Source organism: Heliomarina sp., assembly GCF_052826185.1.
Genome location: NZ_JBRBUI010000055.1, coordinates 115,343 through 171,787 on the forward strand (window position 1 = coordinate 115,343; position 56,445 = coordinate 171,787).

At 60.1% G+C, this 56,445-nt stretch carries 55 protein-coding genes and 1 riboswitch (2 of these 56 only partly in view); of the genes, 32 read left to right on the plus strand and 23 right to left on the minus strand.

The genetic code is table 11. From position 1 onward, the window contains the following. The 3 genes in view from ACU0FH_RS23430 to ACU0FH_RS23440 are tightly spaced (at most 52 nt apart) and all read right to left on the minus strand, a layout consistent with a single transcriptional unit that may run on beyond the window. Positions 1 to 229, minus strand: the start of a protein-coding gene (locus tag ACU0FH_RS23430) for a homocysteine S-methyltransferase family protein (RefSeq protein WP_446197109.1). 728 nt of this gene lie to the left of the window's left edge; 229 of the gene's 957 nt are visible here — the first part of the coding sequence; the start codon lies at positions 227 to 229; its stop codon lies off the left edge, out of view. 10 nt (positions 230 to 239) lie between these two features. Next, entirely contained in the window at positions 240 to 425 is a 186-nt protein-coding gene (locus tag ACU0FH_RS23435; protein ID WP_446197110.1) for a hypothetical protein, read from the minus strand. A 52-nt stretch (positions 426 to 477) separates the two neighbouring features. Then, positions 478 to 663 (minus strand): hypothetical protein, encoded by a 186-nt coding sequence (locus ACU0FH_RS23440; RefSeq protein ID WP_446197111.1) that lies wholly within the window; start codon positions 661 to 663, stop codon positions 478 to 480. Between the two features lie 215 nt (positions 664 to 878). On the opposite strand from ACU0FH_RS23440, the gene ACU0FH_RS23445 reads away from it, so the two are divergent. From ACU0FH_RS23445 to ACU0FH_RS23475, 7 genes are all read left to right on the plus strand, one after another. Then, the gene (locus ACU0FH_RS23445; RefSeq protein ID WP_446197112.1) at positions 879 to 1,517 is read left to right on the plus strand and encodes a TetR/AcrR family transcriptional regulator; all 639 of its coding nucleotides are present in this window, start codon (positions 879 to 881) and stop codon (positions 1,515 to 1,517) included. Between the two features lie 232 nt (positions 1,518 to 1,749). Next, a complete protein-coding gene (locus tag ACU0FH_RS23450; RefSeq protein WP_446197113.1) occupies positions 1,750 to 2,187 on the plus strand; it encodes a carboxymuconolactone decarboxylase family protein in 438 nt (145 codons plus the stop codon). 497 nt (positions 2,188 to 2,684) lie between these two features. Continuing rightward, positions 2,685 to 2,972, plus strand: coding sequence for a hypothetical protein (locus tag ACU0FH_RS23455; RefSeq protein ID WP_446197114.1), 288 nt, complete (start codon positions 2,685 to 2,687; stop codon positions 2,970 to 2,972). A gap of 364 nt (positions 2,973 to 3,336) precedes the next feature. Then, positions 3,337 to 4,929 (plus strand): ABC transporter substrate-binding protein, encoded by a 1,593-nt coding sequence (locus ACU0FH_RS23460; RefSeq protein WP_446197115.1) that lies wholly within the window; start codon positions 3,337 to 3,339, stop codon positions 4,927 to 4,929. Between the two features lie 70 nt (positions 4,930 to 4,999). Continuing rightward, positions 5,000 to 5,986, plus strand: coding sequence for an ABC transporter permease (locus ACU0FH_RS23465; RefSeq protein ID WP_446197116.1), 987 nt, complete (start codon positions 5,000 to 5,002; stop codon positions 5,984 to 5,986). A gap of 1 nt (position 5,987) precedes the next feature. Next, positions 5,988 to 6,818: an ABC transporter permease gene (locus tag ACU0FH_RS23470; protein ID WP_088634620.1), complete on the plus strand. Its 831-nt coding sequence runs from the start codon at positions 5,988 to 5,990 to the stop codon at positions 6,816 to 6,818. Beyond that, positions 6,815 to 8,443 (plus strand): ABC transporter ATP-binding protein, encoded by a 1,629-nt coding sequence (locus tag ACU0FH_RS23475; protein WP_446197117.1) that lies wholly within the window; start codon positions 6,815 to 6,817, stop codon positions 8,441 to 8,443. The genes ACU0FH_RS23470 and ACU0FH_RS23475 overlap by 4 nt, the downstream gene beginning before the upstream one ends. Positions 8,444 to 8,475: 32 nt before the next feature. Here the strand turns inward: ACU0FH_RS23475 and ACU0FH_RS23480 are convergent, their stop codons facing one another. From ACU0FH_RS23480 to thiM, 4 genes are all read right to left on the minus strand, one after another. Further along, positions 8,476 to 8,715 carry a hypothetical protein gene (locus tag ACU0FH_RS23480; RefSeq protein WP_446197118.1) on the minus strand — a complete coding sequence of 80 codons (240 nt, stop codon included), beginning with the start codon at positions 8,713 to 8,715 and terminating at the stop codon, positions 8,476 to 8,478. 171 nt (positions 8,716 to 8,886) lie between these two features. After that, complete coding sequence (gene thiD / locus ACU0FH_RS23485) at positions 8,887 to 9,693, minus strand: bifunctional hydroxymethylpyrimidine kinase/phosphomethylpyrimidine kinase (RefSeq protein WP_446197119.1); 807 nt, start codon at positions 9,691 to 9,693, stop codon at positions 8,887 to 8,889. Then, positions 9,690 to 10,304, minus strand: coding sequence for a thiamine phosphate synthase (thiE, locus tag ACU0FH_RS23490; protein WP_446197120.1), 615 nt, complete (start codon positions 10,302 to 10,304; stop codon positions 9,690 to 9,692). Before thiE ends, thiD begins: the two co-directional genes overlap by 4 nt. Then, a complete protein-coding gene (gene thiM, locus ACU0FH_RS23495) occupies positions 10,301 to 11,089 on the minus strand; it encodes a hydroxyethylthiazole kinase (RefSeq protein WP_446197121.1) in 789 nt (262 codons plus the stop codon). Before thiM ends, thiE begins: the two co-directional genes overlap by 4 nt. 57 nt (positions 11,090 to 11,146) lie before the next feature. Then, positions 11,147 to 11,241: riboswitch (TPP riboswitch) on the minus strand. A 552-nt stretch (positions 11,242 to 11,793) separates the two neighbouring features. On the opposite strand from thiM, the gene ACU0FH_RS23500 reads away from it, so the two are divergent. Further along, the gene (locus ACU0FH_RS23500) at positions 11,794 to 13,095 is read left to right on the plus strand and encodes a Hint domain-containing protein (protein ID WP_446197122.1); all 1,302 of its coding nucleotides are present in this window, start codon (positions 11,794 to 11,796) and stop codon (positions 13,093 to 13,095) included. Here the strand turns inward: ACU0FH_RS23500 and ACU0FH_RS23505 are convergent. After that, positions 13,092 to 13,703, minus strand: coding sequence for a nucleotidyltransferase family protein (locus ACU0FH_RS23505; protein ID WP_446197123.1), 612 nt, complete (start codon positions 13,701 to 13,703; stop codon positions 13,092 to 13,094). The genes ACU0FH_RS23500 and ACU0FH_RS23505 overlap by 4 nt on opposite strands. A 40-nt stretch (positions 13,704 to 13,743) precedes the next feature. Beyond that, the gene (locus tag ACU0FH_RS23510) at positions 13,744 to 16,161 is read right to left on the minus strand and encodes a GcvT family protein (RefSeq protein WP_446197124.1); all 2,418 of its coding nucleotides are present in this window, start codon (positions 16,159 to 16,161) and stop codon (positions 13,744 to 13,746) included. Between the two features lie 247 nt (positions 16,162 to 16,408). Here ACU0FH_RS23510 and ACU0FH_RS23515 point away from each other — a divergent pair, with 247 nt between their 5' ends. After that, the gene (locus tag ACU0FH_RS23515; RefSeq protein WP_446197276.1) at positions 16,409 to 18,829 is read left to right on the plus strand and encodes a GcvT family protein; all 2,421 of its coding nucleotides are present in this window, start codon (positions 16,409 to 16,411) and stop codon (positions 18,827 to 18,829) included. Between the two features lie 57 nt (positions 18,830 to 18,886). On the opposite strand, the gene ACU0FH_RS23520 is transcribed toward ACU0FH_RS23515, so the two are convergent. From ACU0FH_RS23520 to ACU0FH_RS23535, 4 genes are all read right to left on the minus strand, one after another. Then, a complete protein-coding gene (locus ACU0FH_RS23520; protein WP_446197125.1) occupies positions 18,887 to 20,518 on the minus strand; it encodes an acyl-CoA dehydrogenase family protein in 1,632 nt (543 codons plus the stop codon). A gap of 61 nt (positions 20,519 to 20,579) precedes the next feature. Then, positions 20,580 to 21,887: an HlyC/CorC family transporter gene (locus ACU0FH_RS23525; RefSeq protein ID WP_446197126.1), complete on the minus strand. Its 1,308-nt coding sequence runs from the start codon at positions 21,885 to 21,887 to the stop codon at positions 20,580 to 20,582. 100 nt (positions 21,888 to 21,987) lie between these two features. Beyond that, a complete protein-coding gene (locus ACU0FH_RS23530; RefSeq protein WP_446197127.1) occupies positions 21,988 to 22,938 on the minus strand; it encodes a site-specific tyrosine recombinase XerD in 951 nt (316 codons plus the stop codon). Position 22,939: 1 nt separating this feature from the next. Beyond that, on the minus strand, positions 22,940 to 24,490 hold the full coding sequence (locus tag ACU0FH_RS23535; RefSeq protein WP_446197128.1) for a hypothetical protein: 1,551 nt from the start codon (positions 24,488 to 24,490) through the stop codon (positions 22,940 to 22,942). A 217-nt stretch (positions 24,491 to 24,707) separates the two neighbouring features. Here ACU0FH_RS23535 and ACU0FH_RS23540 point away from each other — a divergent pair, with 217 nt between their 5' ends. Both ACU0FH_RS23540 and aroB read left to right on the plus strand, forming a co-directional pair. After that, positions 24,708 to 25,298 carry a shikimate kinase gene (locus ACU0FH_RS23540; RefSeq protein ID WP_238371451.1) on the plus strand — a complete coding sequence of 197 codons (591 nt, stop codon included), beginning with the start codon at positions 24,708 to 24,710 and terminating at the stop codon, positions 25,296 to 25,298. Beyond that, positions 25,298 to 26,422 (plus strand): 3-dehydroquinate synthase, encoded by a 1,125-nt coding sequence (aroB, locus tag ACU0FH_RS23545; protein WP_446197277.1) that lies wholly within the window; start codon positions 25,298 to 25,300, stop codon positions 26,420 to 26,422. The genes ACU0FH_RS23540 and aroB overlap by 1 nt, the downstream gene beginning before the upstream one ends. Positions 26,423 to 26,461: 39 nt before the next feature. Here the strand turns inward: aroB and ACU0FH_RS23550 are convergent, their stop codons facing one another. Both ACU0FH_RS23550 and ACU0FH_RS23555 read right to left on the minus strand, forming a co-directional pair. Beyond that, positions 26,462 to 26,866: a DoxX family protein gene (locus ACU0FH_RS23550; RefSeq protein WP_446197129.1), complete on the minus strand. Its 405-nt coding sequence runs from the start codon at positions 26,864 to 26,866 to the stop codon at positions 26,462 to 26,464. A 131-nt stretch (positions 26,867 to 26,997) separates the two neighbouring features. Next, positions 26,998 to 27,510, minus strand: a complete 513-nt coding sequence (locus tag ACU0FH_RS23555; RefSeq protein WP_446197130.1) for a single-stranded DNA-binding protein — start codon at positions 27,508 to 27,510, stop codon at positions 26,998 to 27,000. Positions 27,511 to 27,738: 228 nt separating this feature from the next. Between ACU0FH_RS23555 and ACU0FH_RS23560 the strand changes: the two genes are divergently transcribed. Together ACU0FH_RS23560 and ACU0FH_RS23565 are read left to right on the plus strand one after the other, a co-directional pair. Next, a complete protein-coding gene (locus tag ACU0FH_RS23560; RefSeq protein ID WP_238371553.1) occupies positions 27,739 to 28,320 on the plus strand; it encodes a lytic transglycosylase domain-containing protein in 582 nt (193 codons plus the stop codon). 168 nt (positions 28,321 to 28,488) lie between these two features. Further along, positions 28,489 to 29,010 (plus strand): hypothetical protein, encoded by a 522-nt coding sequence (locus tag ACU0FH_RS23565; RefSeq protein ID WP_238371448.1) that lies wholly within the window; start codon positions 28,489 to 28,491, stop codon positions 29,008 to 29,010. A 64-nt stretch (positions 29,011 to 29,074) separates the two neighbouring features. Here ACU0FH_RS23565 and ACU0FH_RS23570 read toward each other — a convergent pair whose 3' ends face one another. The 5 genes from ACU0FH_RS23570 to miaA all read right to left on the minus strand — a co-directional run bounded on the left by ACU0FH_RS23570 (position 29,075) and on the right by miaA (position 35,874). Continuing rightward, on the minus strand, positions 29,075 to 31,159 hold the full coding sequence (locus ACU0FH_RS23570; protein ID WP_446197131.1) for a dipeptide ABC transporter ATP-binding protein: 2,085 nt from the start codon (positions 31,157 to 31,159) through the stop codon (positions 29,075 to 29,077). Between the two features lie 210 nt (positions 31,160 to 31,369). Continuing rightward, positions 31,370 to 32,563, minus strand: coding sequence for an ABC transporter permease (locus tag ACU0FH_RS23575; RefSeq protein ID WP_446197132.1), 1,194 nt, complete (start codon positions 32,561 to 32,563; stop codon positions 31,370 to 31,372). A gap of 16 nt (positions 32,564 to 32,579) precedes the next feature. Beyond that, a complete protein-coding gene (locus tag ACU0FH_RS23580; RefSeq protein ID WP_446197133.1) occupies positions 32,580 to 33,632 on the minus strand; it encodes an ABC transporter permease in 1,053 nt (350 codons plus the stop codon). 467 nt (positions 33,633 to 34,099) lie between these two features. Beyond that, a complete protein-coding gene (locus ACU0FH_RS23585; RefSeq protein ID WP_446197134.1) occupies positions 34,100 to 34,768 on the minus strand; it encodes a helix-turn-helix transcriptional regulator in 669 nt (222 codons plus the stop codon). Positions 34,769 to 34,992: 224 nt separating this feature from the next. Further along, the gene (gene miaA, locus ACU0FH_RS23590) at positions 34,993 to 35,874 is read right to left on the minus strand and encodes a tRNA (adenosine(37)-N6)-dimethylallyltransferase MiaA (RefSeq protein WP_446197135.1); all 882 of its coding nucleotides are present in this window, start codon (positions 35,872 to 35,874) and stop codon (positions 34,993 to 34,995) included. 113 nt (positions 35,875 to 35,987) lie between these two features. On the opposite strand from miaA, the gene pyrH reads away from it, so the two are divergent. From pyrH to lpxB, 13 genes are all read left to right on the plus strand, one after another. Further along, positions 35,988 to 36,734, plus strand: a complete 747-nt coding sequence (gene pyrH / locus ACU0FH_RS23595; protein WP_446197136.1) for a UMP kinase — start codon at positions 35,988 to 35,990, stop codon at positions 36,732 to 36,734. 134 nt (positions 36,735 to 36,868) lie between these two features. Then, a complete protein-coding gene (gene frr / locus ACU0FH_RS23600; protein WP_446197137.1) occupies positions 36,869 to 37,432 on the plus strand; it encodes a ribosome recycling factor in 564 nt (187 codons plus the stop codon). 9 nt (positions 37,433 to 37,441) lie between these two features. Next, positions 37,442 to 38,173: an isoprenyl transferase gene (locus ACU0FH_RS23605; protein WP_238371440.1), complete on the plus strand. Its 732-nt coding sequence runs from the start codon at positions 37,442 to 37,444 to the stop codon at positions 38,171 to 38,173. Beyond that, entirely contained in the window at positions 38,170 to 39,027 is an 858-nt protein-coding gene (locus ACU0FH_RS23610) for a phosphatidate cytidylyltransferase (protein WP_446197138.1), read from the plus strand. Before ACU0FH_RS23605 ends, ACU0FH_RS23610 begins: the two co-directional genes overlap by 4 nt. A 3-nt stretch (positions 39,028 to 39,030) precedes the next feature. After that, positions 39,031 to 40,206 carry a 1-deoxy-D-xylulose-5-phosphate reductoisomerase gene (gene dxr / locus ACU0FH_RS23615; protein ID WP_446197278.1) on the plus strand — a complete coding sequence of 392 codons (1,176 nt, stop codon included), beginning with the start codon at positions 39,031 to 39,033 and terminating at the stop codon, positions 40,204 to 40,206. 5 nt (positions 40,207 to 40,211) lie between these two features. Next, a complete protein-coding gene (gene rseP / locus ACU0FH_RS23620; RefSeq protein ID WP_446197139.1) occupies positions 40,212 to 41,561 on the plus strand; it encodes an RIP metalloprotease RseP in 1,350 nt (449 codons plus the stop codon). A gap of 101 nt (positions 41,562 to 41,662) precedes the next feature. After that, positions 41,663 to 41,788 (plus strand): hypothetical protein, encoded by a 126-nt coding sequence (locus ACU0FH_RS23625; protein ID WP_255406498.1) that lies wholly within the window; start codon positions 41,663 to 41,665, stop codon positions 41,786 to 41,788. Positions 41,789 to 41,929: 141 nt separating this feature from the next. Further along, entirely contained in the window at positions 41,930 to 44,290 is a 2,361-nt protein-coding gene (bamA, locus tag ACU0FH_RS23630; RefSeq protein ID WP_446197140.1) for an outer membrane protein assembly factor BamA, read from the plus strand. A 7-nt stretch (positions 44,291 to 44,297) separates the two neighbouring features. Further along, positions 44,298 to 44,885 carry an OmpH family outer membrane protein gene (locus tag ACU0FH_RS23635; protein ID WP_446197141.1) on the plus strand — a complete coding sequence of 196 codons (588 nt, stop codon included), beginning with the start codon at positions 44,298 to 44,300 and terminating at the stop codon, positions 44,883 to 44,885. Between the two features lie 86 nt (positions 44,886 to 44,971). Further along, entirely contained in the window at positions 44,972 to 45,436 is a 465-nt protein-coding gene (gene fabZ, locus ACU0FH_RS23640) for a 3-hydroxyacyl-ACP dehydratase FabZ (RefSeq protein ID WP_088634586.1), read from the plus strand. 4 nt (positions 45,437 to 45,440) lie between these two features. Then, positions 45,441 to 46,226, plus strand: a complete 786-nt coding sequence (gene lpxA / locus ACU0FH_RS23645) for an acyl-ACP--UDP-N-acetylglucosamine O-acyltransferase (RefSeq protein WP_446197142.1) — start codon at positions 45,441 to 45,443, stop codon at positions 46,224 to 46,226. A gap of 3 nt (positions 46,227 to 46,229) precedes the next feature. Next, the gene (locus ACU0FH_RS23650; protein ID WP_446197143.1) at positions 46,230 to 47,024 is read left to right on the plus strand and encodes an LpxI family protein; all 795 of its coding nucleotides are present in this window, start codon (positions 46,230 to 46,232) and stop codon (positions 47,022 to 47,024) included. After that, the gene (gene lpxB, locus ACU0FH_RS23655) at positions 47,024 to 48,175 is read left to right on the plus strand and encodes a lipid-A-disaccharide synthase (protein WP_446197144.1); all 1,152 of its coding nucleotides are present in this window, start codon (positions 47,024 to 47,026) and stop codon (positions 48,173 to 48,175) included. The genes ACU0FH_RS23650 and lpxB overlap by 1 nt, the downstream gene beginning before the upstream one ends. On the opposite strand, the gene ACU0FH_RS23660 is transcribed toward lpxB, so the two are convergent. Next, on the minus strand, positions 48,170 to 48,694 hold the full coding sequence (locus tag ACU0FH_RS23660; RefSeq protein ID WP_446197145.1) for a GNAT family N-acetyltransferase: 525 nt from the start codon (positions 48,692 to 48,694) through the stop codon (positions 48,170 to 48,172). The two genes, lpxB and ACU0FH_RS23660, sit on opposite strands and share 6 nt — an antisense overlap. Then, positions 48,684 to 49,829, minus strand: coding sequence for a tRNA 2-thiouridine(34) synthase MnmA (gene mnmA, locus ACU0FH_RS23665; protein ID WP_446197146.1), 1,146 nt, complete (start codon positions 49,827 to 49,829; stop codon positions 48,684 to 48,686). Before mnmA ends, ACU0FH_RS23660 begins: the two co-directional genes overlap by 11 nt. 130 nt (positions 49,830 to 49,959) lie before the next feature. On the opposite strand from mnmA, the gene sciP reads away from it, so the two are divergent. The 5 genes from sciP (at position 49,960) to ACU0FH_RS23690 (ending at position 55,610) form a co-directional block, all read left to right on the plus strand. Then, the gene (sciP, locus tag ACU0FH_RS23670) at positions 49,960 to 50,238 is read left to right on the plus strand and encodes a CtrA inhibitor SciP (RefSeq protein ID WP_446197147.1); all 279 of its coding nucleotides are present in this window, start codon (positions 49,960 to 49,962) and stop codon (positions 50,236 to 50,238) included. A 99-nt stretch (positions 50,239 to 50,337) separates the two neighbouring features. Beyond that, complete coding sequence (gene ctrA / locus ACU0FH_RS23675) at positions 50,338 to 51,054, plus strand: response regulator transcription factor CtrA (RefSeq protein ID WP_446197148.1); 717 nt, start codon at positions 50,338 to 50,340, stop codon at positions 51,052 to 51,054. A gap of 108 nt (positions 51,055 to 51,162) precedes the next feature. Beyond that, entirely contained in the window at positions 51,163 to 53,283 is a 2,121-nt protein-coding gene (gene ligA, locus ACU0FH_RS23680) for an NAD-dependent DNA ligase LigA (protein WP_446197149.1), read from the plus strand. Continuing rightward, the gene (gene recG / locus ACU0FH_RS23685) at positions 53,280 to 55,370 is read left to right on the plus strand and encodes an ATP-dependent DNA helicase RecG (protein ID WP_446197150.1); all 2,091 of its coding nucleotides are present in this window, start codon (positions 53,280 to 53,282) and stop codon (positions 55,368 to 55,370) included. Before ligA ends, recG begins: the two co-directional genes overlap by 4 nt. A gap of 117 nt (positions 55,371 to 55,487) precedes the next feature. After that, entirely contained in the window at positions 55,488 to 55,610 is a 123-nt protein-coding gene (locus tag ACU0FH_RS23690) for a hypothetical protein (RefSeq protein WP_446197151.1), read from the plus strand. A gap of 180 nt (positions 55,611 to 55,790) precedes the next feature. Here ACU0FH_RS23690 and ACU0FH_RS23695 read toward each other — a convergent pair whose 3' ends face one another. Continuing rightward, the gene (locus ACU0FH_RS23695) at positions 55,791 to 56,243 is read right to left on the minus strand and encodes an iron-sulfur cluster assembly scaffold protein (protein WP_446197152.1); all 453 of its coding nucleotides are present in this window, start codon (positions 56,241 to 56,243) and stop codon (positions 55,791 to 55,793) included. Positions 56,244 to 56,310: 67 nt separating this feature from the next. On the opposite strand from ACU0FH_RS23695, the gene hisI reads away from it, so the two are divergent. Beyond that, on the plus strand, positions 56,311 to 56,445 hold the 5' end (the start) of the coding sequence (gene hisI / locus ACU0FH_RS23700; protein ID WP_446197153.1) for a phosphoribosyl-AMP cyclohydrolase. 222 nt of this gene lie beyond the right edge of the window; only the first 135 of its 357 coding nucleotides appear in the window; the start codon lies at positions 56,311 to 56,313; its stop codon lies off the right edge, out of view.

Sequence of the window (56,445 nt, forward strand, 5' to 3'; positions counted from 1 at the left end):
GGTAATCAAAGCCACCGATCAGCGCTGCCATGCCGTGGCGTGCGGCCACGTCGAGATACCGGCGGTACATGCCGCGTATGGTCTCAGCCGCCTTCGGGTCCTCCAGCAGAGGGAACATGGCGAAGTGGGGCAATTCGTAACCCCATTTGTACATGATCTCGGTCTCGATGCCGCCTTCGGTCAGCCAGGTCAGGCCCGGCACTCTCGGCGGGATGTCGTGGTATGTCATGGTAGTGCTCCTATCGGCGGATTCCGGCGACCGGCGGCTCATCGGAAAGGTCGATGTCGCGCAGAATATGGGGAGGAAGCTCGCGTCGCAGGGTCTCTTCGAGGCCTTGCTGCTGGCGACACCGATGCTCGGCCAGAAACATGTCGATGAAACGTCGAACGGGAATGTCGCGGGTCAGATGTTTGGCGGTTATCATGGAGTCTGTCCTTTCAGGTCCGGAAGGGCGCTACGCGCCGCTTGCGGAACGGCTATCTTGATCCGTGAATGACGCGGCCGTCGGGAGAGAAAGCGGCGGCGCGCTCGTCCCGCAGGAGGTTGCGGCCTTCCGAGGCGTATTGACCCGAGGCCTGGAGTGCTTCGAAGACGCCAACGACCATCGCGGAAGGTGTGGCCAGATAGGAGCCGGGCAGGAAAAGAGGGGAAGTGTGGTGCATTGCATCGATCCTTGTGCAAAGCGTCGCCCCGGGGATCGAAGCGACTGGTCAAGGAATGGACCTTAGCGGCCCGCAAGGATAGAATTCCGGTGGTCCAGTCAGGCTATGGAAAAATTACAAATTAATTCAATGCGCTGCACCGTGGGCGTCTGGGCCCGAATTCTTTTGGACCGGCAAAACTGCACTTCTGGTGCAGTAGGATGTGGAGGACGAACATGGCGCAGACCAGGCCCAGCACGCGCGAGCGGCTGCTCGACATCGCCGAGGCGGGCGTTCTCGCCAAGGGCTTCGGCGCCACCTCGATCGAGGAAATCATCTCCGAGGCCGGCATTTCGAAGAACGGGTTTTTCTATCATTTCCGCGACAAGAATGAGCTCGCGCGCGCGTTGCTGCAACGCTACCTCGACACCGAGGAGGCACTGCTGGACGAGGTCTTCGGTCGTGCGCGCGAATTGCACGGGGACCCGCTGCATTCCTTCCTGATCGGGTTGAAGCTGCTGTCCGAGATGATGGCGGACCTGCCGAACGGGCATCCCGGGTGCTTGGTCGCGACCTTCACCTATTCTGAGCGCATGTTTGACCGCGACGTGCGGGAGCTGAACCGGAATGCCGTGCTTATCTGGCGCGCAAGATTTCTCAAGATGCTCGAAGAGATCGCGGCAACCTATCCGCCGCGCGATGATGTGGACCTGCGGTCCTTGGCCGACATGATCTCCAACACGGTCGAAGGCGGCATCGTGCTGTCAAAGGCCGTCGGGCAGCCGCAGATCCTTGCGGAACAGCTGCTGCTGCTTCGGTCCTACGTCCGGCTTCTTTTCGAACCGGTCCAAACGCAGGTGGCACCAGCCAACTGAACCACAGGTGCAGACAGGACTGCAATGCGGCGACGGCCGGTGCTGGACGGTGCGTTGTCTTCGCCATGCAAGCTTATGTTTATAATTGCGAAAATGGCTTTTATCGAAGTTCGGACCATGGGTGAAATATGTCTGCGACGCGACTTCGGCGAGAAGTATGTCATGCCCCGGCCAATCGGACGGAGTGCGAAACCGCCCGGCATCCGGGCCTCTTCCCGAACTGGAGATACTTGTGAACTTCAAAACCATCATTGTCACTGCGGCCCTTTCCGTGACCCTTCTTGCCCACGCCGTCCCGGCCAGCGCACAGGATACCGCCACCGAAGCCTTTGCCGAGATTGAGCGCGCTTTCGGGTTCGTCCCGAGCTTCTTCAAGGTCTATCCCGAGCACGGGGTGGCTGCCGCCTGGAGGCTTACCCGGGACCTTGAGGTTTCGCAGACGACCGAGCTGTCGGCGCGAGAAAAGGCCCTGATCAACATCGCCGTCGCAGCACAGATCCCCTGTCAGTTCTGTGTCTTTGCCGACACCCAAGCCGCGAAGGCCGCAGGTGCCACTGATGGCGAGATCCGCGAAGCAGTGGCGCAGGCCGCTCTGACCCGTCACTGGAGTACCATCATGAACGGTATGCAGGTGGACTTCGCCGACTTCCGTGAGGAATTCGGCGATTGAAAGGAGATCGAGGGCCCGGGACGTTAGTCGCGGGTCCTCTGTCTTGCCCAAGATGGTGAGTCCGATGTTTCGCTGACCAGCTCTCGCAATTGCGAGTAAATCGAGCCGATATTCCACTGAAACAAGACTCGCTCGTACGTCGAGCGAACGTAAGCGACCTGCGCGGCGAACGATCGCTGTGACAATCTGCATTGCGACCACGGCTAACACTGAGTGCGTGCAACTAACGGTAGAAAATTCCGCTTTGCGGACCACTACGGCCTGCGAAAATTCCCCTAATTTCCAGCCCTAAACCTTTATAGCACCCCTTCTGACTGCGACATTCTTTTCCAACACCGGGTCGAACGTCGGCAAACCTCCGCTTGGACGGCTGCAGTTGTTCTGGCATTGCAGATAATTATGGCTAACCTCTGGTTGTATTTACCAGGTCTAAGCAAATTGAAATGGGCACCAATCCCGCCATGCACGGGGTTGGACCGATGAATGGGAGACAGAAAATGATCCGCAGATTTCTGGTAATCGGCTGCTGCCTTGGTCTTGTCGCCTGCAATGATTACGGCGAGGCCACAACCTTTGCCACACCCACCGAATTCGAAGCCATGCGTCAGCCCTGCATTGATCAGGCCGCCACGCTGACCTCGATCCCGGCCGACCAGATTACCGTCAGCAGTGAAATCGAAACCGGCGGCGGTCCCTTGCTCACCCTTGACGCGGCGGGCACCAGCTATTCCTGCCGCAAAGAGGCCGACGGCAGCGTCACCGTGTTCAGCGAATTCGCCAACTAGCCTTCCGGGCCGCGCCCAGAACCGGACGATTTCGTGCCACAGCGGCGCGAGCCACCGCATGACAAAACCCGGGCCGACAAGCGGCCGAACGCGCCCTGCGCCGCATTCTTGATCATGCGCTCCCTTATTCGCCTAACCATGTGATCCGTCACGGAAACTGCTGGACGCCGTTCCAGCGGCATGACGCGGCTTGACGTCACTAGATTAATACTTAGGCGATCATTCATTCTTACCGTGGTTTTGATTAAAAAAACAGCATACACCTTGACCAACGGGCGGATAGCCCGATGAATGGCGGCACCAAAAACGGCTCACAAATAAAAAACCTGCCGAACCGTCAATATACGACAGAGGAGTATAATTTATGAAAATCAAGACCTTGCTGGTCAACATGACCTGCGCGCTCGGGCTGGCTCTTGCCGGTTCGGCCTCGGCGCAGGAACAGGGGGGCAACTTTGTCTACCTTGTTCAGCCCGAGCCGCCGTCGCTGGCGTCTTTCCTGTCGACTTCCGGCCCGATCGGTCTTGTCGCGCCCAAGATCTACGAAGGTCTGCTCGACTATGACAACGATCTGAACATCGTTCCGGCGCTGGCCGAAAGCTACGAGGTCAGCGAAGACGGCAAGACCGTGACCTTCAAGATTCGTGAAGGCGTGACCTGGCATGACGGCGAGCCTTTCACCTCGGAAGACGTGGCTTTCTCGATCATGGAGATCCTGAAAAAGGTTCACCCGCGCGGCCCGGCGTCCTTTGCCGAGGTGACCTCGGTCGATACCCCCGACGACACCACCGCGATTTTCAACCTCGAAAATCCGGCGCCCTACATGCTGCGCGCGCTTTCCGGTTATGAAAGCCCGATGGTGCCCAAGCACCTGCTCGAAGGCACCGACCCGCGTAATTCTGACCTTGCGACCAACCCGGTCGGCACCGGTCCCTACGTTTTCGAGGAATGGAAAAAGGGCCAGTACATCCTGCTGACCAAGAACGAAAACTACTGGAAAGAGGGTCTGCCTTATCTGGATCGTGTCGTCGCGCGTTTCGTGCCCGATGCCTCGACCCGGACCGCCGCTATGGAAAACGGCGAAGTGATGTACGGTGCCTATGGCGCGATCCCGAACATCGACGCGGTTCGCCTGCGTGAGATGGACGGCTTCTCGGTCTCGACCGACGGTTATGCCATGATCAACCCGATGGCGCTGGTCGAATTCAACAGTACCCGCGAACCCTTCGACAAACCGGAAGTGCGCAAGGCGATCTCGCTGGCCATCGACCGGAACTTCCTGATCGACAACATCTGGTTCGGTTACGGCAAAGCGGCCACCTCGGCGCTGTCGTCCAACTTCAGCGCGACCGGTCTCTACAAGGCCGAACCAGAAGCCTATCCGGAAAGCCCTGATGTCGACGCCGCCATCGCGCTGCTTGATGAGGCGGGCGTGACCCCCGGTGACGACGGTGTCCGCATCAAGGCGACGCTTGACCTGATCCCCTATGGCGAAGACTGGCGCCGCGCGGGTGAGTACATGAAGCAGGCGCTGATGCCGCTCGGTATCGAAATCGAGCTGCGCTACGAAGACGTGCCCACATGGCTCAAGCGGGTCTATCAGGACTACGATTTCGACCTGACGATGAACTACTTCTACCAGCTGCCCGACCCGGTGCTGGGCGTTCACCGTCACTATGCAACCAGCCAGATCCGTCAGGGCACGCATTTCGTGAACTCGAGCCAGTATTCCAACCCGGAACTGGACGAGCTGCTCGCCGCCGCCACCACCGAGGCGGATGCGGACAAGCGGGCTGAGATCTACGGTCAGGTGCAGGATATCCTTGCCGAGGACATGCCGGTCATGAACCTCTTCGAAATGGAATTCCTGAACGTCTTCAACGACAAGCTGCATGGGCATGACGCCTCGGCGCTTGGTGCTTACGGCTCCTTCGACCAGGTCTGGATCGAGAAGTAATCCGCCCCCGGATACGAAAAGGCATCGGCCCCATCCGGGGCTGATGCGCCCAATAAAGGTACCCTAAAACATGAGCCAGTTGTCCAAGCGCATCCGGTATGTGCTCAAACGTCTCTTGCAGGCGATCCCGATCATCCTCGCCATCGTCGTGCTGAACTTCTTCCTGCTGCAACTGGCCGAAGGCGACGCCGTCGACGTGCTTGCCGGTGAAGCCGGATCGGCCACCCCCGAATACATGGCCGAGCTGCGCGCCAAGTTCGGCCTCGATCAGCCGCTGATCGTCCAGCTTGGTGTCTACCTCAAGAACGTGGTGATGCTCGATCTCGGCTATTCCTTCCGCCATGAAATGCCGGTCAGCCAGCTGGTCTTCGACCGCTTCATCCCGACGCTCATCCTGATGAGCTCGACCATCGTCATCGCCGTCGGCTTTGGTATCATCCTTGGCCTGATCGCTGCCACCGGACTGAACACATGGCGCGACACGGCGATTTCCGTCTTTGCCCTGATCACCTATGCGACCCCGCTGTTCTGGGTCGGACTGATGCTGATCGTGGTGTTCTCGCTCAATCTCGGCTGGTTCCCGACCTCGGGGATGGAGAATTTCGCGATGTTCTATACCGGCTGGGACCGGGTCGTGGATATCGCCCATCACCTCGTTCTGCCGACGATCACGCTCTCGTTGTTTTACCTCGCGCTCTACACCCGCCTGATGCGGGCCTCGGTGCTGGAACAGCAGGGCGAGGATTACGTCACCACCGCCCGCGCCAAGGGCCTGACCGAACGCCGCATCGTTTTCGTTCACGTGCTGCGCAACGCGCTCTTGCCGGTTGTCACCATGGCGGGCGTGCAGGTTGGCGCGCTGATCGGCGGATCGGTCATCGTGGAATCCGTCTTTGCCTGGCCTGGCTTGGGCATGCTGGCGTTTGAGGCGCTGTTCTCTCGCGATCTTAACCTACTGCTTGGCATCTTCCTGCTCTCCGCCTCCCTCGTGGTGGCCGTAAACTTGGTGGTCGATATCATCTATTCGCTGCTTGACCCGCGTATCGAGGTCTCCTGACATGACATTCTGGAAACTCTTCGCCCGCAACCGCTCGGCGGTGATGGGTCTTGTCATCATCTTCCTCATCATCTTCATGGCCCTGACCGCGCCGCTGTTCTTTCCGGCCGACCCGTTCAGCCTTGCAGGCCAGCCCATGTCGCCTCCGGGCGAAAACGGCTTCCTGCTTGGCAGCGACAGCCTTGGCCGCGACGTGGCCGCCGGTATCGCGCATGGGGCGAAAACCTCGCTACTGATCGGGCTGCTTGCCACGCTCGTCGCGGTTTTCGTCGGCGTCATCATGGGCGCGCTCGCGGGGTATTACGGCGGCTTCATCGACAACCTGCTGATGCGCGCAACCGAGATGTTCCAGACGATCCCGTCCTTCATCTTTGCGATCCTGCTGGTGGCGATCATGAAACCCTCCATCGAAAGCATCGTCATCGCCATCGCGGTTGTGTCATGGCCCGCCGTCGCGCGACTGGTGCGCGGTGAATTCCTGTCGCTTAGGGGGCGTGAATTCGTGCAGGCCTGCCATACCATCGGCATGAACGATATTCGCATCATGCTGGCCGAGATGCTGCCGAACTGCCTGTCGCCGATCATCGTCATCGGCTCGCTCATGGTGGCGACCGCGATCCTGATCGAAAGCGGGCTGGCCTTCCTTGGCCTTGGCGATCCCAATATCATGAGCTGGGGCTTTCAGGTCGGCGCGGGCCGCACCCTCTTGCGCTCGGCATGGTGGGTCTGCACCTTCCCGGGCATCGCGATCCTGCTGACCGTGTTGGCGATCAACCTCGTGGGCGAAGGTCTGAACGACGCCCTGAATCCAAGACTGAGGGAGCGCACATGACCCGGCTTCTCGATATCCGTGACCTTTACGTGGCCCTGCCTGCGGGCGGTCAGCGGGCCCATGCGGTCAAGGCCGCCGACCTGCATCTCGAAGAAAACGAAATCCTCTGCGTGGTGGGGGAATCCGGTTCCGGCAAATCCCTGACGGCCCGCGCGGTGATGGGGCTCTTGCCGAAACCGCATGTGCATATCTCGCAGGGCGAGGTGATGTTCCAGGGCGAGGATCTGGCCAAGGCCAGCGAAGCGCGTCTGCGCCAGATCCGCGGCTCCGACATATCGATGATTTTTCAGGAACCGATGACCGCGCTGAACCCGGTGATGACCATCGGCAACCAGATCGACGAGGTGTTTCGTTTCCACGAAAACATGCCCGGCAAGGAACGCCGTGCCCGCGCGCTGAAACTGCTCGAAGACGTGCATCTGCCCGACCCGGAACAGACGCTCGATGCCTATCCGCACCAGCTTTCCGGTGGTCAGCGGCAGCGGGCGATGATCGCAATGGCGCTGGCGCTCGATCCGAAAATCCTGATTGCGGACGAACCAACCACCGCGCTGGACGTGACCACGCAGGCGCAGGTGCTCAAACTGATCAAGGAGATGCAGGCCGAGCATGGCACCGGCGTTCTGTTCATCACCCATGACTTCGGCGTGGTTGCCGATATCGCCGACCGCGTTGCCGTGATGCAGAACGGTCTGGTGGTCGAAACCGGCACCACCGACGAGGTGCTGCGCAACCCGCAGCACCCCTATACCCAAGGTCTCATGGCGGCGGTGCCAAGCCTTACGCCCCGTGCGGCCCGTGCGCGCTCGGATGAATCCGTGCTGAGCGTCAACAAGCTGGTCAAGACCTACAGCAGCGGTGGCGGTCTGTTCGGCGGCAAGGCCCGCGTGGTCCACGCCGCCAAGGAGGTCACATTCGACCTCGCCCGGGGCGAGACCCTGGGCATCGTCGGTGAATCCGGCTCCGGCAAATCCACCGTGGCCCGCTGTATCGTACGCCTGAACGATGCCGAGGCCGGAGAGATCATGCTTGGCGATACCGATCTGCGCCCGCTGGGCCGCTCCGCCATGCGGGCGCATCGCTCCAAGATCCAGATGGTGTTTCAGGACCCCTTCGCCTCGCTCAACCCGCGCACCAAGGTCGGCAAGATCATTGCGCAGGGGCCGCTGCTCTATGGTGCCTCAACCGAAGAAGCACGGGAGAAGGCGCTCGAACTGCTCGAAATCGTCGGTCTTGACGACCGCGCCTATGATCGTTTCCCGCATGAGTTTTCCGGCGGGCAGCGTCAGCGGATCGGCATCGCCCGCGCCCTTGCACTCGAACCGCAGATACTGGTGGCGGATGAACCTGTCTCGGCGCTCGACGTGTCGATCCAGGCGCAGATCCTCGAACTGCTCGACAGTATCCGTGACCGGATGAACCTGTCGATGATCTTCATCACCCATGACCTGCGGGTGGCGGCACAGGTCTGTGACCGGATCGCGGTAATGCGGCGCGGTGAAGTGGTCGAGATTGGCGCGACCGAAGGTATCTTCGCCAATCCGCAGCACGAATATACCCGCGATCTGCTCTCGGCCGTGCCGGGCAAGGGATGGTTCGCCTCGGAAACCGCCGTCGCAAGCTAAGGCGCAGGGGTCGGCACGCGCGGCCAGCCCCGTCAGCCGCTCGCAAACGCAAGCAGTTGCTCGACCTCGGCCAAGGCGGCATCCATCGCCTCGGCCAGAGCCTCTACCGGCAGGGAAATCTCATCCGGTCCATCCGGATCGATCACTGCCGTGCCGGCGCTTACGGTGATCTCCAGCACATCGCCGGATAGCCGGTGGCGGTAGAGCACCGATTTGCCGTCCCGCAGTTCCGCCGCTCCGTCGCGCAAGAGCGACCTCGTCGAAAATGTCATCGACAAGGATCAGCGCGTCCTGCGTCAGGAACTCCACCCCGCCATTCGCGCTCTCGATCCGTCCGGCACTCCGGCGCAGCTCGGCATCTTTCAGCGGGTCAGCCGCATAAGGCAATTGCTGATCCCCCTTCACAATCAGAACAGTCCGGTCAGCGACCTGTTTTGCATGGTTCATTCGGGATTGAAGGGGAAAGCGTGGAAATGGTTCACCGGCCCGTGGCCCTTTCCGACTTCCAGAAGGCCGGAATGGGCGATGGCCTGGGCGGTATAGGTCTTGGCATTGCGCGCAGCCTCACCAAGCAGGCGTCCATGGCCCAGCTCGCAGGCCAGCGCCGATGACAGGGTGCATCCGGTACCATGCGTATTGTGCGTCACATAGCGCGGTCCGCCCAGATCCAGATGCATATCCGCCGACAACAGCAGATCCGGCGACTCCGGCTGATCCAGGTGCCCGCCCTTGAGCAGCACAGCTCGCGGCCCCAGCGCCAGCAGGTCCACCGCCTGCCGCCGCATGTCCTCAAGGTTCACCGCCTCGTCACAATCCAGCAGGTCGGCGGCTTCGGGCAGGTTCGGGGTAATGACAGTGGCGCGTGGCAACAGCCGGTCGCGCAGCGCTGCGACCGCGTCGGCCTGCAGCAAGCGGTCGCCGCCCTTGGCCACCATCACAGGGTCAAGCACCACTGGGGCTTCAAGCCCCTCCAACGCTTCAAGAACCGCCTCGATAATCGCGGCCGAGCCGAGCATGCCGATCTTGACCGCATCCACCCGGATGTCATCCCGGATCGTTTTGATCTGCGCGGCGACCATCGCGGGCGGCACCAGTTCGACGGCGCTGACCCCTTTGGTGTTTTGCGCGGTCAGCCCGGTCAGCGCCGCCATCGCATAGCCACCGCGCGCCGAGATCGCCTTGATGTCAGACTGGATACCGGCACCGCCGGAGGGATCGGACCCGGCGATGGAAAGAATATTGGGAATCATAGTGCGCTCCATTCCTGCATCAGCTCCCGTGTTGCGGCCTCGGGGTCATCGGCCCGCGTGACCGCGCTCACCACCGCCATGCCCACGGCACCGGCCTGTTTCAGTGCTGCCGCATCGCCTGTGCCAAGACCGCCGATGGCGACAACCGGGCAGGGCGCAAGGCCCACGATCTCCGCCAGCCCGTCAAACCCGATGGGCGGCGCATGGTCGGGTTTGCTGGGGTTCGCCCGAACCGGCCCCGAGCCGATGTAATCGAGCGCCAACCCGTCCAGCGCCGCGCACTGACCTGCGTTCTCGATGGAAAGACCCAGGATCATCTCAGGCCCGATCCGGTCTCGTATCCGCGCCGGATCGCCATCGCTTTGCCCGATGTGCAGCCCGTCGACGCCAAGCGCGCAGGCGAGCTCGACCCGATCATTCAAGATCAGCTTTGTGCCGCTGCCCGAGAGAATTTCCGCCAGTTCCCGGGCCAGCTCGGCAAAGGCCGCATCGGCGGCCTCCTTGTCGCGCAGCTGCACGGCCCATGCGCCACCCCGCATAGCGGCTCGCGCCTGATCGGGAACCGAAATCGCCGCCTCCGCATCAGTCACGACGTAAACCGGCCCGATCATGCGGCGGTGATCCTTGCGCCCTTGGTGGCCTCCTCCGGGCTCAGCCCGTACAGCGCGTCCAGAAAGGCGACCTGAAAACTGCCCGGTCCCTTGGCGGTCCGCCCGGCAATCTCTCCGGCCAGCCCATAGCAGGCCAGCGCCGCCGCCGTCGCCTCGAGCACGGGCTGATCAACGCAAAAGGCCGCGATCACCCCGTTCAGCGAACAGCCCATGACGGTAATCCGGCCCATCATTTCATGCCCGTTTTCAACGCGATAGCCGCGCGTTCCGTCCGTTACGTAATCGACGGGGCCAGACACGGCGACAACGCCGCCAGTGCGCTTCGCCAACTGCCGCGCAGCTTCTTCGGCATCAGACACCGCATCCCCGGCATCGACGCCGCGCGCGGCACTCTCAAGGCCCGCGAGCGTCAGGATCTCAGAGGCATTGCCGCGGATCACGGTCGGTTTCAGACCGATCAGCCGGTTCGACAGATCCCGGCGAAACGTGGTTGCCGCGACGCCGACCGGGTCCATCACCCAGGGGCGACCATTGTCGGCCATTACGGTGCCGGCCTCCTCCATCGCTGCGCCCCATTCCGGGTCGGCGGTGCCGATGTTAACGGTCAGCGCCTGCGCCAGCCCGGCGAATTCGGCCACCTCGACGCGGGCATGAACCATCGCGGTCGACGCCCCGACGGCAAGCAGCACATTCGCCATGACATTCATGGCAACGAAATTGGTGATGTTATGGACCAGCGGCGCGGTCTCGCGCATCTGGGCAAGGTAAGCTCCGGTATCGTGCATCGTCTCTCCTCGCCGGGGAGGAGATCAAAACCGCAACATCGAACCGAGAAACCGGCGGGCTGAGGTTTTGCAACTTCCTCCGCCGGCATGATCCGGTTCAGGTTCAAAGGGTGCTTCTCAGCCCGCAGATGCGGACGCCCCTGTCGCAGCCCTATGCATCGGGCAGAGACCCCTTCTTGTCAACCGGCGATCACGGCACCTGTTTCATCGTGCGCCGCCTTTACGCGATCTGAACTTGGCAGGCATTGTCTTTTCCCTGGCCGCTCGAACATCCCTTGTGACTAACGCTTGTCGTGCCGTTTCGACCAGTGAATCCGGGTGAGGGAGTGCACAGGGGGTGTACAGATGTCATACGCTTTGTGCACGGGTGGTGCCACCTAAGGTTGTTAACCAATATGCTGAAATTGCTCAGTTTTTGAACGGTGTGGGCCGGTTATGGGTAAGAAGACATTGAAAACTCGGGAAAACCAGAAAAAGCCATATTCCTTTCCCAAAATCGATGTAGTTGCAGCGTTAACACGCATCATCGCAAGCCCGTGAGGACGGCAAGAAAAGGTAAATTTACCTTTCTCTGTTACCTCTCCGCGGCTTCACCCCGATCACCGTCATATCGGATGATCGCTGCCAGAACGGCGAAAAGCGAACGAAACTAGGGCCACGAGCGTCAGGCGTCGCGGCACATAAACCATGACGGCTAAGTAACGATGAGCAGCGATCCGGAAGACGATACACCCCAGTTCAAGCAGGGCACTGCCGGCAATGACACGATCACCGGCGGCAATGCTGGCGACTCTCTGCACGGAGAGGCGGGCGACGACACCATTCACGGCAACGGCGGGGCCGACGCCGTGTATGGGGGGGCCGGAAAAGATACGGTCTATGGCGGCGACGGCGGCGATGCGATCTATGGCCAATCCGGTGATGATACCCTTCACGGCGAAGGCGGCAATGATGCCATCTACGGAGGATCGGGCCGCGATACCATGTACGGCGGTGATGGTGATGATGCCCTCTATGGGGAGGACGGGGATGACACCATCTATGGTGGTTCGGGAAACGACACCATCTATGCAGGCAACGGCTATGACAAGATCTACGGCGGCGCGGGCAACGACACGATCTATGGAGGCGGCGATAACGATACGCTCGACGGGGGGGACGGTGCGGACACGATCGTAATCTCTTTTGGCGAAACCACCAATTTCAACACGACCGTCAAGGGCGGCTCTGGCGGTGACGACAACGATACGCTTGATATCTCCAACCTGATCGAGGACGGTTGGAACGTCACAGGCTGGGTGAAAAATCCGGAAAGCAACGGGATGGATGGCTATAACGGCCAGATCACCCTGCAGCGCGGCGACCAATGGGCCAATATAAACTACGAGGATATCGAGAATTTCCAGACCGAGGTTGTCTGTTTCACGCCCGGCAGCCTGATTTCAACCATGCGGGGCCCGCGTCCGGTGGAAACCCTTGTGCCCGGCGATCTTGTTTACACCCGTGATAACGGCCCGCAACCGCTGCGCTGGATCGGCCAGCGACAGCTCAACGCAGCCGAGCTTCGGACCGCGCCCTCCTTCGCGCCGGTGATGATCCGCAAGGATGCTTTTGGCCCGGGCTGTCCCGAGCGCGACATGATGGTCAGCCCCAATCACCGTATGCTGGTCGAATCAGGCGAGGCACAGCTGATGTTCGGCGAGGATGAGGTGCTGGTGCCTTCCAAGCACCTTGTCGGTGCACCGGGTGTATCTCGCCGGAGTCCGGGGGCGGTGACCTATATTCACCTGATGTTCGACAACCACGAAATTATCCGCTCCGACGGGGTGTGGAGCGAAAGTTTCCAACCCGCCAGCCGCACCATGGGGGCGATGGGCCGCGATCAGCAGAACGAGATCGAAGCGTTGTTCCCCGAGCTTGCAACCGCCTCTGGTCTCGACGGCTACCGTGCCGCACGGCTTTCGCTCAAGCGGCACGAGGCGGTACTGCTCCGCGCCTGCGCCTAACGGTCCGGGTTCTCGCGGCGCCACGCGGCCCAGTCCTCGGGCGTATCAAGATCGCGCCTCGCATGCTGACCCGGCAGGGGTACAAGGGCGATTGAATCCGCGTTCTGCGCAACGACTTCACGTCCGCCGCTGTCCCCCGTCAGGCGGGTCAGCTCGGGGAACAGCGGGGCAGCGAAGATGATGGGATGACCCTGTTTTCCCTCTTCGGTCATGCCGCGAATGATACTGGATTCCTGATTGGAAACAGCGGCCTGTATGACGTCGTTAAGGTCGCTCTCGGTCAATTCCGGCAGGTCCGCAAGCAGGACCATCGCTCTTTCTGTTCCTTCGGGCAATGCCGCGAATCCCGCGCGTATCGAAGCGTTCATACCTTCTTCAGGATTTGGAACCACAATCAGCGATACGTCCATTCCCTCCAGTTCGCCGTACCGGGCATGGGGCGGCGGTGGCAGGGTGACCAGAACAGGCCCCATCGTCACCCGCCGCGCCATCTCGGCCTGTCGTCGCAAAAGGCTCATACCATCGACGGGCTCAAGCAGCTTGTCGCGCCCGCGCATCCGCGCAGCGGCCCCGGCAGCAAGAAGGATGATCGGCAGATCAGGTTTCATGGCTCGGGTGTAAGCGCCCCGTATAAGACGGTCCAGTCCCTCAGCCGCGCATCCTTGCCCCGTCCGCGTCGAAAAGCGGGGTGGTGATCAGTTTCGCGGGGCACATCTGCCCTAGGATCTCGATTTCCACCGCCAGCCCTTCGGCAATCCTTTCCGTCGGCAGGAACCCGAGCGCGATCGATTTGCCCGCGAAATGCGAATACCCGCCCGAGGTGCAGAACCCCTGAACCGACCCATCCAGCCAGATCGGTTCATAGCCCTGCACATCGGCATCCTCGGCCTCGACCTCAAAAGCCACAAGCTGACGGGCCGCACCATTGTCACGTTCTTCCTCTGCAGGTTTTCTACCAATAAAATCAGTATCTTTTTTGAAGGAGATGAAGCGATCCAACCCGGTTTCGGCGGCCGTATAATCCGGGGAAAACTCGCTGAGCCACGACCCAAAGAACTTGTCGAGCCGCAGCGACATCATCGCCCGCATCCCAAAAGGCACCATGCCGTGTTTCTGACCCTCGGCCCAAAGCGTCTTCCAAAGCTGCCGCTGCGCCATCGGATCGCAATAGATCTCATAGCCAAGGTCGCCGGTATAGCTCACGCGCTGCACCAGACAGTCGGTCATGCCAATGGTCATCGGGCGCACATCGAGGAACTTGAAATCAGAGATGTCGGCACGAGTGCAGGCCGCCAGTACATCGCGCGCTTTCGGTCCGGCGATCTGAAATCCGTTCCGTTTATCGGAGATATTCTCGATGGTTACGCCATCAACCTCATGCTGTTTGAACCAGCGGAAATGATAAGCCTGCGATCCATAGGACGCGGTCAGCTGGAACCGGTCCTCGGCGAGGCAAGAGACGGTGAAATCGCCGATCAGCCGCCCCTTGGGCGACAGCATCGGGGTCAGGCTGATCCGTCCCGGCTGCGGAATACGGCCCGCCATGATTCGGTTGAGCCAGTCCCGCGCGCCCGCGCCGGTGACGAGGTATTTGCCAAAGTTGTGGACCTCATTGATGCCGACACCGTTGCGCACGCCCATGACTTCGCGCGCCGTGGCCTCAAAGGCGTCCGAGCGGCGGAACGAGGGCGTTTCATAAGCAGGTTCAGTGCCTTGCGCGAAATAGTTCACCACTTCCAGTCCGAATTGCTGGCCCCAGACCGCGCCCATTTCGGTAAAGATGTCATACATCGGCGTGGTCCGGTTGGGCCGTGCGGCAGGCAGTTCCTCGTTCGGGTAAGAGACCGAGAACCGTTTCTGGTAGTTCTCGATCACCTTGGGCCGCGTATACCCGGGGCTGATCCAGTCGCCAAAGCGGGCCACGTCCATCGCAAAGGTATCGCGTTCGCATTCGCCTTCGATCATCCACTGGGCAAGCATCAGGCCGACACCGCCGCCCTGGCTGAACCCGGCCATGACGCCGCAGGCCGACCAGTAGTTCTGCAGCCCCGGTACCGGCCCGACCAGCGGGTTGCCATCGGGCGCAAAGGTGAATGGCCCATGGATAACCGATTTGACTCCGGCGGTTTCCAGCACCGGAAAGCGCTTATAGGCGAAGGCGATGGAATCCTCGATCTTGTCGAAATCGTCGGGCAGCAACTCATGCCCGAAATTCCACGGCGTGCCATCCACGGCCCAAGGAAGGCAGGGCTGTTCATAGAACCCGATGCAAAGGCCGCGACCTTCCTGCCGAAGATAGCTTTCGCCCGCCGGGTCCATCACGTGGGGATGCTCGCCGCCGGCGTCGATCATCTCGGCGATCTGAGGGATTTCCTCGGTGACCAGATACTGGTGCTCCATCGGGTGCAGCGGCAGGTAAACCCCTGCCATGGCACCCACTTCGCGCGCCCAGAGCCCGCCTGCGTTGACCACGTGTTCCGCGTGGATCGTGCCCTTGTCGGTCACCACGTCCCATGTGCCATCGGGGCGCAGGTTGGTCTCATTCACCATGCAATGGGTTTCGATCGTCGCGCCCCCCATCCGCGCGGCCTTGGCATAGGCGTGGGTGGTGCCCGAGGGGTCGAGGTGCCCGTCAAGCGGATCATACAGCGCGCCGAGGATGCCATCGGTATTGGTGATGGGGGCAATCTTCTTGATTTCTTCTGGGGTGACGATCTCTGTCTCAAGGCCCATAAACCGGTGCTTGGCCCGTTCCGCCAGCAGCATATCGAACCGGTCGCGGTTGTCGGCCAAGGTGATCCCGCCCACATGGTGCAGCCCGCAGGACATGCCGGTGATCTCTTCGAGTTCCTTGTAAAGGCGGATTGTATAGCCTTGAAGCGCCGCCATGTTGGTGTCGCCGTTCAGCGTGTGAAACCCGCCCGCCGCGTGCCATGTGGACCCCGAGGTCAGATCGGAGCGTTCCAGCAGCATCACATCGGACCAGCCGAGTTTGGTCAGGTGGTACAACACGGAACAGCCGACAACGCCGCCGCCGATCACGACAACTCGGGTGGTGGTTTTCATGGTTTACGCCTCATTCTTTCTTTGGGCTTAAACTCGCGACGGGGCTGGTGAACCGCTAGTCACTTTGCGACAAAATCCGTCGTCTTTGAATTTTCAATGGTAAGACGAACCCTACAAAGATCCTGTCAGAAAGAGCGCTACTTTTCGTGCTGCCTTGTCTCAAAGCGACGGGCAAAGTCGCTAAATGGCATATGTTCCGCAATTCAGCGCCTCATGTTGGGCGCAAACCGGCAATGAAGGCAGCATGATGAAGACCCACGCACAGGCAGTAGTTATCGGGGGCGGCGTGATCGGATGCTCCATTCTGTATCATCTCGCCAAGCTTGGATGGACGGATGTTGTCCTCTTGGAACGGGACGAGCTGACATCGGGCTCAACATGGCATGCGGCGGCGAATATTCACGGTCTGCATGACAATACCAATATCTCGCGCCTGCAATATTACACCATGAACCTCTACGAGGAGCTCGAGCGCGAAACCGGGCAGGGCTGCGGGGTGTTCCGCTCGGGGTATCTTTACCTTGCGCAGACCGAGGCGCGGGAACATCAACTGCGGCTTCAGGCCGCCAAGGCCAAGAACTACGGGTTCGATTTCGCCGAGATTTCGCGGGACGAGGCCGAGCGCCTGCACCCGCTGGTCGATTTTAACGGCATCCGCTGTATCATGCTGGAACCCGAAGCGGGCAAGGTGGATCCGTCCGGCGTGACCATGGCCTATGCGGCCGGGGCGCGGCAGCGCGGTGCGGAGATCCACCGCCACACGCCTGTCACCGCGACCGAACAGCAACCGGACGGAAGCTGGATCGTGCGCACCCCCAAGGGCGATATCCATACGCAATGGGTGGTGAATGCCGCCGGTCTCTGGGGGCGCGAAGTCGCCGCGTTGGCGGGGCTGACCCTGCCTTTGCAACCGACCGAGCATCAGTATTTCGTGACGGAACGCATCCCCGAGATCGCGGCGATGGGGCGGCTCTTGCCCTCGGTTGCGGATCGCGACGGCGAATACTATCTGCGGCACGAGGGCGACGGGCTGCTCATCGGCGCCTATGAAAAGGACATGCGGTTCTGGGCCGAAGACGGCACGCCGCAGGATTTCGGCCATGACCTGTTCCCCGACGATCTGGAACGTATCGAACCGAACGTGATGCGTGCGATCGACCGGGTGCCGGTGGCGGGCACGGCGGGGATCAAGCGGGTCATCAATGGGCCGATGATCTGGTCGCCGGATTCCAATGTGCTTTTTGGTCCGGTGCCTGAGTTGAGCAACTATTTCTGCTGCAACGGGATTATCCCGGGCTTTTCCCAGTCCGGCGGCATGGGGCTGATGGCGGCGCAATGGATGATCGAGGGAGAGATGCAGTATGATCTTTTCCCATGGGATATCGCGCGCTTCGGGTCATGGGCTGACAAAGCGTTCACCAAGGCAAAGGTGCAAGAGGTCTATACCACCCGTTTCGCGATCCATTTCCCGAACGAGGAACGCCCGGCCGGTCGGCCTGTACGCACCCGCCCCGTTTACGACATGCAAAAACAGATGGGGGCGGTGTTCGGCCTGAACTACGGCTGGGAACACCCGCAATGGTTCGCCTCTGAACCGGGCGTGACGGAAACCGCAGGGTTCAAGCGTCAGAACTGGTGGGAACCAGTTGGCGCCGAGGCGCGGATGCTGCGGGAAAAGGCCGGGATCATCGATATCTCGAACTTTGCCAAGTATCGCTGCAAAGGCCCGGGGGCCGAGGATTGGCTGAACGCGGTGTTTGCCAACAACATGCCGCGCGAGGTCGGGCGGTCCTGCCTTGCGCCGCTGATCGGCAAACGCGGCGGGATCGCCGGGGATTTCACCGTGACCCGGCTGGGCGAAGACGAATTCTGGGTGATCGGCTCGGGCATGGCCGAACGGTTTCACCAGCGGTTTTTCAAGCAGGTGCCGCTACCCGAAGGCACGGTCTTCGAGAGCCTGACCGAGGCCGTCTGCGGTTTCAACGTGGCCGGTCCCCTGTCGCGGGATCTGTTGCAGGGGTTGACCAACAGCTCTCTGGCAACAAAGGATTTCCCGTTCATGCGCTCGGCGCGGATCACGCTGGCCGGGGTCGATTGTGTTGCATTGCGGGTCTCCTTCACCGGCGATCTCGGGTGGGAGCTGCATTGCGCCGAAAGCGATCAGGTGAGGCTCTACGAGGCGCTGCTTGAAGCGGGGCGCGGCATCGGGGCCGGGCCGGTCGGGGCACGTGCGCTGATGAGCCTTCGGCTGGAAAAGGGCTATGGGTCCTGGGGACGTGAGTACAGCCCCGAGTACTGGCCACAGGAGGTCGGGCTGTCGCGGCTGTGCAAGATGGACAAGGATTTCCTGAACCGCGACGCGCTGGCCGAGATCATGGACAAGCCCGCGCGCGAGAGCCTTGTGATCCTTGCGCTGGAAGAGGCAGATGTCATGGCGTCTGGCGCCGATGCCACCGGCGGAGAACCGGTGTTTCGCGATGGTGTCGGGATCGGGCGGGTCAGCTCGGGCGGTTACGGCTATGGGGTGAATATGTCCCTCGCGCTTGCCAGCCTGCGCGATCCGAAGCCCGGTGAGCAGGTCGAGGTGATGGTGCTGGGCCAGCCGCATCGCGCAACGGTACTGGAAAAGCCGCCTTTCGATCCCGATGGACTTCGCCTGCGGGCCTGAGGGTAGGGGGCCAGCCCCCTCTTGGCCCATTCGGGCCAATTCACCCCCGGGATATTTTTAACCCAAAGAAGGGGATAGCCGGTCCAGGACGGCCTTGTGGTCGATGCCGGGCAGGGCGCCGGTGATCTGGCCGCGGTCGCGGTCGAGCCGGGTGGCAACATAGGCATCGGAGATCGCGGCGGGGGCGGTTCGGATCAGCGTCGCGGCGGTGAGCATCTGGGCGGTATCCTCGGCGAACCAGCGGGCGGTGGATTCCTCGTGGTGGGAGGCCCAGCGGGAAGTGTAGGTTTTCAGGGCCTTGTCGTATTGACTGTTCTGACCGGTTGCGCCCCGCAGTTCGGCGATCATCACGTCGCGGGCGAGCGGGTCGCGCTCGAGGCTGCGCAGAATGTCGAGGCAGATCACGTTGCCGGAACCTTCCCAGATGCCGTTGAGCGGGGCCTCGCGGTAGTAGAGGGGCATGGGCGTGTCTTCGACATAGCCCATGCCGCCCAGCGCCTCCATCGCCTCGTAGGTGACCTGCGGGCAGCGCTTGTTGCCGAGGAACTTGGCAAGCGCGACCGCGATACGGGCAAAGGCGCGGTCTTCAGGAGTGGTACCGTCGAAAGCATGGGCTGTGCGCAGGCCGAGCGCGAGCGTGCCTTCGACATCGAGGGCGAGATCGGCCAGTACCGTGCGCATCAGCGGCTGGTCGATAAGGCGACGCTGGAAGGCGCTGCGGTGGATGGCCCAGTGATGGGCCTCGGCGAGCGCACCGCGCATCAAGCCTGCGGGAGCCATTGCGGTGTCGAGCCGGGTGTGGTGCACCATTTCGATAATGGTGCGCACGCCCTTGCCAGTCTCGCCCAGCTGGTAGGCGAGCGTGTCGGTGAATTCGATTTCCGAGGAGGCGTTGGACTTGTTGCCCAGCTTGTCCTTGAGGCGCTGGATGTTGATCGCATTGCGTTCGCCTTCGAGCCAGCGGGGGACGAGAAAGCAGGTCAGGCCGTCCGGCGTTTGAGCGAGCGTCAGGAACCCGTCGGACATCGGCGCGGAGCAGAACCATTTGTGGCCCGTCAGCCGCCAGTGATCGCCATCCTGCCGGGCCTGCGTGGTATTGGAACGCACATCCGATCCGCCCTGTTTCTCGGTCATCGCCATGCCAAGCGTCGCGCTTGCTTTTGCGCTGACGGGTTGTTGCGATGGGTCATAGGCGCGGGCGGTCAGTTTCGGTCGCCATTCGGCCGCAAGGCTTTCCGAGGCGGCGAGGGCCGGGGTGGCGGCATAGGTCATCGTCAAGGGGCAGCAATGGCCCGGTTCGACCTGGCTGGCGACATAGACCATCGCGGCATGAGTGAGGTGACCGCCGGGTTTACCCTCCCAGGCGCAGGCGGCATAGCCGGCACTTTGACTGAGGGTCAGGAACCGATGGTAGGCGGGGTGGAAATGGACCTCGTCGATGCGGCGGCCTCCGGCATCGAATTGCACCAGCTCGGGGGGATGACGGTTGGCGTCGCGGGCGGCGCGGCGCATTTCATCCGTGCCGAGCGCGGCGCCATAGGCGGCCAGCGGCGGTGTGCGCGCGTCGTAATGGGCGATTGCCTCGCGCAAGGGGAGGTCGCTGGTCCAGAGATCGACATCGCCCCGGGGGGAAGGCTGGTTCTGGACTTCGTGGGTGCTCAGCGTACTGCGCGGCTCGGAATATGTCATGGTGTCCTCCTTGCCCGGGATGCTAGCGCGGGCAAGAAGGCTGGCAAAGCGGATCGTCGCGTCAGAGCGGTCGGATACGCAGTTTCGTCACCCGGTTGCCGTCGCGCTCCATCACCTCGAAGCGGAAGCCGTGGAAGGAAAAAACCTGCCCCACGGTCGGGATCATCTGCGCCTCGTGGATCACCAGACCGGCGACGGTATTGGCCTCTTCATCGGGGAGGGTCCAGTCAGTGGCGCGGTTCAGGTCGCGGATCGTCATCGCGCCCTCGACCACGTAGTGCCCGTCTTCATTGGCCTTGAGCGGGTGATCGGCATCGGGGTCGAATTCGTCGGTGATCTCGCCGACGATTTCCTCGAGGATGTCCTCGAGGGTGATCAGCCCCTGAAGCGAGCCATATTCATCCACCACCAGCGCGAAATGCGTCCTCATGCGAAGAAACTGGCGCATCTGGTCGTCCAGCGTCGTGGTTTCGGGGATGAAATAGGGTGGCATCGCCACATCGGTAATCCGAAATCGTTTGAGCGCCTCGGGGTCGCTGTCGGGGCCGCTGATCGCCTTGTACATGGCACGCAGCAGGTCCTTGGCATGGACCACGCCGATGATGTTCTCCTGATCCTGCCGGTAGACCGGCAGGCGGGTATGGGGGCTGTCGAGACATTGCTGGAGGATATCCGAAGGCGGGTTGTCCGCATCGATCATCTCGATGCCCGAGCGGTGGAGCATGATCTCTTCGACCGCGCGGTCGCCAAGGTCGAGCGCGCCGAGAATCCGGTCGCGGTCCTCTTTTTCGACGACGCCTTCGGAATGGCCGAGGTTGAGCGCACCGGCGATTTCCTCGCGCACGGCAAGGATCTGGCTGTCGGGATCGACGCGCACCCCAAAGAGCCGCAGCACGCCGCGCACGAAAAGCCGGACAGCCGAGACGATGGGCGATAGGATGCGCACAACGATGCTGATGACCGGGGCCACAGTGGCAGCGGCGGATTCGGAATAGATGATCGCGTATGTCTTGGGCAGCACCTCGGCAAAGACAAGCACCAGCACGGTCATGATCAGCGTCGCCAGTGCCACCCCGCTATCGCCGAAAGCACGGGTAAAGAGCGAGGTCGCCAGCGACGTGGCGAGGATGTTGACGAGGTTGTTGCCCAGGAGGACAGAGCCGATCAGGCGCTCGTTATCCTCGGTAATGACCAGCGCCTTTTCCGCGCCTTTCGAGCCCTTGTCGGCCTGCGCGCGCAGCTTGCCGCGCGAGGCGGCGGTCAGCGCGGTTTCGGAACCGGAGAAAAAGGCGGAGAGAACAAGCAGCAGCAAAATCGCCGCACCGGTAATCCAGAATGCGTTGTCCAGCGCGGTTTCGGACAGTTCCATCAAAGGGGCTTTCTTAACGTCGTTGTTTCAGGTGTCATTTGGCGGCGGGTCTGCCACCATGGTTTGCTGGTCGGATCATGCGAGGTTGTTTGCGCTATTCCTAGCCGTTCCGGTCAGGTTTCGAAAGCGGGTGGTGTTCGTGAACCAGTTCCGAAAGGCGTTCGTCCAGCACATGTGTGTAAATTTCCGTTGTGGCAAGGTCTGCATGGCCCAGAAGTGTCTGGATCGAGCGCAGATCGGCGCCATTGGCCAGCAGGTGCGTGGCAAAAGCATGACGCAGCGTATGCGGCGTGACCTTGGCCGGAGAGACACCTGCGGCGACGGCAATTTCCTTGATCAGCAAGTAGAAACGGTGCCGGGTCAGGTGGCCCGATTTCCCGTGCGAGGGGAACAGGAAACGCGACGCGGCATGGCCGTTGCGGCGGCGGGAGTCTTCTTCTTCGTCGCGCGCGACCAGCCAGTCGGCCAGTGCGGTACGGGCCGGGGGGGACAGGGGGACCATGCGTTCCTTGCCGCCCTTGCCAAGCACCAGCAGCATGCGCGGATCGCCCCGCGCGGCGCTGACCGGCAGGCCGACAAGCTCGCTCACCCGCATGCCGGTGGCATAGAGCAGTTCCATCAGGCAGGTATTGCGCAACCGTTCCAAGGGGGTGCGCCCGGCGCTGCGCGCCGCGTCAAGCAGCCGATCGACCTCGGGCACGTCGAGCGTTTTGGGCAGGCGGTTCTCGCGCCCAGGGCCCTTGATCTGGATCGCCGGGTTGTCGCCGCGCCAGCCCTCCTCAAACGCAAAGCGAAAGACCTGCTTGATCGCGGAAAGCCGTCGCGCCCGCGTCGATTTGGCCAGTCCTTGCGCGTCGCACCAGACGAGATAGGACTCGATCATCTCGCGGTCGGCCCCGGCAAGATCGCTGTTCTTGCGCTCAAGCCAGTCCACGAAATCACGCAGGTCGCGCCCATAAGCGAGCTGGGTGTTCGTGGCGGCCCCAAGCTCGGCGGCCTGTGCCTCGAGAAAGGTCGAAATCCATTGAAAGGAACTGGAGGGGGCCGACATTCTACCCGTGTCCCAGCAGCAGGAGTTGTAGCGACGCCCGGCGCGCGGTGTCTTCAAGACCAACGCGGCGCAACGTGGCGATGGCGGCGGCAAGGTCGTTGGGATTGCCCGTCGCGCCACGATCGAAATGTTCGATGGCCAGCAGGATGGTTTCGCCAAGCGCCCCGCGATCCAGAGCGTTCTGGATGCGGCCGGGCAGCTCCACCGCATTGCTGAACCCGTCCGATATCGCCTGTGTCATCTGGTTCGGCGCTGCAACATCGCCGGGCGTGCCCCGCGTCAGGGCCACGAGGAACGCATCGGTGTCGGTTTCAGCGCTCACCGAATTGGCGACGGATTCGTAATCTGACGACAAAAGTCCCATGCGCCACGCGATCTGCGCGGCACGCGCATCCGTAAAGTCCAGACCACTTATCTGCGGTGCGAACAGTTCGGCAAAGGCAACCTCAAGCCCGACTTCCTGCATGGCGGTCCAGACTGGCGGCAGCGTCTTGGTCACCGCGTCGATGCTGTTCTGTTCAAGCGCGGTTTCGAACCGGCGCAGCGCGGTCACACGGTCCCAGACCCCGCCCGAGGCGGCGGCGCGACGCTCAGTGTATAGGCCAAGCAAACGGTTGGGTTGCAGCGCGCCGATACGTGTCAGCCTTTCGGCGGCTTCGATCTGGGCCTTCCACCCCGAGACATCTCGCAGGTCGGCATTGGCAAAGGCGCGCGGCAGCGACGCGGTTGGAAGCCGTTCGCCAATCGCCTCGAACAGGCGGAAGGTCAGCGGGTCCGGATGGTCGGGCATGGGCAGGTGCGGCGCGCCGTCGTAAATTTCCGGCGACAGAAAGCGATCCATCAGGTCCAGCTCTGCCTGCGGCATCGCCTGTATCGCATGGGCAGCTTCGAGGATCAACGCGGCGGTCTGCCAGTCGCCTTGTCGGGCAAGGCAGAATATCCGGGTGCGGTAATCGCGCGTCAGCCTTGCATCCAACGCCAGCGCCGCACAGGCCTTGTCCTCGCTGCCGTTCAGCAGGGTCGCATCGAACCAGCGCTGGAACAGCGCCGGGTTCTGCGCGGCACCGGCGCTTTCGGCAAGGGATTCGAGCGGATCGGTCGCGCCAAGCGACATCAGCCGGTCAAGCCGCGCCCGCATCAGCAGGTCCTGTGCCTCATCTCCGCCCGGCGCTCGGGTCTCGGACAGAAGCAGCGTATAGAGCAGGGTCTGCATCGCCGGGTTGCCATCCACCGGCACGGTATCGATCAAGTAGCGCAGCGTCGGCAATTCGCTGCCCTCCCACAGGTTGACCGGCAGGCCGGTAACATCGGAGGGCACGAGGCCCATTGGCTGGGCCTGAGGTTGCAGGGTTTCGACCGCAATTTCAGGCCGTAGCGCCGTCTGGGTCACCGGCGGTTCCCGCAGGGTCTGCGCCCCCAGCGTCGGACCCGATCGGATCTGCGGGGCGTTGCGGCCAAGCCAGTCGATTGCGGTCAGCGGCTCTTGCGCGCCAAGGCAGGCGGGCAGGGCGATCATGGCAATGGAAAGGGCGATCCCGTGTCTAGTCGGCATCCAGTTCCACCGGTTTGCGTATCTCTTGCTGCGGGGCCGAGAAATCCGACCCGAACCATGGCCCGAGATAAGCATACCCGACCACGGCTATGAACGCCAAGCACAGGAGATATACTACAAATTTGATGAGCCTGCCCATCGTGACCTCACTTACTGCTCGTTGTTTTGCACAAGTTATATATGGCCTTTTCGACAAGATCACGTCATTCACTGAAGAATGAGCGAAATTGAGCAAAGATCGAACAAAAAGGACAGGCCCCGCAAGGCGAAGAGGCTGAAAAAGACCGTTGTCATGGTGGGCATGATGGGCGCGGGCAAAACCGCCGTGGGCCGCGCGCTTGCCGAGCGTCTGGGCGTGCCTTTTCTTGATAGTGATGCGGAAATAGAGGCCGCCGCCAACATGACGGTGCCAGAGATTTTCAGCCGCGACGGGGAGGCGTTTTTCCGGCGCAAGGAAAGCCAGGTGATCGCCCGGCTGCTGGTCGAAGAGCGTGGCGTGCTTTCAACAGGCGGCGGCGCGTTCCTCTCTGAAGAGAATCGCCGGTTGATTTCGGAGAAAGGCGCGTCGGTTTGGCTGGATGCGAGTTGCGACGTGCTCTGGCAGCGGGTCCGGCACCGCGATTCGCGCCCTTTACTGCGCACCGAGAATCCGCGCGCCACCTTGCAATCCCTGTTCGATCAGCGCCGTCAGTTCTATGAAAAAGCCGATCTGGCCGTGCCGTCCGACGGACATGCCTCGATCGAGCAGATGGTTGACCGCGTGCTGGAGGCGCTTGCCACCCGTCCGGACGTGCTGGAGAGCGAATGATGCAGGAAAAGGTCCATGTCTCGCTGGGCGAGCGCAGCTATGACGTGATCATCGGTCCCGGCCTGATGGCGCGCGCGGGAGAGCTGATTTCCCCACTGTTGCCCCGGCCGCGCGTGGTTGTCGTCAGCGATGAAACCGTTGCCGCGCTGCATCTTGAGACCTTGCGCGCCGGATTGGCTTCGTCGGGCATCGCGATGGAGGCGATGACACTCCCCGCAGGCGAAGCGACCAAAAGCTGGGAAAGCCTGACCCGGACCTGCGACTGGCTGCTCGATCAGAAAGTGGAGCGCCGCGACATCGTGGTGGCGCTTGGCGGCGGGGTGATCGGCGATCTCGTCGGGTTTGCCGCGGCGGTGCTGCGTCGGGGCGTGCGCTTCGTGCAGATCCCGACCTCGCTTTTGGCGCAGGTCGATAGTTCGGTTGGCGGGAAAACCGGGATCAATGTTCGTCAGGGCAAGAACCTGATCGGTGCCTTTCATCAACCGGCGCTGGTGCTGGCGGATACGGATGTGCTTGCGACACTGGCCGAGCGCGACTTCCTCGCCGGCTATGGCGAGGTGGTGAAATACGGGCTGCTGGGCGATGCGGCATTTTTCGACTGGCTCGATGAAAACGGTCCAGCGCTGAAATCCGGTGACATGGCGGCTCGCATAACGGCGGTGACCAAGTCGGTTCAGATGAAAGCTGATATCGTCGCGCGGGACGAGACAGAGCAGGGCGACCGGGCGCTGCTCAACCTTGGGCATACCTTCTGCCATGCGCTCGAGGCGGCGACGGGCTACAGCAACCGATTGTTACACGGCGAGGGCGTGGCGATCGGCTGCGCGCTTGCCTTTGAGCTTTCCGCGCGTCTTGGTCTTTGCAGTCAGGAAGAACCCAGCCGCGTGCGTGAACACCTCAAGCGCATGGGGATGAAGACCGATCTGTCCGATATACCGGGTGATCTGCCGGATTCCGATGCGCTGATCGAGTTGATGGCGCAGGACAAGAAGGTGCTGGATGGCAAGCTGCGGTTTATCCTGGCGCGCGGTATCGGTCAGGCCTTTGTGACCTCGGATGTGCCGCGCGACGCGCTGGGGGATGTTTTGCAGGCGGCCCTTAAAGAAAAAGCGCGGCAGAGCTGATCTGCCGCGCATTTCTGATTTCGTCGCTTTACCGGTTGATCAGGCGGTGACGCCATTCGGACGGCTGCGCAGCGCGTCAACGCTGATCGGGCCGGGGCCGGAGAAGACAAGGTACAGGAAGAAGAAGCAGTACAGGATCGCTGCGTCGCCGCCATTCAGCGCCGGGAAAAAGCTTTGCGGCGCGTGGGCGATGAAATAGGCGCAGGCCATCAGACCCGACATAACAAAGGCCACCGGACGGGTGAACAACCCGATGACGAGCAGGGCGCCGCCCACCAGTTCAAGCAGACCGGCAATCCCGAACATCGAGAAGAGCGGCGGATTCATGTCGGAGGCCGGGAAGTTTAGCAATTTCTGGGTGCCATGCGCCATGAAGATGAGCGCGGCAACGATCCGGACAACGCTGAGCATGACCGGCGCGTAATTCGTGAGAGTCTTGGACATAGGAGTTCCTTGAGCAAGATATCAGTTTGCCTGATGACATACCGAGTTGGCTTGCAAAGAATACTCCTTACATCTCAACTCCCTGTGTGCAGATTTGCACACAGGTTTCCGTCACGGGTAGATCGATCTTATCAGAACGGGATCTCGTCATCCATATCGCGCGACGAGGGGCCGCTGCCGCCGCCCTGACCGCCGCCAAAACGGTCATCCTGCGGGCCGCTGTCATAGCCGCCACCCTGATCGTAGCCGCCACCATAGCCGCCACCCCCACCGCCGCCGCCCGAACCGCCATCACGGCCGTCGAGCATGGTCAGCGTCGAGCCGAAGCCCTGAAGCACGACCTCGGTTGAATAGCGGTCCTGACCGGACTGATCCTGCCATTTGCGGGTCTGGAGCTGTCCTTCGATATAGACCTTTGAGCCCTTTCGCAGATACTGCTCGGCCACGCGGACAAGCCCTTCGTTGAAGATCGCGACCGAATGCCATTCGGTCCGCTCGCGGCGCTCACCGGTGTTGCGGTCTTTCCAGTTCTCAGAGGTGGCGATGCGCAGGTTGCAGACCTTGCCGCCATTCTGAAAGGTGCGCACTTCGGGGTCGCGCCCCAGATTTCCGATAAGAATGACCTTGTTGACCGAGCCTGCCATGGTGCTCCCCGTATGTATGTTTGAATGCTGTCCGGATTGATTCCCGGGATGGGTTCTGTCCGAGACTATACGTGTCATTGCAAGGATTAAACCAGAATGCAGGACGCGAAATGACGCTGCCTGTCAGGGCCGAAAGGTTTCAGTTCTGGAAATTCAGTGTGATCTCCTTATAGTGCCGCCGGGGAATCGTTCTTTCTGCGGGACTATTTGTACATGGTTATCAAGCGTATGGGGCAGCTTGCTGTCGGTGCTTTCGTCATTTCTCTTTGTGCCGACGCGGCGCTTGCGGATTCCGTATCGACGCGCAGCCAGAGGAAACTGCTGAAATCCCAGCTTGCTGTTCTCGATAATCGCGCGGCCCAGCAGTACAAGAATTCGGTCAGGCTCCAGCCGCCGTCGATCTATACGCCAAGCAAGAACGGCAGCGGCGCCTACGCTGGCAAATACCGCGGCGAATTCCTCGTGATGGCCAAGGCTGCGGCACGGCTGCACAATGTGCCCGAGGATCTTTTCGCACGCCTGGTGCAGCAGGAATCGGGCTGGAACCCGGCGGCTGTTTCCCACAAGGGCGCGCTGGGTCTTGCCCAGCTGATGCCGCAGACCGCGCGTCTGCTGGGGGTCGACCCGACAGATCCGAAACAGAACCTCGAAGGCGGGGCGCGTTACCTTGCGCGGCAATACCGCAAGTTCGGATCGTGGCCGCTGGCACTTGCTGCCTATAACGCAGGCCCCGAAGCGGTCGTCAAACACGGCGGTGTGCCCCCCTATAAGGAAACCCGCAACTACGTGCGGGTCATCTGGGGAAGCTGACAGCGGCGGTCCAGCAAATATCTGCCGGGCCTCGCCCGCGCCGTTGACAGCTGCAAACTATCTGATCTGAAACGGAACCTTTTCACATCGAGCGGTGTTTAAAGCTCATAGCGCCTGCCGGGACACCTATCCGGGCCTGTGGTTGGCGAGTGTAAAAGGAGAGTAAAAATGAAATCCATGTTTGTCCGTACGATGGCCGCAAGTGCCGTAGCAGCAATTGTCGCAGGCGCCGGCTGGGCGCAGTCGCAAGATGGTGTCGTCAAGGAACTGACCGTCAATTCCGAATACACGGCGCTGAAGGATTCCAACGCTCAGGAATACTTCCCGACGCTGGCAACCGATCTGATGACCTCGATCGCTGACAAGATCGCAATGACCACCGAAGAGGCCGGTTACGTTGTCGAAGTGAATCTGCAGGAAGTCCGCATGGGCGACAGCATGACGCTGCCCGAAAGCCGCGAATTCAACCAGATGGATGGTGTCGTGAGCATCACCAGCCCGCAGGCTGATGCCGGTACCGAAAGCTATCCGGTCAATATCATTGCGATGGACCCGGACGGAACCGTTCCGGAAGGCTACGTGGCAGTGGCCCCCAGCACCGAAGATTTTTATAAAGCGATGATCGAAGGCTATGCGAACGCCGTTGTCGACGTTCTGCCCGAAGACATCCCGAATTCGCTTTCCAAGTAAGACTTTCCGTCTTCACGACGATCCGCCCCGCAGCGTTTTCATGCTGCGGGGTTTTTCTTTGCCGCTATTCGGCTGCGATCTGGATTACCGGCTCCATTCCGGCCAATTGTTCTTCGCTCAGGTGGCATTTGATCTGATGGTTCCCGTCGCGGAATTTCATCGGTGGCACCTCGGTTTCGCAAAGATTGCCGGGCACCTCCGATTTCCAGCGGCACCGGGTCTGGAACGGACATCCCGGCGGCGGGTTCATTGCCGAAGGAATATCCCCCTCGAGCACGATGTGCTTCTTAGTGACTGAGGTGTCGGCAATCGGCACCGCCGACAACAGCGCTTCGGTATAGGGGTGATAGGGCGGTGAGAACACCTGCTCGGTGGTGCCCAGCTCCACCACATGCCCCAGATACATGACCATGACACGGTCGCTGAGATAGCGCACGATAGAAAGGTCATGCGAAATAAACAGAAGCGTCGTCTTCTCTTCGCGCTGGATTTCCATCAGCAGATCCGTCACCGCCGCCTGAACCGATACGTCCAGCGCCGATACCGGCTCATCCGCCACGACAATCCGCGCGCCGCCGGAAAACGCCCGGGCGATCCCGACCCGTTGCTTCTGCCCGCCGGACAGCTGCCGCGGCATCCGGTCAGCAAATTCGCGCGGCAGTTTGACAAGGTCGAGCAGGCTCAGCATCCGCTCCCGGCGTTCCGACTCGTTCTTGCCGATGCCAAAGACTTCGAGCGCACGGATGATCTGGCGGCCGACCTTCATGGAAGGATTCAGCGTGTCGAAAGGGTTCTGGAACACCATCTGGATGTCCGAGATCGTCTTGGTGTCCCGCTTTTCGATGGGCACCGATTCGATATTGCGGTTGTCAAAGATAATCTGTCCGTCGGTGGCTGTTTCCAGTCCCATCAGCACCTTGGCAAAGGTCGACTTGCCACAGCCGGATTCCCCGACGATGGCCAGCGTCTCGGATTCCCGCGCTTCGAAAGACAGGGTTTCATTGGCCTTGACGACCTTGCGCTCGCCACCGCCGAACAGCGCGTTGGCCGCGACCTCGTAATATTTCCGAAGATCGTCGATTTTCAGGATCACATCCCCGACGTTGCCCTTCTCCTTGACGATTGAATCGGCAATCGGGGCCTGCCAGTCGATCTCCTGAAAACGCAGGCAACGCGTGTGGTGCCGGTCATTCCCGGGCACAGATTCCATCGGGATCGGTCTGGCATCGCAGCGCCCGGCCTGGAAATAATCGCAGCGCGGCCCGAAATTGCAGCCCTTGGGCCGTTCATGGGGCAGGGGGAAATTGCCCGGAATGGCGACCAGCGGCCGCGCGTTCTTGTCCGCACCCGGCAGCGGGATCGAGCGGAACAGCGCCTGCGTATAGGGATGCTGCATCTCGTCGAAAACGTCATGGATCGAGCCGCGCTCAACCGCTTCGCCGGAATACATCACGCAGATCCGGTCACAGGTCTCAAGCACCAGCCCGAGGTTATGGCTGATGAACAGCATCGACGTCCCGTATTTGCGCCCGAGATCCTTTACCAGCTCGACGATGGCCGCCTCGACCGTCACATCGAGGGCAGTGGTCGGCTCATCGAGGATCAAGAGCGCAGGCTCGCTCATCAGCGCCATGGCGATCACGATACGCTGCTGCTGGCCGCCGGACAGCTGATGCGGAAAACTGTTAAGGATCCGCTCGGGGTCGGGCAGTTTGACATCGGTCACCACCTGCAAAGCCCGGGCATAGGCCTCTTTCTGAGACAGGCCCTGATGGATCATCGGCACTTCCATCAGCTGCTTGCCGATCCGCATCGCCGGGTTCAGTGAGGCCATCGGCTCCTGATAGATCATCGCGATCTCGCTGCCCCGGATGTCGCGCAACTCTTCCGCGCTCATCTCGCCAAGGTCGCGCCCCTTGAACTTGATCGATCCGCCGACAATCCGACCGTTGACGCCAAGATCCTGCATGACCCCCAGTGCCACGGTGGACTTGCCGCAGCCCGACTCACCGACAAGCCCGACGGCTTCGCCCGGTTGCACCGAGACCGAGAAATCCATGACCGCCGGAATCTCCCGCAGCCGCGTGAAAAAGGAAATCGACAGCTTGTCGATTTCAAGGATCGGGCCGTCATAGTCCCATTTTGCCATGTTCGTCTCCCTGTTGGAGGCTGTTATCAAGCGGCGCGCCTTGCGGCGCATTCCTTTTTATTGTCTGGCACCCGGCCGCCACCGGTTCAAATCACCTGCGGCCGGACGCAAAGGGGGCGGATCGAGCGGAAACATCCCTTTTTCCTCTTGCCCCAAATACTCAAATGCCAACCTCGCCCGGCGCGCCACGCCGGGCCAAGGCGCAGTCCCTCAATCCCGCAGACTTTCCTCACGCAGGCCATCGGCCAGCAGGTTCAGACCCAGAACAAGGCTCAGCAATGCCAACGCCGGCGGCAGGGCGGGGTGCAGATAGATCGACAAGAGCTTGCGGCCCTCGTTGATCGTGCTCCCCCAGTCCGGGCTTTCCGGCGGCAGGCCGAGACCAAAGAACCCGAGCGTTCCCAAAAGGATCGTGGTGTAACCGATACGCAGGCAGAAATCGACGATCAGCGGTCCGCGTGCGTTGGGCAGGATCTCCCAGAGCATGATGTACCACGGACCTTCGCCGCGGGTCTGGGCGGCGGCCACGTAATCTCGGGTCTTGATGTCCATCGCCAGCCCGCGAACGATCCGGAACACTGTGGGCGAGTTTACAAAGACCACCGACACGAAGACCACCAGAATACCGCCAGGAATATCGAAAAGATCGAGGAACCGCGGCAGTACCGCCACCTTGGTCCCTTGCTCCGAAATCAGCGACAGGTACAGCCAGATCATGATGCCCAGAACGATCACCAAAAGCGGAAGCCGGATATGCGGCTGCGTGTGATAGCGCGAATTCAGCAGCACACCGACAAAGACAATCGGGAAGACGAAAAGCACCGTCGCCATGTAGCTGGGCACCCCGGTCGCCACGATCTCGGGGGTCACCAGCAGGTAGAACAGCAGGATCACCGGAAAGGCGAGGATCAGGTTCGCGAGGAAAGACAGGAAGGTGTCCAGCCGTCCTCCGTAATACCCCGCCGGAAGCCCCAGCGTGATGCCAACCATAAAGGCGAACATGGTCGCCAAAGGCGCGATCTGCACCACGACCCAAGCGCCTTCGACCATGCGCGAGAATACATCCCGCGCGAGGTTGTCGCCACCCAAAAGGTACCAGGGGTAGTCGCCTTCGTCGCCCATCATGAGCGGCGTTCCAGGGACCTTGTTCTTCATCCCGGAAACCTGTGCCAGCGGGTCATGGGTGACGATCAGGTCAAGCTGGCCGAAAACGCCGGTAAAGACCCAGAACATCACCAGTCCAAAACCGATCATGCCGATCACGCTGTCAAACAGCTTGCCATAAAGACCCAGCTTGCGCTTGAAGGCGATCGAGACTGCAAAGAGCACGATGAGCGCGATCCAGACCGGGGTGAACTGGACGAGAATGCGCCAGATGATATCGAATGTGCCGAGAGGTTCCATATTCTCTGCCCTCCCTTCAGGATATTCTGATGCGCGGGTTCAGGTAGACGTAGCCGATATCAGATATCAGCTGCGTCATCAGAACCACGAAGACCGACACCACCGAAACGGCGAGCAGCAATTCGATGTCATTATTCCCGGCCGCCTGCACCAGCACCCAGCCGAAACCCTTGTAGTTAAACAGCGTTTCCACGATGACGACGCCGTTCAGCAGCCAGGGCACCTGGAGCAGGATGACGGTAAAGGGCGCAATCAGCGCATTGCGCAGCGCATGCTTGAGCACGATGTTCGAGAACTTCACCCCCTTGAGCCGGGCGGTACGGATATATTGCGCCGTCATGACGTCGGTCATCGACGCGCGGGTCATCCGGGCGATGTAACCCATCCCGTAAAGCGAAATCGTCAGCACCGGCAGAAAGAAATTCTCGAAATTCGCGTCTTCCATCGCGCTGGTCGCGGTGCCCTTGAACCATTTCAGTCCGACTGCGGAGGAGGCAAAGACGGCGATGAAGATCACGCCGGACACGTATTCTGGCGTCGCCGTGGTAATGATCGAGAAGGTCGAGAGCGTGCGGTCGGTTTTTGACCCTTCGCGCATCCCGGCCAGAACGCCGATGATAAGCGCCGAGGGCACCATCAGCACCATGACCCAGAACATCAGCTTTCCGGTCAGGCCCAGCCGGGTCGAGATAATGTCCGAAACTTCTTCGCGGAAGACTGTGGAATAGCCCCAGTCGCCCTGCAGGATGCCGCAGAACTTCGGGGCTTCAGCGGCAACTTCGGGCGTGACCGCACCGGTCACGCAGCGGCCGGTGATGCCGTCCTTGGTTTCAAGCGTCCAGCCCGGCAAGACGCCCAGCCACTGGCCGTATTTGACGGGCAGCGGTTGAAGATAGCCTTCCTTGGTCAGCCAGCTCGTGACGGCCTCGTCCGACATCCGGAAGTTGCCCTGCGTCTTGGCGAGCTTTTCCAGGTTCGGATACAGGTTCGTCAGAAAGAAAACGATGAATGTCAGGCAAAGCGCCGTCAGGATCATGACGACGGTTCTGCGCAGAATGAATAGTCCCATTTTATCCCCTGTTGGTCGGGTCGATCTGTCCCGTTGGCCGGAGCAGTTTTGTTTTGCCGTCGTTTTCGACGTCTCGATTGGCCCCGTTCAGGGCGGATAAATCTGTTATTCTCCCGTGTGACAGTGTTGGGGCTTCACCAAAGCGGCAAGCACGCTCCCGGCTGATAATGTGCGGAAAGCGACCTCGGGCTGACAGACCGGTACGGCAATGTCGCGGATCTGTGATCTGACGAAAAACGTCAAACACCGCGCACCCGGTTCCGGGACCCCAACGGGGTCGTGAACCTCTTTGCCACCTTGCCGGTGGAGGTTATTACCTTGGCTTTGAAGGCTGAGTATTCCATTGCCTTATTCGGCACGAGAAGGGCGCTGTCGTCAATCATTGCGATGCCCTTTACGTGGAAAAGTTCGGCAAAGGTGAAGATCGGCGAAGACCAGCGATGTCGTTTTTGGCAGCCCCGCGTGGTTCACGCGACGCGTTTCTTGTTGTCGCGAAGTCCGCTGGGCGTATTGCCGGTATGCTGCTGAATGAACCGGGTAAAATAGGCCGCGCTGCTAAAGCCGAGATATTCGGCGATCTCGCGGATGGCGGCATCGGTATTGTTCAGCAGGCTGCGGGCGCTGTGCAGAATGCGTTCGTTGAGCAGGGCGGCGGCGGTTCGCCCGGTCTCCGCCCGGCAGACGCGGGTCAGGTGCGTCGGGGTGACACCAAGCGCATTCGCGTGGTCAGCCATGGTCTCGCCGCTGGTATGTTCCATTACCAGCCGTTCGCTATAGGCGCGCATCAGCCGTGCGGACGCGGTTTCCGGACCGATGTGGGGTGTGTTTTCGGCAAGTTGCCGCCGGAGCCAGATCATCGCCAGTTGCCCGTAGGAATCCATCGAACTGTGCCACAGCGGCCGTTCGGCGTTCTGCTCGCGGCTCATGGCTTCGAAAATGGCGGTAAGTTCTGTCTGGGCGGAAACGTCGCGGGCACGGATGTGGCGCGGGCCCTCGGGCATGGTCATCTCGATCCCCAGAGGCAGCAGTATCGCTTGGCCGTAGCCCTGCCGTCCGACATCGAGAGAGACAAGTTGCCGGGCCGGAACAAAAAGCGCGTTATGCGCGCCAAGCCCGTGGCGGCGTCCGTCGAACATCGCAACACCCTGTCCGCGCGTCATCCAGATCAACAGAGAATGGGGCCGGTCATGGGCCAACGCCAGTTGCCACGACCCAAGGGGGCAGAGCTGAGCCAGAGTCAGAATTCTGATGGTGCTCGGATCTGGCGGGTATTGGAGCATTTGTTCGGTAATTGCTTGGGTTATTCGGGTTACGTGTGGGTAACCTTTCAGAAATGTTGAGAATTATCAACGGTGTTCGATTAACGATTTGGGTGGATTTTGGCCCATTGTTTCATTTTCGAGCGAAACCACGTGCGTTGGCGCTTTGCATATTGGCGTGTGGACTGCGTGGCCAGTTCCTTGGCCTCGGTCAGCGGGATTTCGCCATTCAGATGCGCCATAAGCTCGGGAACGCCGATGGCGCGAAACGCCGGGCGGTTTGGATCGTAACGGTCCTGCATCCGGCGCGCTTCCTCGAGTGCGCCCTGTTCGAGCATCTGGTCAAAGCGTCTATCGATGCGCTGGTTCAGCCAGTCGGTCGGGTTTTCCATGACGAGCGGTACCGTGTCATTTAGCGCGAGGGCAGGGGGTGGTGTCTTCGCCTGCCAGGATCGTAGGGACCGGCCTGTGGCCTGCTCGACTTCCCACGCGCGCTGTACCCGGGCGCGATTGTTCAGATCGATTCCGGATGCTGTTTCCGGGTCGATGTCCTGCACCAGCCGTTCCAGCGAAAGCGTGTCGGCTTCGTCCCGGATAGATTGCGGCGTTGCTGGAATATCGGCCATGCCGCGCGTCAGCGTCGAAAAGTACAGCCCGGTGCCGCCCACGATGATGGGACGTTCCCGACCGTCCAGAATGGCGCGGATGTCGCGCAGCCAATGCCCGGCGGAATAGGTCTGATCCCAGGCGACGTGACCATAAAGACAATGGGGCGCGCGCATTTCTTCTTCGACCGAGGGGCGGGCGGTAATGATGCGCCAGCAGTCGAAAATCTGGCTCGCGTCGGCATTCACGATCACGCCGCCATCGGTTTCGGCAATCTCAAGCGCCAGTCCCGATTTGCCCGACGCCGTGGGGCCCGCGATCAGGACAGGCCTGTCCGGTGGAATATTCACGGTGCCATCGACCCCCCTGATCCGCATTCTGACGTCCCGATTCCTGATGTCGCTAACAATTACGGGCAGGGTGCATTGAACCTGCCCGCAATTTCAGCCATTTTGCGCGAAATTAACCCCGTGGCCGAGCGGAGCGCAACATGACCCTATCCCAGACATCGAAACAAAAGACGGGTGAAACGACCTATGGTCGCGTCATGCTGAAAATCTCGGGAGAGGCCCTGATGGGCGATCAGGGGTTCGGGCTACATCCGCCAACCGTTCAGCGCATCGCCAAAGAAGTTCAGTCGGTTCAGGAACTGGGCGTCGAAATCTGCATGGTCATCGGCGGCGGCAATATTTTTCGCGGTCTTGCCGGATCGGCGCAGGGGATGGAGCGCACGACAGCGGATTACATGGGCATGCTTGCGACGGTGATGAACGCCCTCGCCATGCAATCGGCGCTTGAAGGGCTGGGCGTTTTCACCAGGGTCATCAGCGCGATCCGGATGGACGAAGTGGCCGAGCCCTATATCCGTCGCCGTGCCGTGCGCCACCTTGAGAAGAAACGGGTGTGCATCTTTGCGGCCGGAACCGGCAACCCCTATTTCACCACCGATACGGCTGCGACGCTGCGCGCCAATGAAATGGCCTGCGAGGCGATCTTCAAAGGCACAAAGGTCGATGGCGTCTATGACATGGATCCGGTCAAGCATCCTGAGGCCAAGCGCTATGATGATGTGACCTATGATGACGTGCTGGCGAAACGGCTGGGCGTGATGGACGCCTCGGCGATTGCTCTGGCGCGCGACAATAACCTTCCGATCATCGTTTTCAGCCTTGATGAACCCGGCGGGTTCAAGGGCATCCTTGCCGGAGAAGGCACGTATACGAAAGTTCATAATTAAAGCGACCGGGAGAGGATCATTTCCGGAGACCCGGGCCTATCCGGTCTCTATGATCAGTTTCGGCGCGGCCTATACATTCAGCGGCGACTACGGATATAGAACGCCAGACACGATTTACAGGGAGGGTGCAGCCCATGTCCGACGATTTCATTCTTGATACAGACGATCTCCAGCGCCGCATGGATGGCGCGATGGCGAATCTGCGCACCGAATTTGCCAGCCTGCGCACCGGTCGCGCATCCGCGTCGATGCTTGAACCGGTTCATGTCGATGCCTATGGCCAGATGACGCCCATCAACCAGGTCGGTACGGTAAACGTTCCCGAGCCGCGCATGGTCACCATTAACGTCTGGGACAAGGGCCTTGTTGGCAAGGTGGAAAAAGCGATCCGTGAATCCGGTTTGGGGATCAACCCCCAGCTGAACGGCACGATCATCATGCTGCCTATTCCGGAACTGAACGAGGAACGGCGCCGCGATCTGACCAAGGTGGCCGGTCAATATGCCGAAGGTGCCCGGGTTGCGGTGCGCAACGTGCGGCGCGACGGCATGGACCAGATCAAGAAGGCCAAGAGCGACGGCATGTCCGAGGATGACCAAAAGTTCTGGGAATCCGAGGTTCAGGATATGACCGACAGAATGATCAAGGCCGTCGACGACGCTCTTGAGAACAAGCAAGCAGAAATCATGCAGGTCTGAGCCATTTTCATGAACAAGTGCCCCGATATCGCAGATACAGGTGGCCCACGTCATGTCGCCATCATCATGGACGGCAATGGCCGTTGGGCGCAGGCGCGCGGTCGCCCGCGTCTGTTCGGCCACCACGCCGGGGCGCGCCGTGTGCGCGAGGTTGTCGAGGCCTGCCCGGATCTTGGCGTCAAGTACCTGACGATTTTCGCCTTTTCGACCGAGAACTGGAAGAGGACCCAGGTCGAGGTCGCCGGGTTGATGAGCCTGTTCCGCCGCTACATCTCCAAGGAAACGCGAGCGCTTGATGCGCGTGGCGTTCGGGTGCGGTTCATCGGCGACCGTGTGCGGCTGGATGCCAAGCTGATCGACCTGATGGACCAGCTTGAGGTGCTTACCTCGCACAACGATGGTGTACACCTGACTATCGCGCTGAACTACGGCGGGCGGGATGAGGTTGCACGCGCCACCAAGCGGCTGGCGCAGGACGTTGCCAGCGGGGCGCTTAAACCCGCCGATGTGGATGAGCAGACCCTGCCGCGATATCTCGACACGCATGTCCTGCCCGATCCCGATCTGGTGATCCGCACCAGCGGAGAAGCGCGGATATCGAACTTTCTGCTCTGGCAGTCGGCCTATGCCGAATATGAATTCATCGACACGCTTTGGCCAGATTTCTCGGCCGAAGAACTTAAACGCCTGTGCGAATCCTATGGCGCGCGGGACCGGCGTTACGGGGCTGTCCGGGCATGACGGCCACGAAATCGCGCTGGAGAGATCTGAGCACGCGTTTGGCCTCGGCCGCCGTCCTGATCGCGGTCACGCTGCTGGCTCTGGAATCCGGCCCGGTGGCCTGGACCGTTTTTATCTTTGCCATCTACTGCACGATGATCTGGGAACTTGCGGGCCTGTGCGATCCGCTCTGGCCGATGGGGCGGCGGATTGCGATCGCGGCCCTGCCGATGATTTTTCCGGTCCTCGCGATTGTCGGATTGCTCTTTGCCGAACTGCCGCTGGTCGATGCCTCGTCCGGGGGACCCCGCGGCCCGACGCTTTTCTTCGCGGGCTATCTTGGGGCAGCCGCCGGACTAGTCGCGCCCTTGCTGGCCGGGTTGTTCTTTCCGTCGCAGGGCAGGCGGCTCTGGCTGTCATACGGTCTGATCCTCGCCGCCGCCGCGCTTTTCCTCGCTTATGCCTATGAAGCATTCGGCACGCGGGGGCTGACGATCCTTGTCAGTATCGTCGTCATCTCTGACACGGCGGGGTATTTCGCCGGCCGCGCGCTTGGTGGGCCCAAGTTCTGGCCATCTGTATCGCCGAAGAAGACATGGTCAGGCACAATCGCTGGCTGGGTTTGCACCGCGATCTTCGGGGCGATCATGCTGCCAACGGCTGGCGTGCCGCCCGCAATCGGCGCGCTGATCGCCTTTGTGATTTGCTTTGCCGCGCAATTGGGTGATATCGCAGAGAGCGCAATGAAACGGCGCGCCGGGGTCAAGGACTCTTCGGCGCTGATCCCCGGACATGGCGGATTTCTCGACCGGATGGACGGTCTTGTCGCGGCAGCCTGCCTTGCCGGTATCATCACGCTTGCCACAGGAGGCTGAGCCATCCCGCGACGTATCTCGATCTTTGGCGCTACCGGTTCCATCGGTCAGAACACGATTGACCTTATCGCACGCGCGCCCGAGGCTTATCAGGTCGTGGCGCTAAGCGGTGGACGCAATGTCGAACATCTGGCCCGGGACGCGATCAAGCTGAAAGCTGAAATTGCCGTAACCGCTTTCGACGAAGAACTCGATGCGCTGCAATCCGCGCTCGCGGGATCGGGGATTGAGGCCGCTGCCGGACAGACGGCTTTGCTCGAAGCTGCGAGGCGACCGGCGGACTGGGTCATGTCGGCAATTGTGGGTGCGGCGGGGCTGGCCCCCGGTCTGGCTGCGCTGGAGCAGGGCGCGACACTGGCGCTTGCGAACAAGGAGACGCTGGTCTGTGCCGGCAAACTGGTTCTGGAAACGGCAGAGCGTCACGGCGCCGCGCTCCTCCCCGTCGACAGCGAGCATTCAGCGATCTTCCAAGCCCTGATCGGAGAAGATATCTCGGCCGTTGAACGGATCGTGATCACCGCGAGCGGCGGTGCCTTTCGCGACTGGCCGATAAACAAACTGCGCGATGCGACCCTTGCCGAGGCCTCTTGTCATCCGAACTGGCAGATGGGGCAGCGCATCACCATCGATTCCGCCTCGATGTTCAACAAGGCGCTGGAAGTTATTGAAACGCGAGAGTTTTTTGGTGTTGAGCCGGAGCAGATCGAAGTGCTGGTGCACCCTGAATCCATGATCCACGCGCTGGTCGGCTTCTGCGACGGGGCTCTCATGGCCCATGTGGGGCCGCCGGATATGCGCCATGCGATCGGGTTTGCGCTTCATCATCCTGAAAGACGCTCTCTGCCGGTCGAACGGCTTGATCTGGCGCGCATCGGGGCGCTTACCTTTCATGAACCGGATCTTGCACGTTATCCTGCGCTGCGCCTTGCGCGGGACGTCATGCAGCGTGGCGGACTGGCGGGCTGTGTGTTTAACGCGGCGAAAGAACGCAGCCTCGATGCCTTTATCGAAGGCCGTATCGGTTTTCTTGAGATGGCGGCGGTCGTTGAAGACGTTCTGGAGCGTATCGAAGGCGAGTCGGGTCTCATCGATGCCTCGATGACACTTGATAACGTTTTGCAAACTGACCATCTCGCAAGATCATATGCAGACCGCGTTATGACGGAAAGAGCAGGGTAGGGAATTTGGATATCATCGGCTTCATACCGCAGTTCGGCGGCTTGCTTTACACCTTGCTTGCCTTCGTGGTCGCGCTTTCGGTCATCGTGGCAGTTCACGAATACGGACATTACATCGTCGGTCGCTGGTCCGGGATCCATGCCGAGGTGTTTTCGCTTGGGTTTGGTCCGGTCCTGTTCTCGCGCGTGGATAAGCACGGCACACGCTGGCAGATCGCGGCGTTGCCCTTTGGCGGTTACGTGAAATTTCTGGGCGATTCCAACGCGGCCTCGGGGCGCGACGACGCGGCAATGAAGGAAGCGGCGGAGGACCCGATTGCGTTGCGCCGGACAATGCACGGGGCGCCGCTCTGGGCGCGGGCCGCGACCGTTGCGGCAGGTCCGGTGTTCAACTTTGTCCTCTCTATCCTTGTTTTTACCGGCATTTTCATGATCCGCGGCGTGGTCAGCGATCCGCTGACCGTTGGCGAAATCTATGACATGCCCAACGCGGGCTATGAGCTGCAGGTTGGCGACGAAGTGCTGTCGGTCGGGGGAGTAGCACCGCCGGATATGGAAGAGGGCACTGACTGGGAGGAATTCCGCAGCCAGTTACCGGCACAGCCGACGCTGGACTATACGGTCCGGCGCGATGGGACCGAGATGACCGTTGATGGGCCGTTCCCTTATCCGCCGCTGATCAGTTCGATTTCGCCGCGTAGCGCTGCGATGGATATAGGTCTTGAAGCAGGCGATGTGATTACCGCGGTCGATGGCGAGCCGGTTTTCGCATTCGATCAACTGAAGAACGCGGTTGAGTCCTCGGACGGACGTGCGCTCCAGATCGATGTATGGCGCGATGGTGAGACGCTTGAATTTGCGCTGGCGCCGCGTCGGACGGACGAGCCGCAGGCCGATGGCGGATTCGCGACGCACTGGCGGATCGGTGTCGTGAGCTCGATGGCATTCGACCCGGCGACCGAAGCGGCAGGGCCGGTTTCGGCGATACAGGGGGCCGTTTCGCAGACCTCTGCGATTGTGACCGGTTCTCTCTCGGGGCTGTGGCACATGATTACGGGGGCGATCAGCACCTGCAATATTTCCGGGCCAATCGGCATCGCCGAGACATCCGGCGCGATGGCCAGCCAAGGCGCGCAGAGCTTTATCTGGTTCATCGCGGTGCTGTCGACAGCGGTTGGTCTTCTGAATCTGTTCCCGATTCCGGCGCTGGACGGGGGGCATTTGGTCTTTTACGCCTATGAGGCCGTTGCAGGGAAGCCGCCGAGCGACCGCGTCCTGCGTCTGCTGATGAGTCTTGGCATCGCGGCTATCCTCACCCTGATGGTATTCGCGCTTGGTAATGACCTTTTCTGCTGATCGGCGCATCGGTGAATTGCACAACTCTAACGCGTGATTGCCCAATTCTTGCCCCAATCCGGATCTAATTTTCGCGATAACAAAGCAAGAGGGAGCAACCGATGCACACGCTAGAAAATTCCTATCGCGGACTATCCTTGGTCATGGCGCTGAACTGGGATCGTTTTCTGTTCATCGGTACGATTGCCTGCGCTCTGGCAGCAGGCGCCTACCTGGGCAGCCTGTAACCCAGACAGGGCCATGGCCCGATATATGGTAATTTGAGCGGCATCCAGAAAAATCTGGTGCCGCTTTTTTTGTGGTTTTGACATCCAAGTTCAATCCCGATACTCAACATCTAGTGAGGTCGAGAAAAATAGGTTCGGGATATGGGTTTGCTTAAACAGGCGGGTAGATCCTGCGGGCAGGTGACAGTCAGCGGCAAAATGTTGTGGCATTGGTCACGCATCCCGTTTGCGTTTCTGTTGGTCGTTTTGCTTGGGATTTCTACCCTTGCCGAGGCGCAGAGTTACCGGTTCAGCCGGGTGGAAGTGCAGGGCAACCAACGCATCCAAAGCGGCACAATCGCCAACTATATCGGCATTCCGAGCGGTACCAACGTCAGCGCCGGTGCCCTGAACGACGCCTATCAGCGGGTCGTCGAAAGCGGGCTCTTCGAGAGCGTCGAAATTATTCCGCAGGGCAGCACGCTGGTCGTGCGCGTCGTCGAATATCCGACCATCAACCGTATCAACTTCGAGGGGAACCGCCGCATCAAGGACGATGCTCTGCGCGATTTTGTCGAATCAAAGCCGCGCCGCGTGTTCAGCCCGGGCCAGGCTGAAGCGGATGCAGCCACCATTGCGACCGCATATTCGCAGCAGGGCCGCATCGCTGCAACGGTCACCCCGCGCATCATTCGCCGCGACGACAACCGTGTCGATCTGGTCTTTGAAATTTCGGAAGGCGACACGATCGAGATCGAGCGGGTCAGCTTTGTCGGCAACCGCGTCTATTCCGATGGTCGTCTGCGCCGGGTTCTGGAATCCAAGCAGGCCGGTCTGCTGAGAGCTTTCATCCGGTCGGATACGCTTGTTGAAGAACGCATCCAGTTCGACAAACAGGTTCTGCGCGATTTCTACCTGTCGCGCGGGTATGTCGATTTCCGTATCCTTGGAACGAACGTCGAACTGACACGTGAACAGGATGCCTTTTTCCTTGTCGTGAACGTGCAGGAAGGCCAGCAGTTCAAATTCGGGCAGATCAGCACGACCAGTCAGATGCGCGAAGCCAATGCGCAGGATTTCCAGAACACGCTGCGGATCAAGCCGGGCGTCGTTTACACCCCGACGCTGGTGGAACAGTCCATCGCGCGTATGGAACGTTTGGCCATCGACAAGGGCATCGACTTTCTTCGCGTCGAACCCCGCATCACGCGGGACGAACGCAACCGTGTGCTGAACATCGAATTTGTTCTTGTGCGCGGTCCGCGGATCTTTGTCGAACGGATCGATATCGAAGGTAACACGACGACGCTTGATCGCGTGATCCGTCAGCAGTTCCGTATTGTCGAAGGCGACCCCTTCAACCCGCGCGAAATCCGTCAGAGCGCCGAGCGTATCCGGGCCCTTGGATATTTTGCCAATGCAGATGTGGAAGCCCGTCAGGGATCGACCTCCGATCAGGTTATCGTAGGCGTGGATGTCGAGGAACAGCCGACAGGTTCGCTGACACTTGGTGGTAGTTATTCGGTCAACGACGGTTTCGGTGTGGCGCTAGGCCTGCGGGAAAACAACTTTCTCGGCCGGGGCCAGCGCCTGAGCTTTGCCGCATCGACCGCGCAGGATTCCGAGGAGTACAGCATCGGGTTCACCGAACCCTACCTGCTGGGACGTCAGCTTCGCTTTGACCTCGATCTTGGTGTCTCTGGAACGGACTCCTCTTATGCCTCGTACGACACCGAGCGCGTCTTTGTCTCTCCGGCACTGACTTTTCCGGTCAGCGAGAATGGCACGCTTGAAATCGCCTATGATTACGATGCGTCCGAGATGACCGTGCGGGACAATACGAACAACAGCAATCTTGTCGCTCGGGAAATCGGGTTCGGGCGCCGTACGTCGAGCTCTTTTGGCCTGACCTACAGCTACGATACCCGTCTGACCGGGTTGAACCCGAACGCCGGTTTCCTGATGGAAGTTGGGGCTGATTTCGCCGGGCTGGGCGGGGACAACGAATACATTCGTTCACGTGTCCGGATGATCGCGCAGACGCTGGTTCTGAACGAGGAAGTCACGCTGAGAGCGACGCTTGAAGGTGGTGCGATGAACTGGCGCGGTACGGATACAAGCCGCACCATCGACCGCTTTATCTTGTCGCCCAGCATTATGCGCGGCTTTGAACCCGGTGGCATCGGTCCGCGGGATCAGTCGAACGGTGTCGATGACGCGATCGGCGGTAACTTCTACGCTGTTGCGAAATTCGAGGCCGAGTTCCCGCTGGGACTTCCCGAAGAACTGGGTATTCGCGGTGGCATCTTCTATGACGTCGGCAACCTTTGGGATCTGAGCAACGTGGATACCACCGGTGGCAACATTGTCGGTGCAGACGGTTCCGCCCGTCACGTGATTGGTCTTTCCATCCTCTGGGATACCGGCTTCGGGCCGCTGCGCCTGAACTTCTCCGAGGCGCTCAAGAAAGAAACTTTCGACAAGGAGCAGAGTTTCGATCTGACCATTCAGGCGAGATTCTGAACTGAGAATGACAATCACTCTCCCGATACGGCTAGCGCGGGCAATCGCGCTGGCATCCGTGATCGGGGGAGTCTTTGGCTTTACGCCGTCGGCGGGCGCACAGCAGCTTGGCTTTGCCCAGACCGCGATCCTGACGATTTCCTCGGAGCGGCTTTTCAACGATTCTGCATTCGGTAAACGGATCGACCGTGAGATCGAAACCGAGGGTGAGGCCCTTGCTGAGGAAAACAACCGCATCGCCGCGGAATTGACTGCCGAGGAACACGAGCTGACCGAAAAACGCGCCGATATGGATCCGGAAACGTTTCGGGAGCTGGCCGATGCTTTTGACGAAAAGGTCCAGAAGATACGCGGCGAACAGGATCACAAGACCAGGGTGTTGGCCGAAAAGAACGACAAGGCACGGGCTATCTTTCTGAACGCCGTGCGTCCTATCCTTGCCGAAGTGATGCGGGAAAGCGGCGCCGGAGTCATTTTGGAACGCTCCAGCGTGTTCCTGAGCGCGAATGCGACGGACATCACCGACCTTGCAATTGAACGGATCGACGCGACCATTGGAGATGGCAGCGAACTCTCGCCGGCACCGGACCAATAGGGTCGCTTGCCCTGCCGGCTGGCGCTTGTTAGTCAGGAGCAGGATATTCAGCATCCGCCCCCTTGAACCTAAGAACGGAAGACCAGATGAACGAGACTTTGCAAAGCGCTGATATTCAACTGATCCAGCGTATTTTGCCGCATCGGTATCCTTTCCTTCTTGTCGACAAGGTTGTCGAGATCGACGGCACGTCGTCTGCCAAGGGCATCAAGAACGTGACGATGAACGAGCCGCATTTTCAGGGGCATTTCCCGGGCGTGCCGATCATGCCCGGTGTGACCATTGTCGAGGCGATGGCCCAGACTGCGGGTGTGATGATCGGAACGGCGCTCGACATGGCCGACAAGGAATTGCTGATCTATTTCATGTCGATAGACAAATGCAAATTCCGCCGCAAGGTGATACCGGGCGACGTGCTCGAGATGCAGGTCTCGACATTGCGCGGTAAACCCGGCGGCAAGGTTTGGCGGTTCGGAGGTCAGGCAACGGTTGAAGGCGACCTTGCCGCCGAAGCGGAATTCACTGCAATGATTGATATGCCGAAAGGCTAAAAACATGTCGCAGATACATCCCTCGGCAGTTATCGAAGACGGTGCCAAGATCGGCGAAGGCTGCAAGATTGGGCCGTTCTGTCTTATCGGCTCCGAAGTTGAACTTGCGCCCGGGGTCGAGCTGAAAAGCCACGTGGTCGTCACGGGCAAGACCAGCATCGGCGAAGATACGGTGATCTTTCCCTTCGCGGTGATCGGGGAGATTCCCCAGGATCTCAAGTTTCGGGGCGAGGATACGTCACTGGTCATCGGTGCGCGTAATCGCATCCGAGAGCATGTGACCATGAACGCGGGCACCGAGGGCGGCGGCGGCGTGACACGGGTCGGTGATGACGGGCTGTTCATGGCGGGCTGCCATATCGCCCATGACGCGCAGATCGGAAACAAGGTCATCGTCGTGAACAACGCGGCCATCGCCGGGCACTGCGTGCTGGAAGATGACGTGATCGTCGGCGGACTCTCGGGCATTCATCAATGGGTGCGTATTGGCAAGGGTGCCATCATCGGTGCCGTTACCATGGTGACAAACGATGTCATTCCCTATGGGTTGGTTCAGGCGCCACGCGGTCATCTGGACGGGCTGAACCTCGTCGGTCTGAAACGTCGCGGCGTGAAACGGTCGGACATCACGGCCTTGCGCGCGGCCTTTCAGATGCTGGCGCAAGGCGAAGGGACGTTCCAGGACCGGGTGCATCGTCTCGGCGATGAGACCGAAAGCGACTATGTCCGTGATATCGTGAAATTCGTACTCGGCGGCAGCGACCGGTCTTTCCTGACACCCGGGGGCTGAGCCGTGCTGGCGTTGATTGCCGGAATGGGGGCCTTGCCCAAGGCCTTGTCTGCGTCGCAGGCCGAAGAACCGCTGGTGTGTTCTCTGGAAGGTTTCTTACCGGACGGGCTTGAGCCGGACGTGGTATTCCGGCTTGAACAGCTGGGCACATTTCTTATCGATCTGAAAGCGCGCGGTGTGAGCGAGGTGTGCTTTGCAGGCGCGATCCGGCGACCACAGATCGATCCCGCCGCCATCGATGCCGATACAATGCCGCTTGTCCCGATCATCAGCGAAGCAATCGGGAGCGGTGATGACGGTGCCTTGCGGGCGGTCATGTCCCTTTTCGAGGATCAGGGATTTACCATTCGATCGGCCGAAGAACTTGCGCCGGATCTTTTGCCAGGGGCGGGCGTTCTGGGACGTCATCTGGTTCTCGAAACGTCGGAGGCTGATGCCGCACGGGCGGAACGGTTAATAGAGGCGCTGTCGGAAGAAGATGTGGGACAAGCCTGTATCGTTGCCAACGGGCAGGTTCTGGCCATCGAAGCGGTCTTTGGTACGGACTGGATGCTGGCGTCGATAAAGAACCGCCCTGATTGCAAGGGCGGCATTTTCTACAAATCGCCCAAGCTGGGTCAGGACCGCAGGGCGGATCTGCCCTTGATCGGTCCGGATACAGCAATGGCCTGTGCAGAGGCTGGGCTGGATGGGATCGTTATCGAAGCGGGTGGCGTGATGGTGCTGGATCAGGAGAACCTGATTGCGCGCTGCGATGCGGCCGGACTGTTCCTCTGGGTACGCGAGCGGACGATCTGATGCGGGTGTTCCTGATCGCAGGAGAACCATCGGGAGACAGGCTTGGCGGCGCGTTGATGGCCGGGTTACGCTCCCTGCGCCCGGATGTGAGTTTTGAGGGGGTAGGCGGGCCCGAGATGCAGGCTCAGGGGCTGGAGAGCCAGTTCCCTATGGAAGAGCTGAGCGTCATGGGCCTGTCGGAAATCCTGCCGAAGTACTTTCACCTCAAACGCCGGATTTCCGAGACCGCCGACGCGGTGCTGAAAGCGCAACCTGATGTTCTGATCACCATAGACAGCCCTGATTTTTGCCTGCGCGTGGCCAAGCAGGTCAAGGCGGGGGGAAGCACACGTTGTGTACATTACGTGGCGCCTACCGTCTGGGCGTGGCGGCCCGGCCGCGCGGCGAAGATGGCGCGGATGATCGATCAGGTCCTCGCGCTGTTTCCCTTTGAGCCGCCATATATGGAAGCGGCGGGGATGGATTGCGATTTCGTGGGACACCCGGTGGTGGCCGAACCGCAGGCTACGGATGAGGAAATCGCGGAATTCCGTCAGGAGACGGGTTTTAAAGAGGCACGCTGGCTGCTTGTTTTGCCCGGCTCTCGCCGGTCCGAGGTAACCCGGTTGTCAGGTGTATTCGGTGAGGCGCTGAAAGCGTTCATCGCGCGACATCCGGACATGCGTGTCGTTCTGCCTGCAGCGCGACCGGTTGCAGGGCTTGTCGAGGAGTTGACGGCTGACTGGCCCGGAAACCCCGTGGTCATCGATCCGCGCCAGCTTGACCCTGAGACGGCGGCACGACGAAAGCGCGCGGCCTTTCGGGGCGCGACTATGGCGCTTGCAGCGTCGGGCACGGTGTCACTGGAACTGGCGGCCGCCGACACGCCAATGGTCATCGCTTATGACATGAGCTGGGCTAGCCGCCGGATCATTCAGCGGATGCTGCGCGTCGATACGGTGACATTGGTCAACCTCGTGGCAGAAAGCCGGACGGTGCCGGAATTCATCGGTGCTGCATGTCAGCCTTCAATGATTGCCGATGGCCTTGAGGATGTTTTCAACGCGCCGGACGCACAGCGCGAGGCGATGGCACTGACCATGGAGCGGTTGGGCAAAGGTGGCGAAGCGCCCGGTCTGCGTGCGGCCAGAGCCGTTCTGGCGCGGCTATAGCGTTTGGGCGCCGGGGTCGCCCGGTCGTGGCAGGGACAGATAGATACTGTCGCACCATTCGCCGTTGATCCGAATCGTGCCCCTCGCTTCGTGGGTTTTGCGAAATCCCATTCGGTTCAACAGGCTGAGACTGGCTGAGTTGCGCGGGTCCACGTCCGCGGTGATCTTTTCGAGTGACATCTGCTGGAAGAAATGCGGGATGAGCGCTGAGAGCGCTTCGGCCATCAACCCTTTGCCCCAGAAGCGGGGGTGAAGCAGAAATCCAAGCTCAGGCGCGTCCCAGATACCGGCCTTGCCGATCACCATGCCCTTGTGATCCAGCACGAATTCAAGGGTTTGTCCCGGCAGGCCCGCAAGCGAGTTTCGTACCCAGATTTCGGTTGCGGCAAGTTCCGGGTGTGGATCACTGAAGTAGCGCATGGCCTGCGGGTTGGAAAATACTTGATGCAGGGCAGGCGCGTCTCTGGCCTCAAGCGGCCGAAGGGACAGTCGATGGGTGCGTATCCGCTCAGTAGCCACGCCAGATCCAGCCGCCGCCGAAAATTCGGCTGCCGCCTGTCTCGTAGAATACGCAGGCCTGTCCTGGAGATACGCCTTCTTCGGGCGAGAGCAGCTCGACCTCGGCCGTGGTATCGCTGAGCGGGCGCAGGATCGCTTCGCGCGGGGGGCGTGTCGAGCGTACCTTGACCGAGACCTGCCATTCCTTGCGGGACGTGAATGGTTCATCACCCAGCCAGTTGATTTCGCGAACCGGCACGGTCCGCGTGGCCAGCATGGCCTTTGGACCCACAACCACCTGGCATTTGTCCACGTCAAGCCGCACCACGTAAAGCGGATCGGTCAGACCCCCTATGCCCAAGCCCCGGCGCTGGCCGATGGTGTAGTGAATGACCCCGTTATGGGTGCCGAGCACCTTGCCTTCGGTATCGACGATATCGCCGGGTTGGCCCGCTCCGGGACGCAGTTTCTCGATGACCGAGGCGTAATCGCCATTTGGCACAAAGCAGATGTCCTGACTGTCCGGCTTGTCGGCAACCGACAGACCATATTCCGCCGCCAGTGCGCGCGTCGCATCCTTGGAGGGCAGGTGGCCCAGCGGGAAACGAAGAAAATCGAGCTGTTCAGGCGTGGTAGAGAACAGGAAATACGACTGGTCGCGGCTGGCGTCTGCAGCCGAGTGCAACTCGGCGCCGTTGTCGCCCAGCTTGCGCTGGATATAGTGGCCGGTGGCCATGCAATCGGCTTCGAGATCCTTTGCCGTTTCCAGCAGATCCTTGAATTTCACACGCTCGTTGCAACGAATGCAGGGCACAGGCGTTGCGCCCCCGAGATAGCTGTCGGCGAATTCGTCGATGACGGCGCCTTTGAAAATATTCTCGTAATCGAGAACATAATGAGGGAAGCCTCGTTCCTCGGCGACACGACGCGCATCATGGATGTCGATCCCGGCACAGCAGGCACCCTTCTTGGCGAGAGCTGCGCCATGATCGTAAAGCTGAAGCGTAACGCCCACCACGTCGTATCCCTGATCCGCGAGCAGAGCGGCCACAACGGAACTGTCCACGCCGCCGGACATTGCCACCACGACCCGCGTTTCAGACGGGGGCTTGGCAAAACCCAGAGAGTTCAGCGGTTGAGTGTTGTCGAGCGCCATTGGATTGCTTTCAGATTTGCGGACAGGATTGGCAGAATATAGGAAAATCCTACACACTCACAAGGGCGGGTTTCATCGCTCGTTAAGTGTGATCCGGCAAATTCGGCATCCGATGAACAAGGACAAGCCGATGTTTCTGAAGAAAGTTGTTGGTCCGCGGGCGGTAACGCTCCCGGACGGGACTGTTATGACCCGTGCGGATTTGCCGCCTGCAACCACGCGCCGATGGGTCGCTTCGCGCAAGGCTTCTGTCGTTCGGGGCGTGATTTACGGTTTGATATCTCAGGAAGATGCTTTGAAAACATATGCTTTGAGCGAAGAGGAATTCATTGGCTGGGTATCTGCGGTGGCCGAACATGGGGAGCAAGCGTTAAAAGCGACGGCGTTGAAAAAATTCAGACAACCCTAGGTGATCCCGTTAATGTGAGTAAAAGTAACCTGTGATTAACTATTTCCGTTATAGTTAATATTGGAGAGGCAAATAACGACATAGGCGGAGATTAAGATCATGCGAGTACTGTTGGTCGAAGATGACCCTACAACTTCCAAAAGCATAGAATTGATGCTCACGCATGCAAATCTTAATGTATATGCCACAGATCTTGGCGAGGAGGGTATCGATCTTGCCAAACTGTATGATTACGATCTCATTCTGCTCGACTTGAACCTGCCCGACATGAATGGCCATGAAGTCCTGCGCCAGTTGCGCATGTCTAGGATCGAAACGCCGATTCTTATCCTGTCCGGCGCCGACGATACGGAAAACAAGATCAAGGGGTTTGGGTTTGGCGCTGATGACTACCTTACCAAGCCTTTTCATCGCGAAGAGCTTGTCGCGAGAATTCACGCAATTATCCGTCGGTCGAAGGGACATTCGCAGTCGGTAATTCATACTGGGAAAGTTTCGGTAAATCTGGACGCTAAGACCGTCGATGTAGACGGTGAAGCTGTTCATCTGACCGGTAAAGAATATCAGATGCTCGAGCTGCTGAGTTTGAGAAAAGGAACGACTCTGACAAAAGAGATGTTCTTGAATCATCTTTATGGCGGGATGGACGAGCCTGAATTGAAAATCATCGACGTTTTCATTTGCAAGTTAAGGAAAAAATTAAGCAAGGCGACGGGCGGGGAAAATTACATCGAAACCGTCTGGGGCCGAGGCTATGTTCTGCGCGACCCTCAAACAGACCGCGCGGGCAACACGCGGCTGGCGGTGGGCGCGTAATCTCCGCAGCTTTCCAGGCGCGGTTGTTTTCTCACATGGACAAGAGCATCTGGACCTGAGCACGGACGAACCCTATCACTTGTGGCGAACAAGTGCGGGGTGAAAGCGGTGAATTCTGAAATCGATGTGGATAAGCTGAGCCCGGAGCAGGCGGCCGAAGAACTGGCGCGGCTGGCCGAGATACTCGGTGCCGCTAATCAGGCGTATCACGCCGATGATGCGCCGACGATTTCGGATGCCGAGTATGACCGCCTGAAGCGTCGCAATGCCGAGATCGAAGAACGCTTTGCTGATCTCAAACTCGATGAAAGCCCGACAGATCAGGTTGGCGCACGCCCTTCCGAGGGATTCTCAAAAGTCGTTCACGCCGTACGGATGCTGTCGCTTGGCAATGCCTTCGATGAAGAGGATGTCGTAGCTTTCGACGCAAGCGTTCGTAAGTATTTGAACATCCAACCCGGCCAAGCGCTTACTTATACGGCTGAACCAAAGATCGACGGTCTTTCCTTGTCGTTGCGCTATGAGGGCGGTCGTTTGGTTCAGGCGGCAACGCGCGGGGACGGAGCGGTTGGTGAAAACGTGACGGCAAACGCGGTGACGATAAATGACATCCCGACCGAACTGAACAATGCACCGGACATCCTTGAGGTTCGGGGGGAAGTCTACATGTCGCATGAGGATTTCGCGGCATTGAATGACAGGCAGGCGGCAGCTGGCGAAAAAACTTTTGCAAATCCGCGTAATGCTGCCGCCGGTTCCCTGAGGCAACTGGACTCCAATATCACGCGCAAGCGCCCTCTCAGATTCTTTGCCTATGCCTGGGGTGAGGTCTCGGAGCCGCTGGGGGCCACTCAATTCGAGGCGGTAAAGAAACTCAAGGATTTTGGCTTTTCGGTTAATCCATTGACCGAACTTTGCGATGGACCAGCGGAGATGCTGTCTCATTACGCTTCCATCGAAGAGCAACGTGCCACCTTGGACTATGATATCGACGGGGTTGTCTACAAGGTTAATGATCTTGCACTGCAGCACAGGTTGGGTTTCCGATCGACGACCCCCCGTTGGGCGATTGCCCATAAATTTCCGGCTGAGCTTGCTTGGACCTACCTGGAGGCCATCGACATTCAGGTCGGCCGAACCGGAGCGTTAAGTCCGGTTGCCCGGCTTGCGCCGGTAACCGTTGGTGGCGTTGTCGTTTCGAATGCGACTTTGCACAATGAAGATTACATAGCCGGACGCGATGCTAAGGGCGGCGATATTCGTGGCGGCAAAGATATTCGTGTCGGCGACTGGGTGCAGATTTACCGCGCCGGCGATGTCATCCCGAAAGTTGCGGATGTGGATGTATCCAAGCGCCCGGCAGATGCCGAACCGTTCGAGTTTCCGCATTCATGCCCCGAATGCGGCTCCGAAGCCATTCGCGAAGAGGGCGACGCGGTACGACGTTGCACCGGCGGGCTGATATGTCCGGCGCAAATTGTTGAAAAACTGAAGCATTTCGTTTCGAGAGGGGCTTTTGATATCGACGGGCTTGGCTCGAAACAGGTTGAACAGTTCTATCTCGACGGATGGATCAAGGAACCGGCCGATATTTTCTTGCTGCGGGAACGGTATGGTTCGGGAATTCAGCAATTGAAAAACAAGGACGGCTGGGGAGAGAAATCTGCCACTAACCTGTTTGATGCGATTGACGAAAAACGGAAAATCCCGCTCGCACGCGTGATTTTTGCCCTTGGTATCCGGCACCTCGGAGAGGCGGCTTCGAACCTTTTTGCCAGACATTTCCTGACTTGGGACGCTTTTGTGGAGGCGGTTCGAGATGCTGCGCCGCTCGAAGGACCGGCTTGGGAGGAGATACTGGGGATAGACGGCGTCGGGACGGTCATGGCGACCTCGCTGGTTACGACTTTTGCGCAGGATCACGAAAGGGAATCGATTGAACGCCTTGTTGCGCAACTCGACATTCAAGCGGCGGAACGTCCAAATGTGTCTGGCAGCCCGGTCGCGGGCAAGACGGTGGTTTTCACGGGAACATTGGAAAAAATGACCCGTCAAGAAGCAAAGGCCCGGGCGGAAGCGCTTGGCGCGAAAGTGGCCGGTTCGGTCAGCGCAAAAACTGATATGCTTGTCGCGGGGCCCGGAGCCGGATCAAAAGCCAAGAAAGCTGAGGAACTTTCCATCGAGGTTCTGGATGAAGACGCATGGTTGCAGCTGATCGGTGACGGATGAAGGGACGTCCCGAAAAACTCTTTCCCCTGTTCGCTGGGTTGGAAACGCTGGATGGAATTGGACCGAAGACGGCTAACCTTCTTTCACAGATCAATTTAGAGACGCCGCGTGACCTGTTGTTTTCGCTACCTTATTCTCTGATTGACCGACGGAGGCGAACGACGATACGGGGCGTCAATTTCCCGGATGTCGTCACCGTGCAGGTGATGATCGGATCACACAAGCCGCCGCGAACGAGATCGGGCGCTTATCGTATCGACGTAACGGATGCGGAAGCCGAATTCCAGCTCGTCTATTTCCACGCCAAAAGCGATTTCCTGAACCGTATCGCCCCGGTTGGAGCGCGCAGGCTGGTTTCCGGTCGTGTTGAGGTTTTCGACGGGATTGCCCAGATGGTGCACCCTCATCACCTTGTACCGGTAGACGACGCAGCCCAGATTCCGGAGTTCGAACCGGTGTATCATTTGACGCAAGGCGTTTCGCAGAAGGTAATGTTCAAGGCGGCCAATTCCGCTTTGGAGCGACTGCCAGAGCTTACTGAGTGGATAGATAATGCGCAGAAAAAGAAAGCGGACTGGCCGGATTGGGCCGAGGCGGTACAGCGCGCGCATCATCCCGAGAGCCTTGAAGCGATAAGCCCGGATGCGCCCGACCGGGAGAGGCTGGCCTATGACGAATTGTTCGCGCACCAGCTGACGCTCGCACTGGCACGCCGTCGGGAGCGGCGTGGGAAGGGAGCGAGAAGTACCGGAACGGGCGAATTGCAGCGCAAGGTGCTGGCAAGTTTGCCCTATCGACCCACGGGTGCTCAGATGCGGGCGATTGCTGAGATTTCCGAAGATATGGACTTACCGCAGCGGATGAACCGTTTGCTGCAAGGTGATGTAGGCGCAGGGAAAACACTCGTCGCTTTTATGGCGATGCTGGTTGCTGTCGAGGCGGGGGGACAGGGCGTGATGATGGCGCCGACCGAAATTCTGGCCCGTCAGCATCTAGAAGGTCTGCGGCCGTTGGCCGAAGAATCGGGCGTGGTGCTCGAAATCCTGACGGGACGTGACAAAGGCGCTGAGCGCCGCCAGAAGCTTGCCGCGTTGGCGGAAGGGAAGATCCAGATCCTTGTCGGAACGCATGCCGTATTTCAACCCGACGTCCATTTTCGTGATCTGCGCCTTGCAATCGTGGACGAACAGCACCGGTTTGGCGTCAGGCAACGTATGGAGCTTGGCGCGAAGGGGGAGAAAGCCGATGTGCTTGTCATGACGGCGACTCCCATTCCCCGCAGCCTTGCGCTGGCTCAGTACGGCGACATGGACGTTTCAATTCTGGATGAAAAGCCGCCGGGGCGAAAGCCGATCAAGACAGCGGTCGTCAATACAGAACGGATGGGCGAGGTTATGGGACATCTTCAGCGGGCCATTCAGGAAGGGCGGCAATGCTATTGGGTGTGTCCGCTGGTCGATGAATCCGAGTTGGTCGATCTGACCGCCGCTGAGGAGCGTTTCAAGCGCTTGCGTGCCGTGCTGGGCGACGAGAATGTGGGTCTGGTTCACGGTCAGATGCCACCTGCCGATAAAGATGCCGCCATGCGCGATTTTCAGGACGGGAAGACCAAGGTTCTCGTCGCGACGACGGTCATCGAGGTTGGTGTCAACGTGCCGAATGCGTCGATAATGGTTATTGAACGGGCTGAAATTTTTGGTCTGGCGCAGTTGCATCAGCTTAGAGGGAGGGTTGGTCGCGGTGAGGCGGAGTCGACCTGTCTCCTCTTATATCAATCGCCCCTGTCTGAAACCGGTCGACGGCGGCTTGATGTTCTGCGCTCGACCGAAGACGGTTTCGTGATCGCGGAAACCGACCTTGAGATGCGGGGCGCGGGCGACATGATCGGAACGGCGCAATCCGGTCTGCCGAGGTTTCGAATCGCGGATCTAGAGCGTCAGGCTGGCCTTATGGCCATCGCGCAAAGTGATGCGCGGACACTTTTGGAAACGGATCCAGGACTGGAAAGCGAGCGCGGGCAGGCGGCCCGTGTTCTTTTATGGCTTATGAAGCAGGATGAAGCTGTCCGTTTGATTTCAGTAGGTTAGCACGAATATTCTTATAAAGTTCACAAATGTTCCCATAAAGTTCTTTACTTTTGGCTCTTCAAGTGAGAACAAAAGGTCAACACTAGGTTAAATCCTGTTGAAGATCGGAGCTACGCCATGCTGAACGAATTCAAGTCCACCCTGTCCCGCAGCCGTCACACGCTGATCACCGACGTGGTCGGGGCGTCTGCGCTTGTCGTTATGCTTTTTGTCGGTCTTCACCTGCCTACGCTTATTTGAGCGGATTCTGCCTGCGCTCTCATGCGGCATGTACGCAGCCAAGTCTTCCTGTATTGGCTGAACCGGAAATCTGCCTGTCCCTTCCGAGTACATCGCTGATCCCACGTGAGAATCGCATTACCTGCCGCCGCCATCCGCCCGGGATGTGCGGCGGTTTTTTTTATGCTCAAGGGAGTCGGATCAGGCGCAGTAGGCTTGTTCAGCCTGTGCTGCCGCTTCGGCCGCTGCGTCAAGCGCAAGAAGGATCGACGCGTGTCGGTTCTTGTACTCACGCGCGGGCAGCAGCACCTCGAGCCCGTCAAAGGGGGCATCCGGCGCGGGACCATCTGTCTTGAGCATGGCCCGGAGTTGATCCCGAGCCGTTTCGATCTGTTCGCGTGTCGTGCCGACGATTGCGGCGCCAACAACCGAAGCCGAAGCCTGCCCAAGCGCGCAAGCCTTCACGTCCTGTCCGAACTTGGTAACCTTACACTGATCCATGCAAAGATCGACAGTAACGGTCGAGCCACAAAGCGGCGAGCGCTTTTTGACACTGGCGTCCGGCGCATCAAGTCGTTCGGCATGCGGAATGTCAGCGGCTAGCGACAGTATCCTGGCAGAGTAGAGTTTGATCAGGTCGGTTTCGCCGGACATGGCTTTTCCTTCTTGGCTGTCCCCCTTACATAGGCAGCGAAATCACCAATGCAAAAGGTTTTTGCCCATGCCCTTTGATCCAAACTCGCTCACCTATGATGAAAAAGGGTTGATTCCAGCGATAGCTCAGGATCCGGACGGCGAAATCCTGATGATGGCCTGGATGAATGCGGAGTCCGTTGCGGCGACGCTTGAAACGGGG

Bases quoted from the DNA above. Each gene is read 5' to 3' on its own strand.
- ACU0FH_RS23435 (WP_446197110.1), bottom strand. From the start codon at position 425: ATGATAACCGCCAAACATCTGACCCGCGACATTCCCGTTCGACGTTTC.
- ACU0FH_RS23440 (WP_446197111.1), bottom strand. From the start codon at position 663: ATGCACCACACTTCCCCTCTTTTCCTGCCCGGCTCCTATCTGGCCACA.
- ACU0FH_RS23445 (WP_446197112.1), top strand. From the start codon at position 879: ATGGCGCAGACCAGGCCCAGCACGCGCGAGCGGCTGCTCGACATCGCC.
- ACU0FH_RS23455 (WP_446197114.1), top strand. From the start codon at position 2,685: ATGATCCGCAGATTTCTGGTAATCGGCTGCTGCCTTGGTCTTGTCGCC.
- ACU0FH_RS23460 (WP_446197115.1), top strand. From the start codon at position 3,337: ATGAAAATCAAGACCTTGCTGGTCAACATGACCTGCGCGCTCGGGCTG.
- ACU0FH_RS23465 (WP_446197116.1), top strand. From the start codon at position 5,000: ATGAGCCAGTTGTCCAAGCGCATCCGGTATGTGCTCAAACGTCTCTTG.
- ACU0FH_RS23470 (WP_088634620.1), top strand. From the start codon at position 5,988: ATGACATTCTGGAAACTCTTCGCCCGCAACCGCTCGGCGGTGATGGGT.
- ACU0FH_RS23475 (WP_446197117.1), top strand. From the start codon at position 6,815: ATGACCCGGCTTCTCGATATCCGTGACCTTTACGTGGCCCTGCCTGCG.
- ACU0FH_RS23480 (WP_446197118.1), bottom strand. From the start codon at position 8,715: ATGACATTTTCGACGAGGTCGCTCTTGCGCGACGGAGCGGCGGAACTG.
- thiD (WP_446197119.1), bottom strand. From the start codon at position 9,693: ATGATTCCCAATATTCTTTCCATCGCCGGGTCCGATCCCTCCGGCGGT.
- thiE (WP_446197120.1), bottom strand. From the start codon at position 10,304: ATGATCGGGCCGGTTTACGTCGTGACTGATGCGGAGGCGGCGATTTCG.
- thiM (WP_446197121.1), bottom strand. From the start codon at position 11,089: ATGCACGATACCGGAGCTTACCTTGCCCAGATGCGCGAGACCGCGCCG.
- ACU0FH_RS23500 (WP_446197122.1), top strand. From the start codon at position 11,794: ATGAGCAGCGATCCGGAAGACGATACACCCCAGTTCAAGCAGGGCACT.
- ACU0FH_RS23505 (WP_446197123.1), bottom strand. From the start codon at position 13,703: ATGAAACCTGATCTGCCGATCATCCTTCTTGCTGCCGGGGCCGCTGCG.
- ACU0FH_RS23510 (WP_446197124.1), bottom strand. From the start codon at position 16,161: ATGAAAACCACCACCCGAGTTGTCGTGATCGGCGGCGGCGTTGTCGGC.
- ACU0FH_RS23515 (WP_446197276.1), top strand. From the start codon at position 16,409: ATGAAGACCCACGCACAGGCAGTAGTTATCGGGGGCGGCGTGATCGGA.
- ACU0FH_RS23520 (WP_446197125.1), bottom strand. From the start codon at position 20,518: ATGACATATTCCGAGCCGCGCAGTACGCTGAGCACCCACGAAGTCCAG.
- ACU0FH_RS23525 (WP_446197126.1), bottom strand. From the start codon at position 21,887: ATGGAACTGTCCGAAACCGCGCTGGACAACGCATTCTGGATTACCGGT.
- ACU0FH_RS23530 (WP_446197127.1), bottom strand. From the start codon at position 22,938: ATGTCGGCCCCCTCCAGTTCCTTTCAATGGATTTCGACCTTTCTCGAG.
- ACU0FH_RS23535 (WP_446197128.1), bottom strand. From the start codon at position 24,490: ATGCCGACTAGACACGGGATCGCCCTTTCCATTGCCATGATCGCCCTG.
- ACU0FH_RS23540 (WP_238371451.1), top strand. From the start codon at position 24,708: ATGAGCGAAATTGAGCAAAGATCGAACAAAAAGGACAGGCCCCGCAAG.
- aroB (WP_446197277.1), top strand. From the start codon at position 25,298: ATGCAGGAAAAGGTCCATGTCTCGCTGGGCGAGCGCAGCTATGACGTG.
- ACU0FH_RS23550 (WP_446197129.1), bottom strand. From the start codon at position 26,866: ATGTCCAAGACTCTCACGAATTACGCGCCGGTCATGCTCAGCGTTGTC.
- ACU0FH_RS23555 (WP_446197130.1), bottom strand. From the start codon at position 27,510: ATGGCAGGCTCGGTCAACAAGGTCATTCTTATCGGAAATCTGGGGCGC.
- ACU0FH_RS23560 (WP_238371553.1), top strand. From the start codon at position 27,739: ATGGGGCAGCTTGCTGTCGGTGCTTTCGTCATTTCTCTTTGTGCCGAC.
- ACU0FH_RS23565 (WP_238371448.1), top strand. From the start codon at position 28,489: ATGAAATCCATGTTTGTCCGTACGATGGCCGCAAGTGCCGTAGCAGCA.
- ACU0FH_RS23570 (WP_446197131.1), bottom strand. From the start codon at position 31,159: ATGGCAAAATGGGACTATGACGGCCCGATCCTTGAAATCGACAAGCTG.
- ACU0FH_RS23575 (WP_446197132.1), bottom strand. From the start codon at position 32,563: ATGGAACCTCTCGGCACATTCGATATCATCTGGCGCATTCTCGTCCAG.
- ACU0FH_RS23580 (WP_446197133.1), bottom strand. From the start codon at position 33,632: ATGGGACTATTCATTCTGCGCAGAACCGTCGTCATGATCCTGACGGCG.
- ACU0FH_RS23585 (WP_446197134.1), bottom strand. From the start codon at position 34,768: ATGTTCGACGGACGCCGCCACGGGCTTGGCGCGCATAACGCGCTTTTT.
- miaA (WP_446197135.1), bottom strand. From the start codon at position 35,874: ATGCGGATCAGGGGGGTCGATGGCACCGTGAATATTCCACCGGACAGG.
- pyrH (WP_446197136.1), top strand. From the start codon at position 35,988: ATGACCCTATCCCAGACATCGAAACAAAAGACGGGTGAAACGACCTAT.
- frr (WP_446197137.1), top strand. From the start codon at position 36,869: ATGTCCGACGATTTCATTCTTGATACAGACGATCTCCAGCGCCGCATG.
- ACU0FH_RS23605 (WP_238371440.1), top strand. From the start codon at position 37,442: ATGAACAAGTGCCCCGATATCGCAGATACAGGTGGCCCACGTCATGTC.
- ACU0FH_RS23610 (WP_446197138.1), top strand. From the start codon at position 38,170: ATGACGGCCACGAAATCGCGCTGGAGAGATCTGAGCACGCGTTTGGCC.
- ACU0FH_RS23625 (WP_255406498.1), top strand. From the start codon at position 41,663: ATGCACACGCTAGAAAATTCCTATCGCGGACTATCCTTGGTCATGGCG.
- bamA (WP_446197140.1), top strand. From the start codon at position 41,930: ATGGGTTTGCTTAAACAGGCGGGTAGATCCTGCGGGCAGGTGACAGTC.
- ACU0FH_RS23635 (WP_446197141.1), top strand. From the start codon at position 44,298: ATGACAATCACTCTCCCGATACGGCTAGCGCGGGCAATCGCGCTGGCA.
- fabZ (WP_088634586.1), top strand. From the start codon at position 44,972: ATGAACGAGACTTTGCAAAGCGCTGATATTCAACTGATCCAGCGTATT.
- lpxA (WP_446197142.1), top strand. From the start codon at position 45,441: ATGTCGCAGATACATCCCTCGGCAGTTATCGAAGACGGTGCCAAGATC.
- lpxB (WP_446197144.1), top strand. From the start codon at position 47,024: ATGCGGGTGTTCCTGATCGCAGGAGAACCATCGGGAGACAGGCTTGGC.
- mnmA (WP_446197146.1), bottom strand. From the start codon at position 49,829: ATGGCGCTCGACAACACTCAACCGCTGAACTCTCTGGGTTTTGCCAAG.
- sciP (WP_446197147.1), top strand. From the start codon at position 49,960: ATGTTTCTGAAGAAAGTTGTTGGTCCGCGGGCGGTAACGCTCCCGGAC.
- ctrA (WP_446197148.1), top strand. From the start codon at position 50,338: ATGCGAGTACTGTTGGTCGAAGATGACCCTACAACTTCCAAAAGCATA.
- recG (WP_446197150.1), top strand. From the start codon at position 53,280: ATGAAGGGACGTCCCGAAAAACTCTTTCCCCTGTTCGCTGGGTTGGAA.
- ACU0FH_RS23690 (WP_446197151.1), top strand. From the start codon at position 55,488: ATGCTGAACGAATTCAAGTCCACCCTGTCCCGCAGCCGTCACACGCTG.
- ACU0FH_RS23695 (WP_446197152.1), bottom strand. From the start codon at position 56,243: ATGTCCGGCGAAACCGACCTGATCAAACTCTACTCTGCCAGGATACTG.